The sequence below is a fragment of the Pseudomonas sp. DTU12.1 genome (assembly GCF_009873475.1).
GTDB lineage: Bacteria > Pseudomonadota > Gammaproteobacteria > Pseudomonadales > Pseudomonadaceae > Aquipseudomonas > Aquipseudomonas proteolytica.
The window spans coordinates 3587059-3644207 of sequence record NZ_CP045254.1; the positions used below are offsets into that span (position 1 = coordinate 3587059).

The window sequence follows — 57149 nt, forward strand, 5'->3', positions numbered from 1 at the left end:
ACAGTAAGTTCGGGGGGGCGGCAAGTTTCTTGTGGCTAGGGGGCTCGTCCCCCGCTGGGTTGCGCAGCAGCCCCAGAACCTGCCACCTCGGGTGTCTGGTGGAGCATGGTGAGGGGGTTGGGGTGGCTTTGCCACCCAGCGCGGGGCAAGCCCGCTCGCCACATACAGCCCGCTCGCCACATAATGCCAGTGGTACATAGTAGGTTCCAGGGTGCTGCAAGTTCCCTGTGGCCAGGGGGTGTTTTTTGAAAGAAGAGCGTTGTGCCCCTCAGCGAAAATCCCGGCTACGCACGCTGATCCCCGCCAACAGTGGCGTCAGGTCGCTCAAGCGGCCAGCGATCAAATGGCGGACTTCGCCCACCGCTTCCCAGCGACCATCCACCTTGAGCAGCCGTGAGTTCACCAGCACCTGGCGCTGACGCTCGGCCAGGTCGCGCCAGACCACCACGTTGATGTTGCCAAACTCGTCTTCCAGGGTCACGAAGGTCACGCCGCTGGCAGTGCCCGGGCGCTGGCGCCCAGTGACCAGGCCGGCAACGCTGACATTGCGCCCATGCTCCACCGCCTGCAGTTCCTGTGAACTGCGGCAGCGCCGCGCGTGCAATTGATCACGCAACAGCGCCAAGGGATGGGGCCCCAGGGTGGTGCCCACGCTGGCATAGTCGGCGTACAGGTCTTCGCCGACACTGGGTGCCGGCAGTTGCACCGCCTCTTCCTGCGGGCTCGATGCCCCGGCAAATAATCCCAGTTGCTTCTCCACCCCGGCCACGTCCCAGCGCGCTTGATGCCGGTGCCCGGTCAACTGACGCAAGGCCCCGGCATCCGCCAGCAGTTCCTGGGCCCGGCTGTCCAGTCGGGCGCGCTCGCCCAGGTCGGCGATATCGCGAAACCCTGCGCCCTGACGGGCTTTTTCGATACGCCGGCCCTCGTCTTCGCGAAAGCCGCTGATCATGCGCAAGCCCATGCGAATCGCCGGTTGCTGGCCGTCGATGGGTTCCAGGCTGCAATCCCAGTCACTGGCGGTCACGTCCACCGGGCGAATCTGCAGGTGATGGCGGCGCGCATCCTGCAGGATCTGGTCCGGGCTGTAGAACCCCATGGGCCAGCTGTTGATCAGGGCGCAAGCGAACGCCGCCGGCTCATGGCATTTGAGCCAGCAACTGGCGTAGGTCAGCAAGGCGAAACTGGCCGCGTGGGATTCGGGAAAACCATAGCTGCCAAAGCCCTTGATCTGCTCGAACACCTGGGCGGCAAAGGCCTCGCTGTAGCCGTTGTTGAGCATGCCGGCGCGCAGCCGCTGGCGATGGGGCTCCAACCCGCCATGGCGCTTCCAGGCCGCCATCGAGCGGCGCAACTGGTCAGCTTCGCCGGGGGTGTAGTCCGCCGCGACAATGGCGATCTGCATCACTTGCTCCTGGAACAGCGGGATACCCAACGTGCGCTTGAGTACCGCCTCCAGCTTGGGCGACGGATAGGTCTCGGGTTCTTCCTTGTTCCGTCGGCGCAGATACGGATGCACCATGCCGCCCTGGATCGGCCCGGGGCGCACGATGGCCACCTCGATCACCAGGTCATAGAACGTCTTGGGCTTGAGCCGGGGCAGCATGGACATCTGCGCCCGTGACTCGATCTGGAATACGCCGATGGTGTCGGCGCGGCTGATCATCGCGTAGGTTGCCGGATCTTCCGAGGGCACCGTCGCCAGTGTCAGGTCGCGGTGACGATGGCGGCGCAGCAGGTCGAAGCAGCGGCGGATCGCGCTGAGCATGCCGAGGGCCAGGATATCGACCTTGAGCAGGCCCACGGCGTCCAGGTCATCCTTGTCCCATTGGATGATGGTGCGTTCGGCCATGGCGGCGTTTTCCACCGGCACCAACGTGTCCAGCGGTTGCTCGCAAATCACGAAGCCACCGGGGTGCTGGGACAGGTGGCGCGGGAAGCCGATCAGTTGCTGGGTCAAGCCCAGGACCCGTCGCAAAACCGGGCTGTCCGGGTCAAAACCACCCTCGCGCAAGCGCTCCAGGGGCGGCGCTTCATCGCTCCAGCGCCCGCAGCAATCGGCCAGGGCATTGACCTGATCCGGTGGCAGGCCCAGGGCCTTGGCCACATCACGCACCGCCCCGGCCCCGTGGTAGCTGCTGACCACTGCGGTCAAGGCCGCGCGGCGCCGGCCATAGCGCTGGAACACGTATTGCAGCACCTCTTCGCGGCGTTCGTGCTCGAAGTCCACATCGATATCCGGCGGCTCGTTGCGTTCCCGGGACAGGAAGCGCTCGAACAACATGTTCATCCGGCTGGGATCGATTTCGGTGATGCCCAGGGCAAAGCACACTGCCGAGTTGGCCGCCGAGCCACGGCCCTGGCAGAGGATCGAACGGCTGCGGGCGTAGCGCACGATGTCGTGCACGGTAAGGAAATAGCTTTCGTAGCCCAGGTCGCTGATCAACTCCAGTTCATTATCGATCTGCTCCAGGGTCTTGGCTGACGCCCCCTCGGGCCAGCGCTGGCTGATGCCCTCTTCGGTCAAGGCGCGCAGCCAGGACTTGGCGCTCTGCCCTTGCGGCACCAACTCCCTGGGGTATTGATAGCGCAACTGGCCCAGGTCGAAGGTGCAACGGCGGGCGATCTGCAGTGACGCCTCGAGCAAGCACGCCGGATACAGCGCACCGATCGCCTCCAGGCTGCGCAAGTGCCGCTCGCCATTGGGGTGCAGGCGCTCGCCGGCTTGCGCCACCGGCAGATGGTGCCGGATGGCGGTCATGGTGTCCTGCAAGGCGCGCCGGCTCCGCACATGCATATGCACATCGCCACAGGCCACGGTTGGCAGGCCCAGGCTGGCAGCCAGTTGCAGACGCTGTGCCAGGCGGCGGGCATCGTCCTGGGCGCAATGCAGTTCTATCGCCAGCCATAGCTGTTGATTGAAGGTGTCGCACAACCACTGGCCATCGGCAGGTGTATCACCCTCCTCGGCCAGCCACAGCACCAGCAACCCCGGTACCGGGTCGGCGAAGTCTTCGCGCAACAGGCGGTACTGGCCTTTTTCGGCACGGCGCCGGGCCTGGGTGATCAGCCGACACAGGTGCTGGTAGCCCTGTAGGTTCTCCACCAGCAACACCAGTTTCGGGCCGTTCTCCAGGCGCACCTCACTGCCGACGATCAACTCCAGCCCGACCTCCTTGGCCGCCTGCCAGGCCCGCACGATACCGGCCAGGGTGCATTCGTCGGTGATTGCCAGGGCGTGATAACCCTGCTGCTTGGCGCGCTCGAACAACTCGCGGGCACTGGACGCACCGCGCTGGAAGCTGAAGTTGGACAGGCAATGCAGCTCGGCGTAGCCCTGCATCATGCAAACCAACCCTGCAGCCACAACCCGGCGCTGTCACCCACGGTGCGATAAGCCCAGCCTTGCTGCCCGGCGCGGGTACGCACCAGGTAGTAGTCGCGGCGGATATCCGCGCCATCCCACCAACCGGACTCGATGCGCTCCGGGCCCAGCAGGATCTGGACACCCTGCTCGGCCAGCAAGGTCGGCTCATTGAGCAACCAGCCAGGGCGTTGCACAGGGCTCAAGGGTGGGCAGACGCGGCTGTCGCTGCCCGCTAGCCAGGCACAGTCGGGGCGATGGTCAGCATGAAAGCGCAAGCCCTGCACCGCCTCATCCCCCAGGCGCGCCCGCAGACGCTCGCGCAATTGTGCCCAGGGCAGGGTTTGCTGCGGGCGCTCGTCGAACAGGTCCTGGCGCTGGGGCACAAACACCGGCAGGTCCTCGGCCAGCAGGCGCAGGGCATGTACGGGCGCGGCCACTAGCACCTGCTCCAGGCGGCCACGGGCCAGTTCAAACAGCATCGAAGGTTCGCGCTCGGCACTCAGCAGGCCCACCGTGATCACGCTGTCCGGCGCCTCGGCATGCTCCAGGTGCAGGGCAAAACGCTGCACGCCACTGTCGCGGCCACAGAGGAACGCCGCCAGGTCGCCGGTCAGGCGCCGCAAGGGAAACAGCAGGGCCTGGTGGGACTGCACATCGAAATTCAATTCGATGCGCAGGTCAAAACGATCCGGCGGCTGATAAAAATCCAGGGCCAGCGGCCGTTGCCCGGTCAAGGCATCCAGGTGCTTGAGCAACCCTGCGTCAAACCGCCGGGCCAAGGTATGCCGGGGCAACGCCTGCACTTGGGCCAGGGTCCGCAGGCCCATGCGCGACAAGGCCGTGGCGGCTTGCGGGTCGATGCCGACGCGATCGATGGGCATCGGCCCAAGGGCTTGCTGGAGGCCCTCGGCATCGGCCACGGCCAGGCTGTCGTAGGCATTGGCCAATACGCGCGCGGCGGCCGGGTTGGGGGCGGCAACGATACGGTGGCGAAAGCCCAGGTCGGTCAGTTCCTCGCGCAAGCGTGCTTCCAGCAGCGGCCACGGCCCGAACAGGCCAAGGCTCGACTCGATTTCAAACAGCAAGGCCCGCGGATAGAACACGCTGACCTGGGAGCTGAAACCATAGGCCCAGGCCGCGAGCAGTTGCTGGCAGCGGTCGATCTCCACCGGGTCGTATTCGACGCAGGCAAAGGCCTTGGTCAGGGCATGGGCCGCCGTCAGGGATTGGCCGGGGCGCAGGCCCAAGGCACGCGCGGCGGCATTGACGGTTTGCAGCACCCGCCGTTGTGGCGGGCCGGCCAACAACGCCAAGGGTTGCTCGGGCTCGGGGCGCTGACGCAAGACCCCGTCCAACGCCAATTGCGGGAAGACAATACACACCCAGCGCATATCAACCTCAGTGCCCGCTGGCCAGGGCAATGGGCGCGGGATGGGCCAGGCCACCCCGGCACTTGAGTACCCGCACTTGGTGCGGCTCGACGGCCAGGCGCAGGGCCGCCGGTGACGGGTTGATCGCCTCGCCCATGGCCCGCCAGGCAAACGCCAGGGTCTGGCCGGTCTCGGCAGCCACCTGCAAGCGGCGCAAGGCCCGGTCATCGGCCTTGCGCGGCCAGCACAGCACCGCGCCGCAACTGCCAGAACGCAGGCATTGCTCGGCCGCCCACAAGGCATCGCGCTCATCGGCCTGGATCACCGAGAGCTGGCGCAGGTCCACCCCGGCGTTCTGCCAGGCGTGGGGGTATGGGGTATACGGTGGTGCCACAAGCACAATGCGCTCGCCGGCCGCCGACAGCCGCGCCAGGGTCGGCCAGACCAGTTGCAACTCACCCACGCCCTGCTGGGCCACGAGGATTTCGCTCAAGGCCGCTTCTGGCCAGCCACCGCTGGGCAACACCGCATCCAGGGCCGCCAGCCCCGTGGGATGCACACTGGCCGGCGGCGCGGCCGGCCGCCCCTTCCAGACCCGCCCGCCATTGAACAGCGAGTCCAGTGCAACCACGGCGCCCATCAGCCTGGCCTCACCAGGCCACAGAACACACCCTCGATGGCCAGGTCCTGGTCGGGACGGACCACGATAGGTTGATAAGCAGGGTTGCGCGGCAACAGACGCACACTGTCGCCCGCCCGCTCGAAACGCTTGATGGTGACTTCGCCATCCAGGCGCGCCACCACTATCTGCCCGTTCAGCGCCTCGGCACTGCGCCGCACGCCCACCAGGTCGCCATCGAGAATGCCGTCTTCGATCATCGAGTCACCCCGGACCCGCAGCAAGTAATCCGGGACCCGGGCAAAGGTCGCAGGGTCGAGCATCAACCGTGCGTGCACTTCGGCGTCGGCGCCGATGGGCAGGCCAGCTGCAACGCGGCCCAGCACCGGGACATCCAGCCATTCGGGGCGGGCCGGTTGATTGAGCAGGCGAATACCCCGGGCCTGGTTCGGGTTGACCTCGATAAACCCGGCCTCGGTCAACGCCAGCACGTGTTTGCGCGCCACACTGCGCGAGGCAAAACCGAAGGCCTCGGCGATCTCGGCGAGGCTGGGGGGCTGACCTTGCTGCGCGATACGCTCGCGGATGAAGTTCAGGATGGCGCAACGGCGGGGAGTGAGAGTCGTCATGGAGTACATTTGTACTCCTGTGGGAATTTTCTGACAATAGCCACTAGTCAGAAGCCCACCCACCTATCGCTGGGCTGGAATCCGCAGTTCGCCAGTACGGCATTGCGTCTTGATGCTCTGCGGGCAACCGGTAAAGCGCAGCTCCTTGCTCAAGCAGACCCGCACCTCCGACAACACCTTGCCCTTGCAGATCACAGCCATGCCGTGGCGCCCCATGCTGGGGTTGCTCTCGCGAAACAAAGCTTCAATGTCCCTGGCTGCAAGGGGGCCCGGCACATTGAAAGGCTCGAACGCCTGGGGAATCTGCACCACACCCAATGCCGTATCAGTCTTGTCCAGATACTCGGATGCATCTACGCCGCTGCATGTGCCGTGCTTGGCCCACTCATGCTTGAGCAGTTTCTCGGTGACAAACAATGACATGCCCTTGGCCACGTCCTCGGCCGACAACCGCGACTGCGGCAGGCAAGATGCCGGCCAACCGCCTCGCGCATATTGTGGCCACAGGCCATGCAACACAAAGCCGTAGCCCTTGCCCGTGCATTGCTGGTCCTGCGGGTGGGTGAGGCAAAAAGTCGGCGACCAGGACAGTGACAACACATAAAAATCAAAGTCCCCGGCTTGCCCCTGATGACGGGGGGCGGCATCAGCCAGGGCGGTCAATACCAGGCACAGGGCGATCCAGGAGGTTCTCCATCTCATCAAGCAAATCCTTAATTAAACTAAGCGGCCATTGTTATGAACGACTACCCCGCAACGCCGTCAGGTAACGCGCCGCCCTACTGTCGAAAGCTCAACAACTGTGGGTCACGGCTTGCGCTGCAACACCCGATCCATGATGCGGTCGGTCTTCAAGGCCTCGATCGCCAGTGCCGGGTGCACACTCTCGCCGCGGATATGCGCGTTCATACCCAGCACGTGGTGCCACTGGATATGGGGGTGATGGGCAATATGCAGGGTCTCGCTGACCTCGGCTTCGAGCTGCAACGGCTGCTCGTCGAACACTGAAAAAGTGATACGCCCTGTGCTGCCGATCAACTCGACCCGGTCCTCGCGCCGGTCAGCCACAAAGTTCCAGCAACCCATGCCCAACGCACCCGAGCTGAAGCTCCAGCAGGCAGTGACGGCGTCTTCCGCCACATAGCGCCCGGCCTGGCGCGCGGTATAACCCGTGACCTCGACGATATCCCCCGCCAGGTACTGGAACAGATCGAAACCGTGGCTGGCCAGGTCGGCAAAATAACCACCGCCGGCAATCGCCGGATCCGTACGCCAGTTGCTGGCATGGGTATCTGTCGGCGCTGGCGGCTTGCACAAGGTCCAGCTCAGGTGCCGCAACTCGCCAATGCGCCCTTCCTGCAGCCAGGTACGTACCTGCTGGAAGCGCGGCAGGGAGCGCCGGTAATAGGAGACAAACAGATGCAGCCCGGCCCGCTCGAAAGTGCGCTGCATCAAGGCGCTCTGCTCGGCATTCAGCGACATCGGCTTCTCGACGCAGCAATGCTTGCCCGCCGCCGCCACCAGCAGGCTGTATTCCAAGTGGCTGGCCGGTGGCGTGGCGATGTACACCGCATCTACTTCAGGGTCATCGATCAGCGCCTGGGCATCGGTGTAAAACCGGGCAATCCCGTGGCGTGCCGCATAATCGCGCACCGCTTCCTCACGACGCCCCATCACGGCGACCAGGGCCGAACCTGGCGCTTTGTAGAAGGCGGGTCCACTCTTGACTTCAGTAACACTGCCACAACCGATCATGCCCCAGCGGATGGTGCTCATCTGACTTTCCTTCACCGGTATTTTTTCAGTTGGGCAGTATCAGCGTTTTCCTGCACGGTCTCCAGCCTCTCCCCATAAAGACCCAGCATGACAATTGCATTACACTTTTGTGACAATCATCCAGCTGCGGGGGCACAGACGATGAAAATACGCGCAACGGTGATTTGCGAACACGAGGGGCACATTCTGTTCGTGCGCAAGGCCAGGTCGAAATGGGCATTGCCCGGTGGCAAGGTCGAGCGCGATGAGCGTCCGGTCGGCGCGGCCGAGCGTGAGCTGCAAGAGGAAACCGGGCTGCACGTGGATGGTTTGTTGTATCTGCAGGAGTTGAAGGCCAGTGACACGCTGCATCACGTGTTTGAAGCCTCGGTGGTCAACATCGACCAGGCCCGGCCCTGCAATGAAATCATCGACTGCCAATGGCATGCCTACAGTGCGCTGGAGCAGTTGGATGCGACCGACGCCACCAAGCGCATTGTCCGCTCGTTTCTACGCAGGCTCTGACGCCTAGCCGAATGCCGCAAACCCACGGCGCCCGGCCTTGAGCTCGGTGCGCAGCTCGCCGATCAGGTTGGAGATGGCACGGATGCTATCCAGGCCCTGGGGCGAGACGCCGGTCAACAGCAGGTCGACGCGACCAGACTCGGGCTCGAATACGCGAATGGTCAAGAAACCCTCGGGGTTGACGCTACAGTCGCAGGACAGCGGGACGAAACCAGACGCCATGATGCGGCTCAACTCAACGATGGGAATCATCCTGGGCACCCTTGTTCGCACATGACGCGATGGACGTGATCCCTGCAGGTTAGATCAGGTTATGCAACCCGTGTGGCCAATCCTACGAAAGTGTTAGCTACCCCACATTTTTGCGCGAAAGCGCTGGTGCAATGGCGTCAGAAAAACCACGCCGCAACCTCTCATCCGAGGTTGCCAGCGGCGCTTGATTCTTGGCAAGGATCACCAGATGCTCATGGTTTTTGCCGATCTGGAGCACCTCCATGCGCCGCGACATCCCGAGCGAGCCCGACAGCGCCGTGTACAAAACCCTGCTGGAGTCGACCAAGGCCATTCCCTGGCGCATCGACTGGCAGACCATGACCTTCAGCTACATCGGCCCGCAGATCGAAACGCTGTTGGGCTGGACGCCCCAGAGCTGGGTCAGCGTCGACGACTGGGTCGAACGCATGCATCCGGATGACCGCGAATACGTGGTCAATTTCTGCGTGTCGCAATCACGGGCCGGCGTCGATCACGAGGCCGATTACCGTGCCTTGACCAGCACCGGCAACTACGTGTGGATTCGCGACGTGGTGCATGTGGTACGCAAGGAGGGCGAGGTGGAGGCGCTGGTGGGCTTCATGTTTGATATCAGCGAGCGCAAGCAGACCGAGGAGCACCTGATCCGTCTGCAAAAACAACTGGAAGAGTATTCGTTCCAGGATGGCCTGACCGGCATTGCCAACCGGCGCATGTTCGACACCGTACTGGAGCGAGAGTGGAGCAGCGCCCTGCGCAGCCAGTTGCCGTTGTCGCTGATCATCCTCGATATCGACTACTTCAAGCAGTACAACGACCACTACGGCCATATCAAGGGCGACGAATGCCTGCGCCAGGTCGCGCGCACCTTGTCAAAAGCCGCCAACCGGCCACGGGATTTCATTGCGCGTATCGGTGGTGAAGAGTTTGTGTGGTTACTGCCCGAGACCGATGCAGCGTCGGCCAGGCGCGTGGCCGAGCGCTGCCTGCACCTGATCCGCCAACAACAGATCGAGCATGCTCATTCCAGCGTGTCGCCACTGTTGAGCTTGAGCCTGGGCGTGGGCACCACCACGGTCAAGCCAGGCAGCGAGGCCTTGACCTTTGTCGAGGAGGTGGACAAACAGTTGTATCAGGCCAAGCGCAATGGCCGGATGCGTGCTGAGTTTTTCGAAGCCACGGTGTGAGGCCAAATCGCGGGCAAAAAAAATCCCAAGTAGCTGATGGAAACTTGGGATTTAAAAATGCATAAACCGTGGGAGGTGAACGCCCGGCCATAATAACCACAGAGACAACTTGTAACAAGTTGATTAATAGCCTTTCGTCGGATTGAAACAGCGCTAAGTCATTCAATAACCACACATTTTTTATGGAACACGGCACTTGTCGTGCCACTTTTTGGTGCAACTTCCAAACTTGCGAGAGTAAAACCTTAATAACTATCGGGTTAATAAACATCTATGCATACCGCTGATGTTTTTGTAGGCGCCGGCTTGCCGGCGAAGCACCTGAGAGCACCACGGGGGACCAGACACCCCGCGTTATCGTTGACGCTTTTCGCTGGCAAGCCAGCTCCTATGTAGGTCTTGCGCCCTTCTATTTGCGCGCCAACTTGTAGCGCACGCACTCTTCATAAAAGCTCGACCGGACTGCCGCCGGCTTGAGACGCGAGGGGCTGTCATAGGTCTGCTCGGTGATGCCCATGGCCATCATGCGCATCCAGGACTTGTCGAACTTGTACCGCTGGATCTTCTGCCGCGCTGCATACAATGAAACGCCAGCCAACTTCAGCTCCTGGGCCCTGGCTGCCGTGCCCGCGCCCCAACTGCACATGTAGCGATCCCCTTCACGCAGCGCCTTGCCCTGGGCCGCCGCCGCCGCCGCCCCGCTGGCCAGGGCCAAGGCTAGCAGCGTGATTTTTACATTGCGCATTGGCATCCTACCTAACCACCTGAAAATAAAAGTGATTTTGGCGAAACATGCGGTAGACGGGGGCCAGCAAAATGCCTTCTTGACGTAATCCCCTCCCCGCCATGGTTGCCGCCCTACCCGCGCCTGACCATAATCGCGCGCCCCTATCCCCCTCACGCAAGGAAATGCCGTGAAGAAATTTCTTATGTTGGCCCCATTGGTATTACTGCTGCTGCAAGGTTGCGGCGTGACCATGACGCAATACGAGCCCAATTTCGACAACGTCCAGCGCCTCAAGCAGACACCCGCGTTGCAACCCATCAGCCAGGCCAAGGTCACTGCCGCCTCGGGCCAGGGTTCGTTGATGGTCCGGGCCAATCCGATCAGCTCGCCTGCCGGCAGTATCCCCGCTCACGTGCAGGCGGCAATCACCCAGGAACTGTCCCTGGCCGGCCTGCTGAATCAAAGCGCGCACCGGCGCCTTGACGTGCTGCTGGTGAAGAACGAGCTGACAGCGGGCATGGGTTCCGGCCACGGCATACTGGCCGCACGCTTTACCGTGCTCAAGGACGACACGGTGGTGTACGACGCCACCAAGGAAGTGACTAGCGTGTGGTCCAGTTCATTCTTCGGTCCCATTGCGATTCCGAATGCGGCGAATGCCTACAACCCGCTGGTGCGTGACTTGCTCAAGGCCTTGTACAGCGACCCGCTGTTCATTCAGGCACTCAAGTAAAAACACCAGGTAAAAAAAGGGAGCCGGTTAACCGGCTAATGCCGATCAGTTAAGCCTTCTCGCTTGACCTTTGGCCGCAAGAAATCAAAATCCGATGCCTGTACTGGCATCGGATTTTTTTATGCGTCTCGCTCGGGCACTGGAACTGACCCACAACATCGCCTCTACCCCCAACGCCATCGAGGGATTGGGTGCTTTGCTCGATCCTTCTCTGGTCGAACAGGCGCTTGAACAAGCTGGTGTGGCGACGCTGCGCAAGCGTCGTTTGCCTCTGGAAATGATGCTCTGGTGCGTGATCTCCATGGCGTTCTTCCGGCGCATGTCGGCCTGGGATGTGGTCAGTCGCATGAATATCATGTTGCCGGGTCAGCGCCCGTTGGTAGCGGCCAGTGCCGTAGCCCAGGCCCGTCAGAGATTGGGCAGCGAAGCTGTACGACAAGTCTTCGATTTGACCCAGAAAAGTTGGCATGAGGCAGCCGGTCACCCGACTTGGGCCGGTCTGCGTTTGTTGGGTGTCGATGGCGTTGTCTGGCGCACGCCCGATACGCCGGAAAATCGGGCGCGCTATGACTCCGCCAGCAACCAGCATGGCGACACCGGTTTTCCTCAGGTGCGCATGGTCTGCCAAATGGAGTTGACCAGCCATTTGCTGATTGGCAGTGCGTTTGAGGGCTACCGCAGCAACGAAATGAAACTGGCCGAGCAACTGATCGAAACCACCCCCGATCACTCGCTGACGCTGTTTGATCGTGGTTTTTACTCGTTAGGTTTACTGCATCGGTGGCAGCAGGCAGGTGTCGAACGCCACTGGCTGATGCCGCTGAAAAAAGGCTCGCAGTACGAGGTGATCCAGCGTTTGGGGCGCCAGGATGCGATTGTTTTGCTGAGCACTTCGCCGCAGGCCCGCAAGCAATGGCCTGGGTTGCCGGAGCAGCTGACCGCGCGACTGCTGAGCAAAACCGCCAGGGCAAGGTGTGTCAGATTCTGACCTCAATGGCTGACCCACTGCGTTTTCCTTCCGACGAGATCGTTGATCTGTACAGCCAGCGCTGGGAAATCGAATTAGGCTTTCGGGAAATGAAGCAGACGCTGCTCAACAGCAACTATACGCTGCGCAGCAAGACACCCGAGATGATCGAGCAAGAGTTGTGGGGCGTGTTGTTGGGCTACAACTTGTTGCGCTATCAGATGGTGGAAATGAGTCGCCACTGTCCTGGCATTTACCCGTGCGAAATGAGCTTTACCGCGTGTACCTGGGCGATTCTTGGGTTTATCAACAGCGTCTCGGCCGACCGTTCCGGGAACATCCCCAAGTATTTGGCCGAGCTTCATGCTTCAGCGCCGCACTACGTTCTACCGCATCGACGTGAGGAGCGCGTTTATCCTCGGGCGATTCGGCTGAAATCACCGAAGTATCCGATCAAAAATAAAAATGCCAGTCAGCTTAAGTGACTGGCATTAGCCGGTTAACCGGCTCCCTTTTTTTACAGCCCGGATCAGGCCCGTGGCACACCGGCATCCAGTGCCGAGTACTTCAGGTTATTGCTCTCGACCATCTGCTTGAGCAACGCATTGACCTGGCGGGTGAAGGTATCGGTCACCGCTTCTTTTGGCGTGTAGGCCATCATCGGGATAAACCAGATACCCAACCAGGTGTTAATCGCATCATGGTTGCTGCCTTTGCTCAGCGCCTGGCCCTGTGGGTCCAGGGCTTCCAGGCTCATGGTGTACTGGTCGGTACCCAGCGCCGGGATGATGGTGAAGGTGAAGCCGCTGATAAAGGCCAGTACCATCTGACCGCCACCTGGCGGATGGTTGTAGACCTTCAGGCGCAGGCTGTAGTCGCCTGGCTGCTTCTGGAACTCATCGAGGGTCACACGGCCGAACAGGCCGGAGTCGGTGAGGATTTTTTGCAGTTGCGGGCGCAGCATATCCCGCGCCTGAGGTACTTCAGCAGCGGCAGCGTTGGTCGGTTCGCCTTGATAAAAATCAAAGTCGACATAAACGTTTGGCTTGTTGGCGAAGCTCGCCTTCGATGGCAGGGTGACTGGCGCGACTTCGTCCTTGGTGAAGCTGGCGCAGCCACTCACTGCCAACATCATCAGGGCCAACCCCAGCATTTTTCCAATGTGCATTACGACTTCCTTAGTTGATGGAGCGTCTCCATGGCCGGAGGTGCTGGGGGCGGATAATAGAGAGTCAACGGCCCTGGTAAAAGGCCGCTGTAGGAAAAAACCTCATCAACTACCCGCGCTTACCACTGATACGTCGCACTCGCCTGCACCGTACGCTGCGAGCCGTACCAGCACCACGAGTACGAATAGCAGGACGCAACGTACTCTTTATCCGCCAGGTTGGTGGCGTTCACCGCCAGGCGCAGGTTGTCGCCCGGGGTGTTGATGTGGGGGATGTCGTAGTGCACCGACGCATCGAACAAGGTGTAGCCGGGAACCTTCAAGGTATTGGCGGTATCGCCCCATGACGAGCCCACATAACGCGCACCCGCCCCTACGCCGAAGCCCTTGAGGTTGCCATCATGCAGGGTGTAGTCGGCCCACACCGAGGCCGTGTGCCGTGGCACCGCGTAGGTGGTGGTGCCCTGGGTCGGCACGGCCGGGCCTACGCCAATGTCGGTGATCGGCGCATAGCGCACGGTGCTGTTGGATTTGCTGATGCGGTTATCGAGGTAGGCATAGGCCGCCGTGATATCCAGGTTGTCGTTGAGGCTGGCCTTGCCTTCAAGTTCAAAGCCACGGGAGCGCACTTCGCCGTCCTGGACCTGGCAGCGACCATTGCCGCACAGGTGGGTAGGATCCGGGTCCATGGTGGGCACGTTGTTCTGGCGCAGGTCGAAGATGGCAGCCGTGATAAAGCTGTTGCTGCCCGGCGGTTGGTACTTGATGCCGATTTCGTACTGCTTGCCTTCAGTGGGCTTGAACACCGAGCCGCCGTAGCCGGTACCGGTTTGCGGTGAGAAGGATTCGGAGTAGCTGGCGTATGGCGCCAGGCCGTTATCGAAGAGATAGACCACGCCCAGGCGACCGGTGAAGGCTTTGCTGTCCAGGGAGGATTTGGTTTTCTTGCCGTCGGTCAAGCTCAACGAGCTGTTATCCGAACTGGCCCAGTCATAGCGACCGCCCAGCAACAGTACCCATTTGTCCCACTTCGCCTGCTCCTGCAGGTACACACCGGTCTGCTCGCTACGCTGGGTCGCGTCGCTGGAAAATGCCGGGGTGGTCACCGGTGCACCATACACCGGATCGAAGATGTCCAGGTCCGATCCCTTGCCGTAACCGGCCTTGGTATCGACGCTGGTGTTCTGGTAATCCAGCCCCATCAACAACGTGTGCTGCACCGGGCCGGTGTCGAACTTGCCCTGCAACTGGTTATCCAGGTTGTAGGCGTCCATGTCGACATCGGTGGCGATGGTCGAGCGGGTCAACGTGCGGTAATCGGCCTGCAGGTTGCTGCTGTAGATACTGCGATAGATCCCTTCGCTACGCATATAACGGGCGTTCTGGCGCACGGTCCAGACGTCATCGAGGTGATGCTCGAAGGCATAGCCGATGGAGTAATGTTCGCGATCACTCTTCTCGAAATTTTTCTCGCCGTCATAGAAGTCGACATCGATCTTGCGCCCCAGCGGACTATGCAACACCGAACCCCACGCCGGCATCGACCCGTAGGACGCGCCCTTGGGATCCTTCTGGAAATGACCCAGCAGGGTCAGCGACGTGGCCTCGTTCGGGCGCCAAGTGAAGGCCGACGACAGCGACTGACGGCGGGTCTCGGTATGCTCGACCTGCCCGTCTGCATCATCGAACAACCCGGCGACGCGGTAGGAATACACCCCCTGGTCGTCCAGCGGGCCACTGAGGTCGAAGGTGGTGCGTTTCTTGTTGAAGGTGCCGTACTCCACGCCCACTTCATGGAACGGCGTATCCAGCGGGCGCTTGGTGACCAGGTTGATCACACCGCTGGGGCTGCCCTGGCCGTACAACACCGAGGCCGGGCCACGCAGGACCTCCACGCGTTCCAGGTCGAAGGCATCTTTTTGCGGCGAGGCATCGCGGCTCGATGCCACGCGCAGGCCGTCCAGGTAAGTCACTGGCGAGAAGCCACGGATGGTCAACTGGTCCAGGCGCGAGGCAGTGGCGCCACGGGTTTCCGGGACGACCGCAGCGCTGTAACGCAGGATCTGGTTGAGGCTTTCGGCATTCTGCGCACGCATCTGGTCCTTGGTGACCACCGAGATCGACTGTGGCGTCTCGATCAGCGCGGTGTCGGTCTTAGTGCCGGACAGGCTGCGCGTGGCGACATAGCCAGACACCGGGCCGATGGGGCTTTCACTTTGAGCAGCAGCGCTGATGGTGGTGGCCTGCAACTCCATCGAGCCCTCCGCCTGGGGGATCGGCTCGATGCGGTAGCGCTTGGCAGACAACGCCTGGGCACGCAAACCGCTGCCCGCCAGCAACTGGGCCAGTGCCGCGTCGCTGCTCAACTGCCCGCTCAAACCACTGCTGCGCTTGCCGCGGGTCAAGGCCGGATCAAAGGCCAGGACCAGCCCGGCCTGTTCGGCAAAGCCGTTGAGGGCCTGGCTCAGTTCACCGGCAGGGATCGAAAAATGGCTGCTTTCATCAGCCCATGCCGTGGGTATGGCAAGGGGTAAAGCGGCAAAAGCCATCGCCACCGACAGCGCCAGTGGGTGCAACGGACGAGCAAAGCGTGACATGAGAGGTCCTGGAAAATGGAGTTCTATATTCCATGACGGCCATGTCGGGAAATCGGGTATGAATGAGAGGGATTTTTATTTGAAGGGGCGTTTTCAGCCCGTTCAGAGGGGTTTGACCACCACCATCAGGTCGGTGAAATATTCCACCTTGATCGGCAGATTATCCGCCAGGGTCGCCAGCGCCGCGTCGCTGTCATCGAGCTTGAATACCCCCGACACGCGCATGCCTTGCAACGCTTGGGCGTCAAAACGCACCATCCCATGGCGATAGCTGGCCAGGGTCTGCAGCACTTCGCTCAACGGCCGGTCATCTACCGTGAGCAAGCCACGGGTCCAGGCAGCCGGGTCGCCACTGCCGACCGGTTGTGCCGGCTGCGCGCGGCCCTGCTTGAGGATCGCACGCTGGCCTGCGGTCACTTTCACCGCCGCGCTGTCGTTGCCTTTGGCGGCTACCGTTGACTCGATCACCGTGACCACGGTGGAGCCGTCCACTGCACGCTGGACCAGAAAGCGCGTACCCAGTGCCGTCGCCGTGCCCTGGTCGGTGCGCACCACGAATGGCCGTTGCGCATCCTTGGCCACCTCCACCCACATCTCGCCCTTGAGCAATTCGATCACGCGTTGCCGGCCGTCGAACTTCACGTCCAGCGCCGAGTTGCTGTTGAGTTGCACCTGGCTGCCGTCGGCCAGGGCGAGCTGACGCCGCTCACCGACACTGGTGCGTTGGTCGGCCATCCACAGGGGCAGTTGCTCGACGCCCGCCCAGCCGACCACCAGTACACCCAACAACCCCAGGACCTGCCCGCCGCGCACGGCATACCCAGGTTTGCGTGGGATAAAGGCCTGATTCAGCGCCAGGCGTGCCGGTTCGGCAGGCAGTTCATCGAGGCTGCCCCACAAAGCCCCCATGCGTTCGAAAGCCACCCGGTGACGTGGGTCGGCTGCGCACCAAGCCTTGAATGCCTCGCGATCGGCCGTGCTGACGTCCTCGTCGTTGAGTAACGCCAGCCACTGCGCCGCTTCGCTGACAATCTGTTCAGAGGACATCAAAGCGGGTCCGCGCCATGCAGCGTCTGGTAGCAATGCACCAGCGCGCTGGAGATATAGTTTTTCACCGTGCTGGGCGAGACCTGAAGCTGGGCGGCAATTTCACTGTAGGTCAGCCCGTCCAGGCGACTGAGCAGGAACGCCTCGCGGGCCTTGTCCGGCAGGCCGGCGAGCATCAGCGCTATGCGCTCCAGGGCCTGCAGCGCCACATGAATGGTCGCCGGGTCTGGCATGCCGGCGTCTTCGTACTGGATGGCCAGGGCTTGCATATAGGCTTTCTCGATCTTGCGCCGCCGCGCGCCGTCAATCAGCAAGCGCCCGGCTGTGGTCGCGAGAAATGCCCGGGGCTCCTGGATGTTGTGCGGTTCGGCCAGCAGCAATACCCGCACAAATGCATCCTGGGCAAGGTCCGCCGCATGCTGCGAGCAGCCGAGTTTCTTGCGCAGCCACCCCTGTAACCAGGAGTGATGGTCACTGTAGAGCGCGGTGAGTGTCTGCTGGCGGCGGGCCATATCACAGTCGGCCACAGGAAAGTCATGCATGCGCAAAAATTTCTCAAACAAGAAAGATTACCAATCGCGCAAACGATGACAGTAAAACGATGGCAGGGCAAGGGGGCCTTTGTGGCTTGGGGGCTTGTCCCGATGGGCTGCGCAGCGGCCCCAAACCTGCCTCATCGGTGTGTCAGGAAAATGGGATGTGCCTTATTGGGGCTGCTACGCAGCCCATCGGGACAAAGCCCCCTCGCCACGACAAGCTCTCTGGCATGACAGCCCCCCTTCATGGGGAGGCAGGTTAACGCAAGCTCCAGGAAACCCCGGCATATACGCCCATGCCGTCGCCCGGCGTCGAGCGCGCCATGTCGTTGCCGTGGTCGTCGTACCCCGGGGTCACGGTATTGGCGTAGCGCTGGTTGGTCAGGTTGCGCAGGTCGATCCAGGCTTGCCAGTCCTGTTTGGGCGCGTCATAGCCGATGGTGGCGCCCAATAAACCATAGGCTTTCGCGTAGTAGGAGTTGGCGTAGTCCACCGCCACCCGCGAGGAGTACTCGCCATTGAGGCTGCTGAAAAAGCCGCTGGGATGGCTGTAGCGCAACTGCGTCTGGTAGTAGTGCTTGGGGATGCCGGGCAGCGTGTTGTCGCCAAACCGTAGGTCGTCACGGTAGTGGAAGTTGCTATAGGTGTAGGCCTGGCGCAGGGCCAGGCGGCCAGCATTGCCACCGTCCCACAGCGGGCTGGTGAGGCTCAGTTCCACGCCTTGGTGGATGGTCGGGCTGGCGTTGGATTCGGCGACCACCTGCGACATGTCAGGCGTAGCCGCCTGGGTCTCGACACTGAGCAGTTCATGGCGCACCAGCGAGTGGTACAACGCCAGGTCCCATTGGCCAAACCAGGTTTCGCCGCGCCCGCCCACTTCCAGGGTGGTGGCGGTCTGGTTTTGCAGCTCCACGCCTTCGCGGGTCAAACCTGATGCCGGATTATTAGTCTCTTTAGGGAAGAACTTATTGGCCCCCCAGATCATCGACCAGGCATGTGGCGGCTCCACCGACCGGCTCAGGTTGCCATACACCTGCAACTGTGGATTGAAGTCATAGCGCAGGCCCACGCGCGGCGCATAGTCCCAGTCGTGGGTGCTCAAGGGGGCATGGGTCTCGGGATAAGTGACTTCGGTTTCACGACGGGTGTAGATCGCCGCCAGCCCGGTGGTCAGCCACAGGTCGGGCAGCAGTTCCAGGTCGTTGCTCACGTGCAACACCGTGTCCGACCCCAGGTAGCTGTAGTCACGGGTCTTGGTACCCGGAGCGAATGTGGCCGTGGTGCCGGTGGGCACGCGCACGTATTCCGACACGCCGTTATTGGGCATCCCCTGGGTAGTGCGCAGGCCGACCGTGGTCTTGCTGTCACGCCCCAGCAAAGTGTCCTGGCGGATGTAGTTCAAGGTACCGCTGATGTCGGTGTACGCCACCTTCAACCGGTTGGTGCCCTCGCGCAGGTCCATCGGGTAATCGTGGTACACCAGGCCCGCCTCGATACGCGCGTTATCGTCCAGTTGCAGGGTGGTCTTGTTGGCGATCCACGTAGAGCCCGGTTGCAAGCGCTTGGAGTCGCGCGCCAGGTTGACCGCGTTGGCCGCGCGCGGGCTGTGTTCGATCTGCTGGCGCGTGAGTTTGCCGGGGCTGTCGTTGGCGGTTTCGCGGTAGCGCAAGTAGAAGCGCGTTTCCAGGTCCGGGTTGAACCGGTAGCCGAAGTTGGCCGCCACACCCTTGCCACTGCCGGCGCTCTGTTGCTGGAAGCCGTCGTACTCGGCATCGGTCAGGCTGATGTAATAGTCGGCATCGCCCAGCACTTGCCCGGAGCTGATTTCCCGCTGGGCATAACCATGGCTGCCGGCCTCATAGCGCACGCGCAACTTGGGGGCATCGTAGCCTGTGCGGGTCACATAGTTGACCGCCCCGCCCAGGGCCAATGCGCCCCGGTCAAACCCGTTGGCGCCACGCAGCACTTCGACGCGGCTTAGCCATAACGGATCCTTGAGTTCGTAAGGCGTGCCGCCGGGGCCGGTGAGTGGCAGGCCGTCGATGGTTTCATACAGGCCGGACGCATGACTGCCAGGACCACGGTTGATGCCCGACCCGCGAATGGAGATTTTCGTCCCTTCGTTGTTCGCAGCCTTGGCGTAGATGCCGGCCTGGTACTTGAGCACATCTTCGTTGCTGCTGACTCGGCCCTGCTCGACGCTGGCCATGTCAACGTAGTTGGTCCCGCCGGGCACCTGCTTGAGTTGCGCCTGGGCCGCCTCGCCTTCGCTCAGCTCAGTGCTGGTGACTTGCAGCGGCGCCAGTTGCAGCGCCTCCTGGGCTTGGGCCAGGTGACTGATTGTCAGGGCGACGCCGAAACCGAGCCAACGAGGGGGGAGAAACAGCAAAGGTTGAGGCAGGCGCATGGGGCCGAATCCTGGAAAAGTTCAAGCGTTGGAAGAACATGGGATACGGCAGGTCACGTCTGTTTTTAAGTCCAAAATAGAATTAATAAATGCAAACTCAGTATTTAAGGAAATAAGCCGCACGCAGTAATGTGGAGCAACCGAGTCACCACCGTCAGCCGAGACTGCCCATGTCGATATCCGCCAACGTCATTGATTTCACCCTCCACCGCAAGCGCCGCCAGGCACGTGCAGCGGCCGAGCTGATGTGGGCAATGTACGCGGCGCGTGCCGGGCTGTCGGGGTTCACCTTGCAGACCAGCAACACATCCACCGATACACGCCGGGCGTAAGGCCGATGAGTTTTCTCCAGGCCATTCCCGAACGGCTGCCTCCCACCGTTGAACCCAAGGATTGCGCCACCCGCGACGACGATGCCATCGGCCAGTGCGTCGCGCATAACCTGCAGCGTCTGCGCAGCAAACGCTACTTATCCCTGGATGCGCTGGCCCGCGCCTGTGGAGTAAGCCGGGCGATGCTCGCGCAAATCGAGTCCGGGCGCAGTGTGCCGTCGATCAAGGTGCTGTGCAAAATCGCCAAGGGCCTGAAAGTGTCGGTGGCGGCGTTCCTGGAAAACCGCTCGTTCGAAGGGGTTGAACTACTGCCCGCCCACCAGAGCAAGCGCCTGGTGAGTGCCGATGGTACGTTCGTCAGCCGTGCATTGTTTCCCGACGACATGTCACGCCAGTCGGAATTCTATGAGATACGCCTGAGCGCGCGCGGTGAAGAGGTGTGCGAAGGCCGCAGGCCAGGAATCCAGGCAAACCTGGTGGTCGCTCAGGGCGTGCTGGAAGTCAGCGTCAACGAGGAGCGATACTTGCTGTCCACCGGCGACTCGATTCTGTTCTATGCCGACCAGCCCCACCGCTACCGCAACCCGGCAGACAGCGATGCGCTGGCGTTCCTGGTCATCATCCACCCCGAACGCCTGGACTGAACGCAAAAAGCCCCGCCTGAGCAATCAGGCGGGGCGTTTTCATGCCCGCGAACAGCCTGTCAGCAGGTGCAGCACATCATCGGCATGCCGTTGCAGCTCATCATCATCGGCATAGCGCAGTCATTCATCATTTTCTTCATCAGCATGCAGCAGTTGTCCATCATCGCCATGCTCATGCCGGGCATCGGCATCATCTTGCAGGTCATGCCATCGGCTTGCAGGGTGCATTCCATGACGCACTTCATCATCGGCATCGACATACCCATGGGCATGTTCATCGCCGGCATGTTGTTCATCATGGCCATGGTGTCTTGCGACATGCACATCATCGACAGATTGGCACACTGCATCATCATCGGCATGCCGCAGTTCATCATCATCGCCATCATTTCGGCGTTGTTCTTGAACATCGCCATGTCCATGCCGGCTGCCGGTTTCATCGTGCACATCATGGCATCACCGGTCATTTCGCACTGCATGGTGGCCATCATCATCGGCATGCCCATCATCGGCATCATCGGCATCGCGTTGTTCATTGGCATCTGCATGGCGTTCATCATGTTCGAAACTCCGTAATCGACAGGAAAGGACTAAATTCTGGGGCCGATTCTAGAGATGACGCATCACGCTGCAAGACGTCAGCCGAGCAGCGTAAATGGCTGCCAGACCGTCTACTCGTCACTTGCGGCAGACTTCATAGACGCGGCAGCAGACAGATACTTGTTATTGCATCCGCAGCCTACGCAGCAGCCTGGAAATGGACGCAATGGATATTCACTAAACAGCTATGTACCTTCGATAAGGAAATAAACGATCTAACCCTTGTGAAAATAGATGCCCGATGCAGGCTGGCGCGCAATATTGCGGTACTGTGCGGGGCCCGATCGTCGCTCCCCTATCGCCATTTTTCGAGGCCGACTATTTTTATGCGTCTGATGAATGTTGCCGGCGTATGCCTGCTTTCTTCGGTACTGATGGGCTGCCAACAGCGCCCACCCGCCAACGACCAACTGGATGCAGTGCTGTGGACCCAGACGTCCATCGAGCATGAGCTGATCTATCGCCAGGTGTTCGCCGACGCCACCCGCCAGCTCGACGTGGCCCTGGCCACCAAGGACTGGGACGCCCTGCCCTTTGCCCCGCGCAACCTGGCCGGGCTGCCGCCGGCGGTGATCGTCGATATCGATGAAACCCTCCTGGACAACGTGCCACTCAATGCCCGGGACATCGTCAACAACCAGGTCTACTCCTATGACCGCTGGAACACCTGGGTCGACCAGGCCAAGGCCCAGGCCCTGCCCGGCGCCGTGGCGTTTTTGCAGGCGGCCAAGCAACGCGGGATCAAGGTGTATTACCTGACCAACCGTGAGCACAGCCAGGTTCAGGCCACCGTCGACAACCTGCGTTTGCGCGGTTTCCCGGTAGAAAGCAATGAGCAGGTGCTGGCAGCCGCTACCCCGACCGGCCACTGTGAACAGGCGGGCTACGGCAAGAACTGCCGACGCCAATGGGTCGCCAGCCAGGCGCGAGTGCTGTTGATGGCTGGTGATTCCCTGGGGGATTTCGTCCAGGCCGAACACAACACCCTTGCCGCCCAACGCCGGGCGGTCGAACCCTACGCGGATTGGTTCGGCCAGCGCTGGTTCCTGCTACCGAATCCGACCTATGGCAGCTGGTACAGCGCCCCCTATGGCGACCGCGAAGATATTCCATTTGAGCAAAAGCGATTCTTCAAGCGTGAGGCCCTTCAATTACAGCAATAACCTGCTGTATGTAGGAGCCTGATTTGCCTGCGATGGCGTTGGATCAGCCACCAAAAATTGTGACTGAACCACCGCTTTCGCGGGCAAGCCCGCACACAGGGGGTTGCTGATAGGTCCGGGATTTTGGTCGCGACATGGACCTCATGTGGGAGCTGGCTTGCCTGCGATGGCGGTGCACCTGCCACCAAAAATTGTGACTGAACCACCGCTTTCGCGGGCAAGTCGAATCGTCGCACCGCCGCTCCCACAGGGGGTTGGTGGCAGGTCCGGGATTTTGGTCGCGACATGGATCACATGTGGGAGCTGGCTTGCCTGCGATGGCGGTGTACCTGCCACCAAAAATTGCGACTGAACCACCGCGTTCGCGAGCAAGCCCGCTCCCACAGGGGGTTGGTGGCAGGTCCGGGATTTTGGTCGCGACAGGGATCTCATGTGGGAGCTGGCTTGCCTGCGATGGCGGTGTGTACCTGCCACCAAAAATTGCGACTGAAACACCGCTTTCGCGAGCAAGCCCGCTCCCACAGGGGGGTTGGTGGCAGGTCCGGGATTTTGGTCGCGACAGGGATCTCATGTGGGAGCTGGCTTGCCGGCTACTACAGGAGTCAGCCGCGCCCTCTGATCCGTGTTTCAATGCGGCATTTCGCCAGCCCCTTTAAGGACTACGGATGTCTCTGATCTCGCAACGTGTAGCACTGGCGCGCAGCGGCGCCAATGACAAGGTGATTTGCAAAATGGCCTCCGGTTGGGCCGTGATGGGCGATGTGCAGTTTCTGCCGGGTTACTGCCTGCTGCTGCCCGATCCCGTGGTGTCGAGCCTCAACGATCTGGACACCCAGGCCAGGACCACCTACCTGCTGGACATGGCCCGCCTTGGCGATGCCGTGCTACAGGCAACCGATGCGCTGCGCATGAACTACGAAATCCTCGGCAACTCCGAGCCGGAGCTGCACTGCCACATCTTCCCCCGCTACGCCTCGGAAGCGGAGCACTACCGCAAGATGCCGGTCTGGTTCTATGACTGGAAAACCGCCACGCCGTACGCCGAAGACGTCCACGGCGCATTGCGACTGGAGATTGCGCGGTTGCTGGCCCTCACTGATAAATAATCGTGAACGTCGCCGAGGCATTGGCCGGCCCCGGCGTGACCGTGTTGGCCGTTTGCAGGTAACGCGCACGCAGGGGGATCGAATAGCTGCCCTCGGTGGTGCGCAAGGTAAGGCCACTGGCACGGTTGGTTGCCAACGGCACAGGCGTGCCGTTGCTGGTCGCCACCTGCACACCGACACCGGTTGCGGCAGGTGCCGTGCCCGTCCCGCTAGGGTCAAGGGCAAGCACGCCGTTGGTTGCGTTGATCGCCACACGGGCCGGGTCGATGCGGTACTGCAAGGAGTTGTTGACCCGGGTGCCGCTACTGGTACTGGTGCCAGACGGTGAGTTGCCACTTTGCGAAACCCAGTTCGGCCCACTAGTCGTATAGATCCCGCTGAACGCCGGGCAGTTGTTCAGGGCAATGGCAAAGTCTGTCCAACCCGTAGTGCTGTTGATCCCGGTGAATTTGGCAGTCAGGTGCGAGCCCATGGGCACCGACACATCCGGCGTACTGCAAGTGCGCGAGACAATCTGGATGCTGCCGGAGATGCCCATCCTGAAACCCTGCATCCTGGCGTCGCCGAAGTTACCGAATAGGCTAACGATCGGTAACGTACTGCCCATCAGTACACCCGGCGTCACATCGCCCAGCTTGATCAGGATCAGCTCAAAGTTCGACGGCCCGTCAAATGGGACCAGGCACCTCCAGCCACTCGTACAGGTGGTCCAGGCTTTACCAGATTGCCTTGGCAACGGGCCACCCAAGCTATTGAAGGCGACCCCCAGCCCCGGAATGCTGGTTCTGTAGACTTTGTTGGCATACGTCCCGCTGGACACACTGGCCAGGGCATAGCTGGATTCGACAGTCAGCTCGGTCCACTGCTGATACGGGGCGTAGAGGCACTCAAGCTTGGGCGCCTGGCCTGCCGCCATACTGAATTTCTGGCGATACACTTCAGTACCCACTGGCACATCGCGCCCGACAGTGATCGCCGAAACCTGCAATGGCATGGAGCCCACGGCCGGGCGAATACCGTCCATGTAGGTGCACGTGACCGCCATGGCCGTCCCGGCCACCGCCCACAATGCGCCGACGGCCAGGCCCGCCTTGATCAAAGCGCCGATGTTCATAACTGTACCTTTTGAAGAGTGTTGGGCTGTACGCTGCCAGCCACCTGTTTACCGGCCGCACATACGGCGTCCAACTGCTGCAACTGCTGCCCCTGGCCGGGGCCGGCCGGGATCACCAGCGCGCACTGCTGATGGGTCTTGCTGCCCCAGTTGATCAGCAACTGGCGGGTTTCAGGCTTGATCCGGGCGTACAACTGACCGCCCTGCCCGACCATGCCCACCGACGTGCCTTCGGCATCGGTCACGCCCGCACCAAAGGGCAGGCTGCTGCCATCGTCGAGGCGCACGTTGAGCAACACCGCGCGGCCCTGGTTGGTGGTGTATTTGAGGTGCACCACGGCGCCAGCACGCGGAGCCACTTGCTGGCTGGTTTCGTTGAGTTCGACATCCAGCGAACTGCCAATCGGGTCGATCGCCACTTCATTCAATTCATAAGGACGCAGGTACGGCACCACGGCGTTACCGCGGCTGTCGAGCTTGAGCCCTGGATACCCCGAGACCTTGGCGCCTTCGGCACCCGGCGCACTGACTACCGCCATGGTTTCACCACGATACGGCGTCATGGTTACGCCGGCGGCATGGGCCACCACCGTGCCGCTGGCGCCCACCGAGGCGCTGGTATAGCCATCGCCGCGGCCCAGGGCAGCACTGAGCATGGCCCTTGCGCCGGTGTACTGGCCATTGAGGGCTGCGCTCTTGCTGTTGCTGGCGCCATCATGGCCGAAGGTTGCGCCGTAGCCATACTGGCGGTCATCGCCAGCGGTGCCGCTGATGCCGGCCTGTTCGCTGTAGTTGCCTTCGCTATCACGCCCCACCTGCGCGGTGATTTGCGGGCTGTGGCCAGACGCACCAAATTCCAGCGGCATACTCATGGTCAACAAGAAGCTGTTTTGCATATCGCCCAGGCCCATGCGGCTGCGGTTGGCGTTCACGCTGAAGCTGATGCGATTGAACTGCTTGCTGTAGCTGAACTGGTACTGCAAGTCACTGCCCGGCAGGTTCCAATAGTTCTGCGCAAAACCACTGATTGCCACTTGCCCCCATTCTCCGAGACTCTGGTCAGCGGTCACCGAAAAACGGCTACGTGGGCGCCCGAACATGCTGGTGTCCCAGCCACTTTTCTCGGCATCAAGCAGCTGTATGGCGTTGCTGAAATCCAGGTATTCGCTGGTGGAAAACCGATAGGCCGCAACGGAGAAGTTACTACCGGTACTCAGCACGTTCTTGCTGTAGGACACGCGCATGCTCTGCCCTTTGGCGGCACCGGTGGCCAGGTCAGTCTGGGCGTGGGTCAAGTCGACGGCCATGGCCCCGATGGGCGTACCAAATGCCAGGCCGGTAAGCACCGCGGTGTAGTCATCACTTGACTGCATGCCGGCAAAGCCTGTGAAGGTATTGTTCAGGCCATACTGCACAGTACCTTGCAACAGACGCGACTGCTGGTCGACGTAGTTGTTGCGGGTTTCACCTGCAGTCAGGCTGAAACGCGAGGTGCCAGGGCGCAATAATTGGCTGACCGAGGCATACGGCACGATGAAGTTCTGTTCGGTGCCGTCGGCCTCGGCCACGCTCACGTTGAGGTCGCCGCCGTAGCCGGTGGAGTACAGGTCATCGATCACGAATGCGCCGGGGGCCACGGTGGTTTCCAGCAGGATGTTGCCGGCCTGGCGAATGGTCACCCGCGCGTTGGTGCGGGCAATGCCACGGATCACCGGGGCATAGCCGCGCATGGATTCGGGCAACATGCGGTCGTCACTGGCCAGTTGCACGCCACGGTACGACAAGGTGTCGAAGATCTCCCCGGTGGTGTTGGACTCGCCCACCGTCAACTGGCTTTTCAGCGCAGTGATATCGCGTTGGACGTAAGTGTCCAGGGCCTGGTAATTGGTACCCAGGCGCGACTGCCAATTCATCGAGGCATTGTGGCGCAAGCGCCAGTCGCCCAGGTTGAGACCGGCCTGCAGCCCCAGGAACGCCGAGTCGGAATTGCCGCTGCGGGTGTGGTTACGGTTGCCGCTGAAGTTGTAGCTGAGCATACCGGCGGTGACGCCACGGTCCCACAACTCGGGGCTGACATAACCGCGCGCATTTCGCTTGAGCACCATTTGCGGGATGCTCAGGTCGAGGGCCTGGTTGTCTGGCGAGAAGGTCGCGGTGGCGCTCGGGATCAGCGTACCCAGCGCTGCACAGCCCTGGCTGTCCAGGGCCAGGCTGGCCTCGGGTGACAGGCTGGACATCTCCACGCCCTGGCGCTCAAGCAAGCCACGGGTCATGCACACCACTGGCTTACTGCCGTCGGCCTGGGCCTCGATACGGATATCCTGGCGGCTGTTCAACTGCCCGTTAAGAATCACGTCTGCGCGGTATTGCCCCGGCATCACCGGGTTGCCAGCCTGATAGGCATCAAGGTCGAGATTGCGCGAGTCCTCAGGCAGGAACGCGTCATTGAATTGCACCTCTTGCGCCAGTGCGTCCTGCACGGCCATTACGCCTGGAGCAACGGCCAGCACCTTGAGGATCAAGGCCGTGAGCGGATTCAAGGCGAAGCGAGGCCGCGCCCGCAGAAAAAACCTGCAGCTGAAAGAGGTCGACATAAGTGACTCGCGAGTAAAAACGTCAGGGATTGATCAGCGCTGGAGTGGTTTCCGAGTCGGGACCAGTGCGCCGTAATCATTGATGGCGTTGAACTCCACCTGGGCATCGCCGGCTGGTCGTGCCTTGAGCGCGGGCAGTACGAACTGCCGGGTTTCACCCGGAGCGATCATGCCGTCTTCACTGCGCTCACGCTGGGCGCCAGCCACCAGTTCCAGTTCAACCAGCGAGACATAGAACGCCGTCGGGTTGAACGCCTGCAAAGCCAGGCCTTGCCCGTCACGCGCCGGCACCAGTTGCCACTGCACCTGCTCAATCGCCTCACTGGCAGTGCCCGGCAAATCGCTCGGGCGGTAGAACAATTTGATCCGTGAGCGAAACGCCATTTGCAGGGTATTGAGGTCCGTGCCGGCCTCAGGCTTGGGCGGAATTTCCAGCACGTTAAGCCAGAACACCGACTCTTTGTCCTGGGCCAAGGGAGCCCCTGTGAACATCAGCCGCAGGCTTTGGCCCTTGGTCGGATCAATGCGCGCCACCGGTGGCGAAAGCAGGAACGGCGCCTGGGAGCTGGTCGGGGTCGATTTGACGTCGCCGGTGTCGATCCACGATTGGGTCAACGCCGGCTGCGTGCCGTTGTTATTGAGTTTTACGGTGATTTCTTTCTGGTCCGCCGGGTAGATCAGACGGGTTCCGGTAATCACTACCCCAGCCAAGGCCTGGGAACACATCAGTGTCGCCATCCCTGCCAGGAGCAGTTGCTTGAATGCAAGTGAGCAAGACATAAAGCAATCCCGTTGCCGCATGGAAGCACGCCCCTTGAAACATCAACAGGGCGTGTGTCCATGGCCTGCGACTTACTGATAGTTGATGGAGTAAGTCACGGAGCTGACAACGGTGCCCGGAGTAGTAGCCGCCTGGGCGAAGTACTGGACAGCGTACGGCAGGGTGGCAGAGGTGGTGGTAGCGTCGACATCGATACGGCTGGTGGACGTGACCTGCGCGGTGTTGCCGGCCTGGATTTTTGCGCCATTGGTGGCGTCAACCAGTTGCAGTTGAACCTTGGTGGCAGAACCGCTCACGTTCTTCAGGTTGCCGCTGACCGGATCAACACTGCCGCCCGCTTCAAAGAATGCAGCAGCAGTCTTGATCGCGGCCGAGCACTTGCTCAACTCGATGTTGAAACCTGTCTGGCCGGCCACTTGACCTGCGGCAGCCAGGGAAGCAGTGGAGATGGTTGGCAGCGTGACGGTCGTGCCGCTCGCACCGCTGGCACCGTTCACTGCTACCTGACAGGTTTCGGCTTTGAGTTCGCCGTTGAAATCGATTTTTCCGTCCGAAGCTAGAGCAGCGCAAGAGACTGTGGCAGCGACCAGTACAGCGAGGGCGCGGGCTTTGTAATTCATGAGTAACTCCGAGAGAGCGATGTTCTACAGTAAGTTGTAAAGCTTCCGTTTATCGGAGAGCTTCTGTGTTGTTGCAGGATTAAGTTTAGGGACGGCGAATCAAACTCCATATAGGAGTGCTCTGAAAAACCCTTGAACGCCTCACCTTTCTTACACTTTCAACGCCACTGAAACTTACTGTTGCGCGCTAGTCTTTATTGAAATAACAGCCACACTCCGTCAATAGGAGCACTCCTAAAAAGCAGCCCTGCCAATACTTATCAATGGTTAAACACACGAAATAAAAAGCAGCCGCTATGTAGCGCTGAAGCCCGCATCCAGCCTAGGCCCCGCCAATAAGCCCACCCCTGTGCTCAAGCAGGCTGCGGGCATGGCCCGCGATAGCCTCTGCAGGCCAGCTCAGTTCATCTTGCAACAGCACTTCGATACGCTGCGCCATCGCGGCAAAGTCTGCCCAACCCACTTCCAGCGCGGCAGAGTGCAGTCTCTGCGCTGCGTCCAACGCCAAGCTGCGATCGCGCAAGGCGAGCCGCTCTATCAGGCTGTTGAGTTCCTTGCGCAGCGCCTCCGGTGTCGCCGCCGGCTCCAGACTCCTTTCAACTGGCGGGGCCTGGGGGAGTTCGCACCAGAGCTCAATCATCTGCTGCAACTTGGCCAGTTGGATGGGTTTAGTCATTACGCCATCTAAACCGGCATCAAAACAACGCTGAAGGTATTCATTCCCGGCAACTGTCGAGACGGCGATGATCGGGCAGTATGAGCGTTCGTGTTCGCGTTCCAGCTGACGAAACGCACCAGCCATACGCTCATCACTCTCTGGCGAGTCACACGCTATCAACACCATATCGACCCGATGGGCGCTGAACAACGCCAGCCCCTGGGCTGCATCCGCCGCCAGCAGCGCGCCGCAGCCAAGGCTTGCGAGCTGTGCCTGCAACATTTGCCGACTGGGCAACGAGTCATCCACCACCAGCACCTGCAAACCGTTACCGGCCTCAGGTATGGCAGGCGCGTTCGCCGGCAAGTGGTGAGATGCAGCCAGTTCAACGGGCACTCTCACTTCGACCTGGGTCCCGACGCCCAGCAGGCTGCTGAGCACCAACTCGCCGCGCATCAGCCTCACCAGGCGCCGGCAGATCACCAGGCCCAGGCCGGTACCGCCAGTACGCCGATAGGATTGTTTGGCCCGGGCGTAAGGCCGGAACAGCGAGGATTGCGCCTGTTCGGACAAGCCTATGCCCGTGTCGATGACTCGAATTACCAGGTGCCGCACCTCCACCGCAGGCGCCGTCAAAAGTTGCAACTGCACCTCTACCCGGCCGATCTCGGTGAACTTGACGGCGTTACCGATCAGGTTGCGCAGCACCTGCGCCAGGCGCAGCTCGTCCAGCAACAGCGGATCACCGGGACGCTCGCCGGTGACGAGCAGCTCGAGGCCCTTTTCCTGCGCTTGGGCTCGATGCTCGCCCACTATCCGCAAGACCAGCGCCCAGAGGTCCACCGGTTCAAGATTGAGGGCCAGTTGCCCGGCTTCCATCTTGGAGATGTCCAACACATCATCCACCAACCGCAGCAAGGTATTGGCGCCGCTATTGGCCAACGCGGTGAAGTGTCGTTGCCGCTCGTCGAGTGGGGTGTGCTCAAGCAGTTCGACGGCAGCCAGCACGGCGTTCATCGGCGAACGCACCTCATGGCTGATGACTGCCAGAAACATCGCCTTCTCCCGCTCGCTGTTCATGGCCTGGCGACGCTGCAGACGACTTTGCAAGACCAATGCAAGCAGCACTATCACCACCACCAGTAACAGCCACAATTCGCCCTGGTAATGCTCGGCAATAGCCTTGACCGTGGGTATGTCCAGGTCCATCTCCACAAACCAGGCATCATAGATCGCCTTGCGCTCATCGCCGCTGATGGACGCCAGCGCCTTGTCCAGGATGGACAGCAGAAGCACATCGCTGTCCCGTATCGCCATGCTCACACCGGTATGCAGCATTGGAAGCACACCTGAAATTTGCAGCACTCCATGATATTGGCGAGACAGGTAGGGAATCAGCAGCCATTCCGAAGCAATCGCCGCATCCGTGCGACCATCCTTGACCATCGCCATCATGTCCACCGCATTCAGCGCAGAGACAACGGTTATCCCCGGGGCCTTATGCCTCAAGAACGCGACATAGTCCTCCTCACGGCCCAGCATCACCACCCGCTTGCCGGCGAGTAGCTCCAGGTCGGCAAAAGGTTGGTCGCCAAACCGACTGACGATAATCGTCGAACTGGTGTTGTAGGGCGTGGTGTACAGCATCCCGAGATCCTTTGCCGGGTCATCGTCGCGGCGCCGGGTGGGCAATATATCGACTTCGCCGCTGATCAACATGTCTTTGCGGGCGCTGCGCGTAGTGGTGGTGACAGGTTCGAAATGCAAGCCCGTGCGCGCTGCAATCACCCTCAGGTATTTGGCTGACAAGCCTCTGAGCTGGCCGTTGCTGATGTATTCAAAAGGCAGCAAGTTATCGAATACGCCAACACGCAGCACCGGGTGGGCGGCAATCCAATCACGCTCCTGCTGGGTCAACTCCATCGGCGTCGGGCTGGCGTGTGACGCCCCACTCAGGTTGCACAACAGGATTGCCAGCAACAGCAGGCGTTGCAGGAAGGCGCTCATCGCTGCGTCACTCGTGCGGGCCGATTGGGCGGCAGCACGTCGAGGGTCGCATTCCCGCCCAAGGCCTGCCAATGCTCAACCAACGCCCGCAGGGCCTGGGCATAGGCCGGGTTATCCCAGCCCTGCGGCCCACGCAACAGGCGCTCCAGATGCTCGGCACTCTGCCCCAGGGCCAACCACTCCATGATCAATGCGGCCCCGTGCAGACGATGGGCAACGTGGACCGCACTGGGCCGGTCACATAGCGCGATGGCCTTGATCAGGCTGCCGATGTCACTGGCCATTTCCCGATTGATCGCCGCCTGATCCAGCTGTGGGGCCATCAGGCTCGCACGGGGTGCCGCCAGCTTGACGTCGCACCAACGCTCAATCACCTCGCGCAGTTGCCCCAGGCGTATCGGCTTGCTCAAGGCTGCGTCCATACCCGCCTCCAAGCAGCGTTTCAGGTGCGGTTCACCGGTCAAGGCAGAAATAGCGATGATCGGGCAGCGTGGACGCCCCAAATCGCGCTCGAACTCACGCAGTTCGCGCACCAGGCTGTAACCGTCCTGGTCCGGCAGGTCGCAGTCCATCAGGATCAATTGGTAAGCTCGCTCCCCAAACAAGCTGCGGGCCTGGGCGGCATCGGCGGCGATCACGGCCGCGCAGCCAAAGCCACCGATCTGCGCCCGCAGCACTTCCTGGTTGGCCAGGGTGTCTTCCACTACCAGGATCTGCAGGCCGCCCGTCACGGCCTGAGGCGCGGACGGCTGAATCTGCGGCTGTTCAGTAATCTGCGGTGCAACCGTCACCGGCACGCAGAGGATGATGGTGGTACCAACCCCCGGTTCACTGTTGAGCGTCAACGAACCCTGCATCAAGTTGGCCAACTGCTGGCAGATCACCAGGCCCAGCCCGGTACCACCGGAGCGCTTGTAAGAGTGAGTGGCCTGGGCATACGGCCGGAACAACGATGCCTGCACCGCGTCGCTCATACCGATCCCGGTATCGCGCACCTTGACTTGTAATTGCTGGCCGTCGGCCTGCGAGCCCACCAGGCACAGCTTGATATCGACTCCACCGGCATCGGTGAACTTGATGGCATTGGATAGCAAGTTATGAAAGATCTGCGTCAGGCGGGAGCTGTCGAGTAACAGCAAGGGCAGCGTAGTGTGGATGCTCACGTTCAGGCTCAGGTGCTTTTCCCGGGCGCGCAGGCGGTGCAAGCCAACTACGCCTTGCACCAGCGCGGTCACATCGGTCGGTTCAATGCTCAGGCGCAACGCCCGCGCACCCGAGCCTGGGGTGTCCAGCACGGTATCCAGCAACCGCACCAATGCGTTGGCGCCGCCATTGGCAAGGTGCACAAAGTGGCGCTGCTGCTCATTGAGCCGGGTGTGCCCCAATAATTCCATGGCCGCCAGCACGGCATTCATAGGCGAACGTATTTCATGGCCCATGACGGCCAGGAACATGGTTTTTTCCTGCTCGTTGCGTACGGCCTGACGCCGCCGGCGATGGCCGCGATAGACCAGCACACACAAACTGGCGAGCACCAGCGCGCCCATGACCAGGACATGCAAGAAGTGCTTGTACAGGGTAAGCAAGGTTGGGACATTCAGGTCGAGGTCGTGATACCAGTGGCTATAGATCACTCGGCGTTGCTCGGCGGTGATTGACCCCAGGACTTTGTCGAGGATCGAGATCAGCATGGCCTGGTCCGAGCGAACCGCCATGCTGACATCCAGCGCCTGGCTGCCGACCACGCCTGAAACTTCGAGGATGCCCTGGAACTGTCGGTACAGATAGGGCATCAGGAAGGTTTCCGAGGCGATGGCCGCGTCGGCACTGCCGTCCTCGACACGGGTCAGCATTTCCAGGGCCGATCGGCTTTTGATCAGCGTGACCTTGGCCCCTGTTTCACTGACTATCTCATCGTAATGATCCACGTCGGGGACCATCACGGTTTTGCCTTGCAGTTGGTCGATGTCAAAGATATCGAGGCCGTCGACACGGGTCACGATGATCGGCGAAGTGGTGTGGTAGGTCAGCGCGGTAAGGCCCTTGGTCGCCCGCTCAGACCTGAAGCGCAGGTAAGAGGACAACAGATCGACCTGGCCATCGAGGAGCATCTGCTCGCGTATCTGCGTGGTCTTTCCTGGCACGTAGGTGAATTCAAGGCCCGTGGCAGCGGTCACAAATTGCAGGTACTGCGCCGAACGCCCTTGCAGTCGCCCGTCACTCAGGTACTCGAATGGAATCAGCCCCTCCGCCACCCCCACCCGTAGCACCGGGTGTTGTTGAATCCACTGCTGCTCCTGTTCACTCAGTTGAACCCCATCCGCGCCGAGAGCAGGCGCTCCTCCTATCAACCACAACAGCACACTCCCCCATAACCACTGCCTCATGGCGAACCAATGATCTTGTTGAGCTTGAACAGTTCGTTGTTCGAAGTGACTCCCAGCTTGCGAAACGCCGAGGTTTTCTGGGTGCTGATGGTCTTGATGCTGCGGTTGAATTTCTCGGCGATTTCGGTAATGGTCATGCCCGCCAGGTAACACCGAATCACCTCCTGCTCGCGACTGGTCAACTCCGCCAGGATCAGCGCGTCCGGCACCTCGCCAGGGCCCTTGCGGGTATCGCTGGTGACGGTTTCGGCAAGGCGATAGGTCATGTCGGGACTCAGGTACACCGCCCCCGCCGCGACTTTACGGATGGCCTTGACCAACTGGCCCATGTCTTCGCCCTTGCCGACAAACCCGCGCGCCCCGACACGCATGGCCAAGCCCACGGTCGCCGGGTCATGGTGGGTGGACAATACAAGGATGTGGCTATCGGGAAACTTGACCCGCAAGGCGCGGATCAATGACACGCCGTCCAACTCTTCAGGACTCAGGGAAAAGTCCAGTAGCAGCAAGTCTGCAGGCGCCGTGGCGAGGCCGGCGATCAGGTCCCGGCTGCGCTCATAAATGCCCACTACTTCAAAGTTCGCCTCGGCCGCCAGGGTATTGGCCAGACCATGTCGAACAACCGCGTGATCATCCAACAAAGCAATACGTATAGGTTTCATCGTGATCGAGCCCACTCAGCCCAGCGCACACCGCGCTGCCGAAAAACAGGGGTAACCCACCGCTACAACGTCTGGCACGCTCGTAAGTATATGCAACAACCAGCAAATCACACGGCGCGTGGGTGGCGGGTTCAGACGCCTTCAATGAGGTGCTTGATCTTGAATAACTCGTTGTTGGATATCACGCCCAACTTGCGAAAAGCCGAGGCCTTTTGGGAACTGATGGTCTTGATGCTGCGATTGAATTTCTCAGCAATCTCGGTGATGGTCATGCCGGTCAGATAACAGCGGATCACTTCCTGCTCGCGAGCGGACAGGCTGACAAAGCGCAGGGCATCCTCACGGTTGCGGACTTCACCGTCATAGTTGACCGCAGTGGCCTCGGCAACCCGGTAGGCCATGTCCGGGCTCAGGTAGACCACGCCCGATGCCACCAGCCGGACGGCATCGATCAACTGGCCCATGTCTTCACTCTTGCCGAGAAATCCCCGAGCACCTACGCGCAAGGCCAGGATCACGGTGGCGGCATCATGGTGGGTGGAAAATACCAGGATGCGGCATTGTGGAAACTTCACCCGCAACGCTCGAATCAGTAAAACACCGTCCAACTCGCTGGGCCCCAGGACATAGTCCAGCAACAGCACCTGCGCCGGAGCCTTGGCCAGCCCTGCCAACAGTTCACGCGTGCGGGCGTAGACACCGACCACTTCAAAATCAGGTTCCTGCACTAAACGATTGACCAGGCCATGTCGCACGATTGCATGATCATCCAGCAAAGCAATTTGTAAGCGTTTCATAGATCACAGGACACTCTATATAACGAGCAAAAAGATGAAAAACAACTCCGCCTCATCATTGGTAAGTTGCCGTCATTGCAGACGGGCTTACAACGTCAATTCCATCCGTGCAACTGAGCAAGCGCACATTAAAAAGCAGCAGGCGAACTTTTGATCACGCAATACACTACGCACTGGCAAATTTGAAGTTGCCAGGCGAACAGTCGTTTTTTTGAAATCAATGACCTTCAACAATAATTATTGAATAGTCAGATTGATTAACTCCAGCGGCAGATAATTTAAAAAATTCGACGAGGGGGAATTTAAGTCACCGATGAAAAAATGGAAATAAGAGTACTCCTAAAAACTACATCAACAGGGCAGACAGGCAAACACAAGTCTATTTATTGATGTTTATTGCGCTGAATCAGGAAGCTCAAAAAAGCCTCGACTTCCATCGGTCGCGCCAGCGCATAACCCTGCCCGACGCGGCAGCCCAAGCGGTGCAACAAAGGGATTGTGGACTCATCCTCGATGCCCTCGGCCACCAGATTCAGATTCAGCAGGCCGGCCCAACTGACGATGCCTGCAATCACCTTGCGTGATGAGGAGTGCTGCTCTACTGCACGCACGAACGAGCCGTCGATTTTCATCTCATCGAACGACAGGTTCGCCAACAGATTCAGGGTGGCCGCGCCCGTACCGAAATCATCCAGGGACACCTGGAAACCCTTGGCGCGGATCGCCGTCAGCGAGGCTGAAAGATGCAATTCATCCGGCTCGGGTACGTCCTCGGTAAGCTCGATTTTCAGCAAGCGGTTCGGCAACTCGGCCTGCTGCATCCGCGTGGCGAGACGGTCGGCAAAGTGCGGGGTGCAAATGGTTTTGGCCGAGGCGTTCACGGCAATGGGGATCAGGATGTTTTCACGCTTGAGCGCCAGCATCGCCCTGATGCTCCACATCTCCACCAGGCTGAACAGCAGCAGGTCCAGGCCCAGGCGGTTGACCAACGGCATCAACACCGACGGCGGGATTTCTCCAAAGCGCGGGTGCTTCCAGCGCACCAGTGCCTCGGCCCCCACTACACGCCGGCTCAACAGTTCGAATTGTGGCTGGAACACAAAGCGCAACCCCTCCCCCGTGGTCAGCGCATTGATCACTTCATCCTCGGCCAAGGCGTCGAATGTGGTCATGTGCAACTGCGGGTCCGGTTTCGCGCGGGTCAGCACCACGGCTCGCAGGGCATCACCCAGTTCCAGGGTTGCGCCTTCACGCAGGATCTCCACCAGAATCCCTGCGGCCCGGGCCAATCGTGCATGAGACTCCAGCGCACTGATGGCGACCCCGCCCATGTGCTTGATCCAGCGCTGCTGGGTGTCGGCATGCGGGGACACCACGCCGTCCTCTTCTGCAGCGCGCACCTGGGCATTCAAGGTGGTTTCACCGGTCCAGAAGATGCTCGGCAACTGCGCCACGGTGCCGGCTTCGTGCAGGCCCTTGAGCAGGCTTGGTAGCATCAGCCCATCATCACACCCCGGACGAATTTCGCAGACGATAACGTCCACCGGCTGTTCAACCAGCCAGGTCTGCACGTCGCTCAACGATTGAGCATTGGTCAGCGCGGTCACGCCCATACTGCTCAACGCGCCGGCTAGCCGATTGGCACAGGTGGCGTCGGTTGCCAACGTGATAACGCGCAGGGCGTTGAACTCGTTGGGTACGGCGGCATTTACGATCATGACAAGAATTTCCCGATACTTTTCCAGGAAAAAAGCTTATCAGTGCCAAAAAAGAAGCAAATAGGATTGGGACTAAAAGCGCCCTTGCCTGCGGGGTGTGCAAGCCACAATGGCGCGCGGATTGCCTGGGATCAGGTCAGTTGTCTCGCGTTATCGTCGAGGAGCATCGCCAGCAAGCCGGCGCCTACAGGAAAAAAAACATAAAGCGGTGAATTATTTCGTGTCCTCATGTATCTGACCGAATAGACCATGCCATTAAAACAATGGCATCGACACCGTTCAGTGACAGAGTGACCTGTATGAAATCACGCAAGAAAAGCGTCAGCCCAATCGGGTTGAACGACATCACCATCGTTGACGACGCCAAGATGCGCAAGGCGATTACCGCCGCCGCACTGGGCAATGCCATGGAGTGGTTTGACTTCGGGGTGTATGGCTTCGTGGCCTATGTGCTGGGCAAAGTGTTCTTCCCCGGCGCCGACCCTGGCGTGCAGATGATCGCGGCGCTGGCGACCTTTTCCGTGCCCTTCCTGATCCGCCCTCTGGGTGGCCTGTTCTTCGGTGCGCTGGGGGATAAGTACGGACGGCAGAAAGTCCTCGCGGCCACCATCGTGATCATGTCCATCAGCACCTTTGCCATCGGCCTGATTCCATCCTATGCCTCGATTGGCATCTGGGCCCCGATCCTGTTGCTGTTGGCCAAGATGGCCCAGGGGTTTTCGGTGGGCGGTGAATACACCGGGGCTTCGATCTTCGTCGCCGAATATGCCCCCGACCGCAAGCGCGGCTTCCTCGGCAGTTGGCTGGACTTCGGCTCCATCGCCGGCTTCGTGCTCGGTGCGGGCGTGGTGGTGGTGATCTCCAGCGTGCTGGGCGAAGAGCAATTCCAGGAATGGGGCTGGCGCCTGCCGTTCTTCCTCGCCCTGCCCCTGGGCATGATCGGCCTGTACCTGCGCCACGCCCTGGAAGAAACCCCGGCCTTCCAACAGCATGTTGAAAAACTCGAGCAAGGCGACCGCGAAGGCCTGGCCCGCGGCCCGCGTGTGTCGTTCAAGGAAGTCGCCACCAAGCATTGGCGTAGCCTGCTGACCTGCGTCGGCGTGGTGGCCGTGACCAACGTCACCTACTACATGCTGCTCACCTACATGCCCAGCTACCTGACGCACAACCTGCACTACAGCGAAAACCATGGCGTGCTGATCATCATCGCGATCATGGTCGGCATGCTGTTCGTGCAACCCTTGATCGGCTTTATCAGCGACAAAGTCGGGCGCCGGCCTTTTATCATCGCCGGCAGCATCGGCCTGCTGGCTCTGGCGATTCCGGCGTTTATGCTGATCAACAGCGGCAAGCTCGGGCTGATTTTCGCCGGGTTGCTGATGCTGGCGGTGGTGCTGAACTTCTTTATCGGCGTGATGGCATCTACCCTGCCGGCGATGTTTCCCACCCACATCCGCTACAGCGCCTTGGCCAGTGCGTTCAACATCTCGGTGCTGATCGCCGGCCTGACCCCAACCGCTGTGGCCTGGTTGGTGGAGAGCACCAACGACCTGTACATGCCTGCCTACTACCTGATGGTCATTGCCGTGGTGGGCCTGGTCACTGGGCTGACCATGAAGGAAACCGCCAACAAACCCCTGCGCGGCGCGGCCCCGGCGGCATCGGATATCGAAGAGGCACGGGAACTGCTGCAGGAGCATCACGACAATATCGAGCAGAAGATCGAAGACCTGGACGAGCAGATCGCCGAGCTGGAAGCCAAGCGCGAGAACCTGGCGCAACAGCATCCGCGGATCGACTGATCCGCTGCCACAAGGGAGCTCGATCAGGCAGCGCGCTTGGCTGGGCGGCAAAAAAATCTAGGGGCGGCTTGCCGGCGATGGCCATAGGCATCTACACAACTTTCAGAAACTGACGATCTTCCCTGTGGCGAGCGGGCTTGTCGGAACGCCGCATCGCCCGCGCTGGGCTGCGAAGCAGCCCCAAAATCAGCCGCTACAGTGTATCTAATACACCGCATTCGGCTTACTAGGGCTGCTTCGCAGCCCAGCGCGGGCGATGCGGCGTTCCGACAAGCCCGCTCGCCACAACAGACCTATCTGCCTGGGTTTATGCGATGCAGCAAAGTTGTGTAGATACCTATGCGGCGATGGCGGTGGGTCAGTCACTTTGTCGGCGACCGGTCCTGCGCGATCGCTTCAAGCCAGCTCCTACAGGGGGGGGGGATGGCGACAGCTTACTGATCACCGCAGTGCCGCCGCCGCCAGTTGCGCCACGCCGAGGGTGATTCCCGGTTCATCCCCCTCTTCTAGCATCCACGCTGATGACAACCCTGCCCAGGCAAGCACCCATTGCAGGAGCCTGCGCCGCTCGATACCCGAAACACTGGCGACGACTTCGATCCGCCGCGCAAAGCACTCCGGGGCCAGGGCGCGTTCATCGGGGTTGCAGAACAGGTTCGCATAATCAAAGCCCCGTTCGCCGTAGAGGCCCTTGGGATCAATGGCCAGCCAGCCGGACGCGGCAAAATCCAGCACGTTGCCATGGTGAATATCGCCATGCAGCACCGTGACATCCCGGGGGGCTGCCAGGAGTTCACGTGCAGTGCTTGCACAATGCTCAAGAATGCCGCCGTGCAGGGCCGCCCCTTGCCATAGCGCTTCGAACCACTGCTCCAGGGCAACCAATGCGGGAGTCGGCTTGGCCCGTGGTGCATGCAGGCGCGCGGCTACGCCACACAGGATGCGAGTGGCCTCCTCATCCCGGCCGTCATTGACCATCTGGGTAAGCGAGGCCGAGCCCAAAGCGCGCGCCATGAGCAAGGCCTCGCCGTCATGGGCCAGCACGGGGGCTGCACCTTCGCCGTCCCACCAGGCCATCAGCAAACTGCCAGCCTGCTCCTCGGCCACTTGGGAGATTTTGAGCATGGCAGGCATGCCGCGCTGGCGAACGGGCAGTAGATTGCCGTTGCGCGAGACGAATGCATCGCCGTCGACGACCAGGTCCCATCGCTTCAGGTAGAGATCAAACATACGCATCACGGTTCAGACCGGAACCTCACAAAACCCATGGCAAACAGCCAACCGCTGAGCATTGAGAGATAGAGCGAGGTATACGCAGCAAAGGTGTAGTCCAAGACGAAGTTGAGCGCGGTGAGGGCAATGGCAGCGCACAGGAACTGCGTGCGGGAAAACCGACTCAGAAAGCGTTCAATGGCGAGATTCAAGGTTCGCAGGTGCTTCATGAATTTACCCATCCGCACCGGCCACTATCCCGGCACATCCCAGCACCCGAATACCTCTGCTCGACGATTTCAGTTCCATTGCCGCAAGGCTCCCTTTCAAGAATCCGCGGAGTTTATCTCAGCCCTGGGCAAACAAGATTTTTTCTCGCCAGAGAATGCCGCACAGAGCTGATGAGAATTCACCGCAGAGATGACATAGTCGCGCTGACGACCAATGGAGTTGGCTCCAATGAAGCACTACGTTCTCTATATCCTCCTCGCGCTGCTTGCCGGATGCAGCACCGGGCCGTATCTGCACCCGCAATCGACAGTGGGCACAAATGCTCTGCTCGAACGCACCTGCCCCGGCCCGAAAGCCGCGATGAGCTTTGCCCCACGCTCGGCAGAGCTCGATTGGGTTCACGTATTGGTCTATGTAGCACCGCCAGGAACATCCAGCTGGCCAGACAAGCTGCGCTCAACCGATACCGAACTACGTCTGTTTGGTCGGCTTTACACCCCCCCGCGCCTGCGCAACCTGAACACCCCGGATGAACGCCGGGCGGCCTATCAACAGACCGACCCGCCACTGTGGGTCAGCGCCGCCTCACCCCTAGTCACCGTAACGCTGGCGACGGGTGAAACCTATCAAGTCAGTATCGAGCAATTGAAAACCGGTTTTGACCCCAAGGAGCAATCGAACAGCAGCCGCAAGGGTACGGCCCTGGGCAAGGGTGATATGGATGACTTCACCCTCACCTTCCCGGCTATATTCGTGAACGGCGAAAAAGTGCCGATGGCGCCGATTCATTTCAAAAAGCGTGAAGAACGCTATGCTCCGGTCTTCAATTGTTGAGTCAGAAACCTGCATCACCCAAGGAGCGGCAATGATCTTCGACTGGCACTCGGGGCCCATCACCCGCGACACCCCACTGGACCCGCACTACAGGAATACGCAGAAGGTCCGCCGGTTCCTGATCGGCGAGTGTGGGGAGTCGTTCAAGTTCGATCGGGCGTTCATGGCCTGGATCAAGAGTGGCGCGCCCTTGACCATGGGGGACGTGGCGGATCATTGGAATCGGAAGTCGTCATCCCGGCCTTAGGCGCATCGATGGGGAGGGAATCGGAGCAGTAACCTTGCGGGGTTTGAAGAAGCGTATGGCAGCTCGAGGCTGCGATAGCCCAGGCACTGCCAGCGCTAGGCCAGGGTATTCCACACCTGCACCAGCCCCACCAGGTGCACCAGCCCATACACCACGCAAATCCCCGAACTGATCATAATAAAGCGCGTACTACGGCCTGTGCCGGCCAACACGAATGGGCCCAACATCCCACGCAACAGGTAGACCAGAGTGATTACGCACAACGCAGGGCGCAGCAGGGGCAAGGGATCGATCACACCGGCGCCGGACAGCGCGTAGGCCGACCACGCGGCGAGCACCAGGGCAATCCCCGCCGTCACCACGGCCGGGAAGCGGCGACCGGCCTTGGCCGCACGTACAAAACGCTCGCCCGCACCAAACAGGTGATACCAGGACGGCCCTTTGATGATGACCCCGATATGCATCAGCGCCACCAGCAGGTTAAGCCCGGCAGCGACAAGCAGTGCCGTGTTGTATGCGTTTCCCATTCCATCACTCCCTGATGCCGATTAGCCACATTGCGCGCAAAGGTATCACGCCCCCTCTCGCACTGGCGATCAGCACAATGCAAGCGGCCCCGAAGCCGCAATACTATCGACTGCCGCGAGACTGGACCGACCGGCGGCTACCCTTTGCGCCAGATGATGCCGCACTATATCGGGCATGCCTCTACGCCCGACTCTCCCCGCCCCACCCTTCGAGTACCCTGCCCACCTTCGCGCCCAGGCCGAGGCGGCACCGCGCGCACCTGGCGTGTATTTCTTCTACGCGCAAGGCGAGTCGATGCCGTTGTACATTGGTAAAAGTGTCGATCTTCGCAGCCGCCTGCTGGCGCACCTGCGCAACCCAGAAGAAGCGCGCATGTTGCGCCAGGCACAGCGGATCGAGTACCAGCAGACCGCAGGGGAAATCGGTGCATTGTTGCTGGAGTCGCGCCTGATCAAAGAGATGCAGCCCTTGAAGAACAAACGCCTGCGCCGGCAACGGCGCCTGTGCTCGCTGCGCATGCACAACGGCAAACTCGAGATCATCGACACCACCGCGCTAGCCGAGGGGCCACAGTTGTATGGGCTGTTTCGCAGCCGACGCATGGCAATCGAAGCGTTGATGCTGCTCGCCGACGAGCACCGTCTCTGCCATGGCCTGCTGGGCATAGAACCACCCAGCGCAAAGGGCTGTTTCCGCGCGCAGATCCGTAAATGCGCAGGAGCATGCCGGGGCGATGAAACCCATGCAGCCCACACCGAGCGTTTGCTACAGGCGTTGGCGCACTGGGCCGTCCATCGCTGGCCGTACCCCGCCGCCATTGCGCTGCATGAACGCCATGGCCAGATAGAGCAATACCACGTCGTGGACAACTGGCGGTACATCGGGACTTATGCCTCGGAGGCCGAAGCCCGGTTGGCGCCGGCCCTGCCACCGCAGTCGTTCGATGCTGACAGCTACAAGATTCTTGTACGGCCCGTGCTATTCGAGAGCGCCCGTGTGGTGCTGCTTTCATAGGTGGCGCCTGGCAGAACCCGCACGCCAGGAACCTTTTTCACAATCTGGAATCAGTGCTGCATGTTTTCATACCCATGACTCAGCGAATTCCCGATGATTTTAAGAAGATCCCTGCTCTGTATCGCGTTGCTGGCCATCGGCTTTCTTGCCGGATACGCCGCAAAACCCAATGATGTGCTTCAAGTGACCGCTGGCCAACTCATAGAATGTGGCCAGGTGACCATTCCGACCTTGGGCATGTAAACCCAGCAACAAGCGCCAGCCCTTACTGCGGTTTGACTTCAGGCACCCATAAGGTGCATGCGGTGGCCGCCTGGGCGATTAGCCAATCATGACGTCCGCACTAGCCCGCCTTCAAGCTGCGATGCGTAGTCAACACGCCTTTGTCATCAAACAAGAAAATCATCTGGTTCCCCCCATTGTCCTGGCAAATAACGCCTTCAGTGCCTGCGTCGACGATCCCTTGGCAAGCCATGTTCCAGACATAAGGGCGGATTTGGCATTTCAGTGTCTTACCGTCTTCTATCACCAGATGATTAGTGGCCGAAATGCTTTCTGGCGCGGGTTTGGGGCAAGCGCCATCTCCCCAATTGACACCCTGATGATTGGGTTGCGAAACACAACCAGCCAGCAAGAGCATGGGCAGCAGGCATCGGTAATTCATGAGCACTCTCCTTAGTTGCAATAGGGTTGAGCGCAACCCTAACTTCGGCTTCGCTGGGGAACGGGGATTTAATTAATTTCCGGACCAATAAACTTTTAGAGAAGGCACTAAAAAGAAGCCTCTTTCACCACAAAAATAAAGCCCAAAAGTTAACATTGATTCGTTCGCGGGAGAACTAGCACAGATGGGCTAGTGGCTCATTGCCTTTTATAAAAGCCCTGATTATTTTTTCGGGATGCCGCGCGCCTATTGTCCAGTTGGTACCCTCCCGACTCAATGTTCTGCCTACCCAGTAGCCACCTGACTTTAACTGCGCGTAAGCACTCATCCTTCACCCGCCCCACCAGCAACACAAGGACGTAAACACAGTGAACAGGGAGCTCATCCTGATGCGCCATGGCCAGCTGAACCTGACCATGAGCGGCAAGGTTTCTTTAGTCGACATGCAATTGCCCGGTCATGGCTGGCCGAACACAAACTGCCCAACAGCCCACGGGTCAGCAGACTCATCCCCTGGCCGCACTCTGCCAGTCGCTGCCATTTCCAGTCATAGGCCGATCAAGCTGGCAGCCCAAGAAAAGATTGTTAATGCGAAGCGCTATCATTAAAGTACGGAGCTTTCCTCTGCGTGATCTCTGCCAATGTCGAGCATGACCACCGAAGAGCTTGAGGTGGCGTTTCGGGCCCATGCCACCGAGTTGCGTTCGTTTCTTCATCGTCAGTTGCGCAATCCTGAGACTGCTGCCGATCTGACTCAGGAAACCTACCTGCGCCTGCTCCGTCAGCCACCCCGTAAACCGGTGCTCAACCTACGCGGCTTTATCTTTAAAATTGCCCGTAACTTGGCGATTGATCATGCACGCAGCAGGCAAACACGGGAGCGCCTCGACGAAGGCACCGCCTACCTTTACGAGGTAACGGGCGAAAGCCCGGCTCTGTTCGATGTCGTGGTAGCGCAACAGGAACTCGCCGCAATGGCCGCCGCTTTGCACCGCTTACCTATCCAGTGCCAGGAGATATTTACCCTGTGCCGGCTGCGCAACCTTCCCCATAAGGAAGTAGCCTCTCAACTGCAGGTATCTGTAAGTACGGTGGAAAAACAATTAGCTATTACTCTCGACTTTCTCAGCCAATGCCTGCAACGATAGCCGGTATGCATGATCAATCCGACACCCCCCAATCCATTAGCGAAGTCCAGCGCACTGCCCACGCGTGGGTGATTCGCCTTACCTCGGGCTCGGTGCAGCCCTCTGATGTGGCCGCGGCGCGGGCATGGTGCGAACAGGCACCGGAGCATCAGCAGGCGTTTGTCGAGGCGCGTCGGCTGTGGAGTTTAAGCGCACATCTGGCCGAGCCTCGTGCCGCAGCACGGCCGTCGTCGCGACGCGTGTGGGCAATGGGTATCGCAGCATCGTTGGTACTCGGGCTCGGCGTGGCATGGGCGCAATACATGGCGTTGGACGCAGACTATTACACCGGCACCGCTGAGCGTCGCCAGGTCACGCTTGCTGATGGTTCTCACATCACCTTGAATGCCAACAGCGCCGTTGATGTGAATTTCACTGACGATGGGCGCCGCATTACCCTGCGCAAGGGCGAGGCCGTGTTCGATGTAAAGCCGGACCCACAACGGCCCTTCAGTGTGCAGGCAGGGGCCCTGAGCGCTACGGCCCTGGGCACGATCTACGCAGTGCGCCGTGATGGAGAGCACGTGGATGTCACGGTGCGCCGCGGGCGTGTGGCTGTCACCAATGCGCCTGACAAGGTGACGCTCAGCGCTGGCGAAACCGTGGGTGGGCGTGCCGATGGCCTGGGCGCCAAGCAGAGTGTGGTCGTCGACACGATACTGGCGTGGGAGCAGGGTCGCCTGGTCTTCGAAATGACGCCGCTTGCGCAGGTGCTTGAGCAGGTCGAACGCTATCGTCCGGGGATCATCCTGATACGGGACACGAGCCTGGGCACACTCAAAGTCAGCGGCACCTTTCAACTCGACGACCTGGACGACGGCCTGGCGACGCTGGAGAAAGTCTTTCCCCTCAAGATCGAGCGCTACACCGACTATCTGCTGGTGATCTCCTCCAAGACTTGACTATTTTTACGGGTGTTGGCGTGTCACCCGTCTCCCCTCCCTAGAACGATAATGTTTCGTATTAGGGAGAGCACTGATGCAGCATCCGTTACCTGAAGGTTTGCCAATAAAATCTTTGTCCGCAGCCCCGCTTACACTGTTGTGCGTGCTGATATCCGGCCTGGCGTTTGCTGATCCCCACTCATTCAATATCGCACCGCAACCCTTGGCGAGCGCGCTGAACCGCTTGGCTGCCCAAAGCGGTTTACAGGTGATAGTGGATGGCACGTTGGTAGCCGGCAAAAACAGCCTAGGGGTGGTGGGCCCCAAAGAGCCAGAGGCGGCACTGGCTGAAGTATTGAAAGGCAGCGGCTTGACCTGGCGCGCGACCGGCGCGAACAGCGTGATGTTGGAGAAGGCTCCCGAATCAAGCAGCACCCTGCAATTGGGGGAAACGGCAATCGTCGGCCAGGAGATGGGCGAAACGACCGAGAACACCGGTTCCTACACCACCGGCGCCATGCAGACCGCCACCAAGCTGCCCTTGACCTTGCGTGAAACGCCACAGTCGGTCAGCGTGGTCACGCGCAAACGCATGGACGACAAGGCCATGACCACCATCAGTGATGTGGCCCAAAGCGCGCCGGGGATTTTCCTCAATAACTCCGGCGGCGTGGCGCGCCCCACCTTCAGCGCGCGCGGGTTTGACGTCGACACCGTCATGTACGACGGTTTTCCCACCAGCTTCCTCACCTACCTGCCCAGCAGCGAAGCCAACCTGGCCATGTATGACCGGGTGGAAATCGTTCGCGGCGCCACCGGCCTGGCCCAAGGCGCCGGCAGCCCTGCGGCCGCCATCAACCTGGTGCGTAAACGCCCGACACATAAGTTCCAGGCGGTGCTCACCGGCAGCGCTGGCAGTTGGGACGATTACAGCAGCACCCTGGACATTGGCGGCCCACTCAATGAAAGCGGCACTTTGCGCGCCCGTACCGTGCTCTCGCGGCAAGACTCGAAAAGCTTCCGCGAGTCGGTGGAAAGTGACGCGGACCTGTACTACGGCGTGGTAGACGCCGACCTGACTGATACCACCACTTTGACACTGGGCGCCTATCGGCAGAAGGACTACACCAACTACGTCTGGGGCGGGTTGCCCATGGCCCGTGGCGGTGGCCATCTAGGGCTACCCCGGGACACGTTCCTGGGACACGACTATGAATACATGAACAACCGCACCACCGGTTATTTCGCGACCCTGGAGCACGGTTTCGCCAACGACTGGAAGCTGCGCATGGCAGCCATGCAGTCGACGACCGACAATGACGTACTGGCCTCTTCCATATGGGGATACAACCGCCACTATCTATGGACGCAAGCCATGGAGCAGAAGGAAAGAGGTTATGACCTGGCCCTCAGCGGCCCCTTCCAGTTGCTGGGTCAAGAACATGACTTCAGCATGGGCCTCAGCAAGCGCCAGCTGGATTATCGTACCGGTAATATTTGGGAAAGGTTCATCGACAGCAACGTCGATCTGTTCGCGTGGGACCCACGTGGTCATACCAAGCCCAATATCGTCAAAGGCGCCGACGGCCGCCTCGAGACGACGACTCAGGACAGTCTCTATGCCAGCACCCGCCTGCGCTTGACCGAACCTCTGTCGCTGATTCTCGGCGGTCGTCTGGACTGGTACGAATTCGAAAGCAGGGCCACCCCCGCAAGCAGCTACAAGGTCACGCGCAATTTGACCCGCTATGCCGGCCTGGTCTATGACCTGGACGCCAATCACTCGGTCTACGTCAGCTACACCGATATCTTCAAGCCACAGACCGAAAAAGGCCTCGGTGGGCAAGTGATCGAGCCTATCTTGGGCGAGAACTACGAAGTGGGTATCAAGGGCGAATACTTCGATGGCGCACTGAACGCCAGCCTCGCTGTTTTCCAGATTGATCAGAAGAATCGCGCCCAGGAATTGCCTGACGTCAAAGGCTGCGGTCCAGCCGCCAACAGTTCGTGCCACGAGGCTTCCGGCCTGGTGCGCAGCCGAGGTGTTGACCTGGAAATTCAGGGCGCCCTGACCGAAAACTGGCAACTGGCCGCTGGGTACACCTACACCCAGACGAAATACGTCAACGACGCCAATGCAACCCTGGAAGGCCAGGACTTCAACCGCCGACTGCCGCGTCAGCTATTCAAGCTCTCCACGATCTACAGCCTACCCGGCGACCTGCAACGCTGGCGCATTGGCGGTGATGTTTACCAGCAGAGCCAGATCCGCACCGCGGGAGGCAGCGGTAGCAGTGCATGGCAAAATCGACAGGGCTCGTACACCGTGGCCGGCCTGGTGGCAGGCTACAAGGCCAGCGAGCAACTGGATTTGCAGTTCAACGTAAACAACCTGTTCGACCGTACTTATTACGTCAGCATCGCCAACGGGGGCTATGAACCGTACGACGTCTACGGCGACCCACGCAATTTCAAACTGACGGCCCGCTACAGCTTCTAAGACGCGGCTGGACTCTCATGTCCAAGGACGGACGTGGCGAGATGCTAGGACGATTGCGCTACGGGGTAAACGCCGCCATAGCCGCACACGGGACCGCAATCTTACTCATTGCCACGCCCATGTGATTGATGACCGGCGCGTAGCGCTGGCGTTCCACAGAAGACTGGCGGTTCAGGGACGCTAATAACCCCATCGAGATTTTTCAGCTGTTACGCAATGCTCCTCTTTTTTTGTGGTCTCTACCCTGACTCCGCAACAGGACAGGCCCCATGTCGATACGCACTGCACTCTGCCTGCTGGCTCTGCCGTTGTTCGCAGGCTGCCAGTATTTGCCACACACCGATTACTTCACGGCACCTGAAAACGAGCCGAACCCCGCCTGGATCCGCATCGTCAACTTCACTCAGCATGCCGATCTGTACCAATACGAAAACGGCATACGCTCGGGCGGCGTCATTCGCAGTGGGCCGCTTCCGTTCATCCATACGCAAGATGAGGGTATGCCGAAAGCAGGGCAAAACCTCACGTCGGACTATTACGAAACGCGGATCCGACCAGGCATCGAAACGCATGTGGGTATGTTCTGGGAAGGGGGACGCACGCAATCCTGCTCTGTCACGACGAAGTTCACGCCCCAAGCTGGACACTTTTACCAGTTCAGGCTGACATCAGGTTCAGCAGGCACCTGCACGCTGTATCCGTCTCTGATCGAGCGCGACAAAAACGGAGATGGGTGGCATCTCACACCAAACTCGCAGGTGTCGTACAAAGGCGAAGGGCCGACGGCCAAAACCCATTACAACAATGGCCGCTTCGAGGATCCCGATTATCATCCACCGGCGGATCTCTACCCTGGCATAGATGTTTTATAAAGCGGGTCACGGGGACAAACTCATGGCTGCCAACACAACTACAAGGAGTCGTTCATTGGGTGTCAGAAAGTACTGGCCAGCGCTCGCCGAACGAGCCTCAGAGGATCTGTTCGCATGGTCGGCTTTTGTCGCGCAAACAGAATTCCTGTGGCAGGACACTGCTTTGGTCCAGGACGCCGTCGCTTGGCAACGCCTCTGGTTCGAACTGGAGATAATCAACGGGCTTGCGTTGGCGCAATGGGAAGATCAGGGCAGGCCTGATGACTGGTCCTGCTGCTGGAACAAAGACTATCGCCAAGAAGCGGCCGCCCTGGCGTCTGAACTGGTAGCAATGCTTCGCGATGCAGATTCATCTGCCTCCTGAATACACGAGCGTCGGCCACGGTGCCCGGCAGACACGCGCTCCCTGCGCTTCTTGCCGTGATTGTAAAGCTGGGGGCAATTCAGCCCTACCCAATCAGTTATTCACCGTGGCGTACCATGAGTTGGCGGCATGAGCTGCTTGCCATCCCTAAAAACACGATCCTTACCGTTGCGCTTGGCCTCATACATATTACAGTCGGCAGACTTAAGTACTGCAGACATGTCGGACGTCGCCGAGAATCGCGCGATACCGGCACTGCAGGTGTAGTGATGGGGTGGCGAGACGCTGTGCCGGATCGCGTCCAAAAGCCGCAACGCGTATTCATTGGCGACCGAATCATCGTCACCCAACAGTAAAACCCCGAACTCCTCCCCACCAATCCTTCCAACAGTGTGACTGCCAGGCGTGGACTGCAAGCACGCGGCCATTGCGCATAAAATCTTGTCGCCCACATCGTGACCATACTGATCATTTTTAATTTTAAAACTGTCGATATCCAACATTATAAAATAGCCATCGCCCCCACCTGCCATCACTTGCTGGAAACTCTCCATAAATGCTCGCCGGTTGAGTATAGAGGTAAGAAAATCGGTCTCCGCCAGGGTTCTGAACTCACTCTCGATCAATAACACTGAGCGCATATTTTTCAAATATGTAAAGCTCAGGGTAAAGCCAATTGACATGGACGATACGCAAAACAGCACCAGGTATACTTCCAAGCCCCTATACATGCCCACGTCAAGGTTTGACCACATCAAAATCCACACCAGCGCACTGGAGAGCAGATAGTCTTGAACCGTGATAAATAAAATGGCGCTACTCACCACAATTATAACGGCCAGAGGCAGGGCGAATACACGCAGCTCTGCACCGGAATCAATCACACAAGAAAAACCAAATGCCAATACAACGATGTATACGCCACCCAAAAACCGCCATACCAGGAAGTTACCAGTCGCACGATGAAAGTGACAAACTAAGAGCAGGCACATGGTAATTGAAAAATTCAGCCAATTGATACTCGGCACTGGATCCACCAACAAAACACCCAGCCAGGCCACCACCCCAACCAACTCAACTTTTGTTACCGCGGGTGATAACAATGTCCGCATTCGCGGCCTAATCTTGAAAGTCGCTGGCATCTCTAATTCCCTTTCCATAACGACTCAGATTATTCGACGTCTTCGCCCTGCCCCCTTTCAATCATTTCGATAAAAAAATTTGCCGACAGCCGTGCCATCTGCCGCCACTCCGTGTCGCTAACAAGGCCGCTGCGCAACAATTCGTCTGCCGCGTCCAACAGACCGAAATAGTAAGTTTCCAAATCCATTTCTGGCTCATATCGAACAATCAGGGCTTCCCAATCTTGCATAGCTGAACTTTTCATAGGCTCGTCCCACGCGGCTCGCACATTCTTTTCGACATATACACAAGGTCGACCACCGCACGTTATTAGCATTTTTGGAAAGATAGTTTATTCAAGCTGCAATTTCAGAATAGGTAGTTTTTCTACGCGCGAGCAACGTGCACAAAAAAGGTCCAAGGATTACTTCCACTGCCTTGTAATGACATGCTAACGATGCTCATCAATCCAGGTCGCTGGTGACCCGCCCAATTGCTTCCACGACTTGCTTGGCACCCAACTGAATATCTGCCATCGCCCTGCCTGCCTGCTCAGCCAGCTCCAGCAACCTATCGGCCTGGTCTCGGCTGCACTGCACCTGAACAGTGGCTTGACGGGCCAACTCACCGTTCTGTCGCACTACGCTGGCAATCTCCTGTGTCGCCGTGCTGGTGCGCCCAGCGAGTTTGCGCACCTCATCCGCAACTACCGCGAAACCACGGCCGTGCATTCCCGCGCGCGCAGCTTCGATGGCAGCGTTAAGCGCCAAGAGATTTGTTTGCGTGGCAATGGCGCCGATAGTGTCAACAATAGATCCGATCAACAGCGACTGTGACTCAAGGGCACTCATGCTTGCGGTCACTGAAGCCATTTGTTGCGCGATGGTTTGCATGGATATTACCGAGTCGCCTACCAGGCCCATGCCCCGGTCCGCCTTGACATCGGTATCGAGCGAAACCTCGTAAGCCATGTGTGCTGCCTGTTTGACTCTATCGGCTCTCTCAACCTGCTTTGTCACCACACTGGCGAACTTGGCGACCTTGTACACTTGCCCGCAAGCATCCTTGATCGGGTTATAGGTTGCTTCTAGCCACACGACCCGGCCGTGTTTATCCAGGCGGCGAAAGCGCCCCGCAATGAACGCACCTTTATTCAACGACTTCCAGAAATCAGCGTAAGCCGCAGAAGCAACATCCTCGTCCAGGCAGAATAGGCGATGATGCCTGCCTTCTATCTCTGCAAGGCTGTAGCCCATTGCGTCGATAAAGGGCTTATTGGCATGTAGGACTTCACCAGCGAGGCTGAACTGCACAATCGCGGTTGACCGGTTCAAGGCGCTGAACATTTCCACGCCTTCCTGCTCGTCCCGCGCCAACGGCGGAGCGATACAGCCGTAGCCTTGAAATGTGCGTTCAGACAAAGAGAGCCAACACATGCCAAGCGTGACAATTTGGCCATTTGCAGTGGTGTAGCGCTGCAATTCACTGGCCCGCAGATTCGGCGCAAACGCGCTGCGCGGCTCAGCCAGTATGTTGCTAATCTCCGAGCCGGATAGCTCATCTAACGAATAGCCAAGCACATCGGCGAATCGCTGGTTGGCCGAGATGATTCGGCCCGCCCGATCAACACGCAGTGAAATAAAAACCGATTCAAGGTTGGCGAATACGCCAAGTAATGTACCGAGCTCGCCCTTGCAGTCGAGCAGAGCATTTTTAATGCGACGGTTAAACACACTGACCTCCGATGCTAACGAGTACTACAATAAAGGACAATGTCTGTATATTATGCCGCCCAACAACACGGCCTTTCAAAAGCATTCACGCTACAAACCAAGCAACGACTTGGCCCGGGGATACTTATCATTAAACTCGCTATCCCCCATTCCTAATTTCAAGCTAATTCGCGCCACTGAAAAATTTATGGCCATGGTGCGCCTCACCAAATCCAGAAAAGCCGGAAGTAGTTCCACCGTATTCTTGTGGCATTTGAAATATCCGTGTAGCTCACCTTCTCGAACCATGCGTATGATATGAGTCTTCGACACACCCAAGCGCGAAGAAAGCTCAATATACGTCGACACCTTATAACCGGCCTGAATTGAATCCTTACGCAAGCTGTCTACATACAAGGCAAGCATCGGCAGATGCCCACCATCTCTGTTCATAATCCATTTTGCTTCAGGCAATAACTTGTCAAGCATCACATCAGCTTCCAACAACTTTGCGAAGCCATGAAAAAACACACGCAGCATGTCTTCCGACTCCCATACATCTTTCAGGCAAGCGTCGTATGGAACTATCAACTGCGACGGCAGCAGATAAGACTTAATCATCCTGGTGGTTTCACACAGCGCCGCGCCCGTGGGTTTGAAAACACGCTGCCTACTGTCTTCGTCATGCATCCGGACTTGCATATAACCGGCAATAAAGAAAAACGAAAAGTAAGAGTCCAAGCTATTGCGCGATAAATAACCACGCTCTTGGCAGAACGCTTTAACCTTGGACAGGGGCACCAAATGATCTTTGTAATTAAAGCTCAACAAAGAAAGCGCCACCATAAACCTGTCATATTTGAGCAGATTTTTGTAAAACAGCGGTTTTTGTCGATAGTTCTCCATCACCAAATCGAAATGTAGAAGGATCGCGTCATCCATGTCGCATCGGGTCATCGCGGAACTGGTCTCTATCAGATACTCAAGCAGATCAGTTTTATTCATCGACGCTCAATAGACCTCACAAGACAACATCAAATAGCCACTACCCGCATCATGCCCAGTATATGCGTATTCAACCATCTGAAAATTTCACCCCAAAAATGTTCTATCGCTTCCCCTTCGTATTAAACCTCGCATCGCTTTTGTGAAGCATTCGACCGAATGCGGACGGTCTGCTTTGGGCTATCAACGACACAACCGTGTTTGCCCCGCGCCCACTGCCAACATCGTCGGCGGTGGGTCGATTTTTTAGCTTGCTGAAACGTTTCATCACGTTTATAAAAATGGCACAACTCCAAGAAAGGCTGCAGCCATGACCCCGCTTAAACTCTTTGTTGCCCTCAGTGCACTGTCCGCTGCCTCCCACGCCATGGCCTGGGATTACGTTCTGCTCGACACCGACAAAGCCGCCCAGAACTGGCAGATCACCAGCCAGCAACTCGGAATAAAAACCGACAAACCCTTCAGCGTTACCCTACGCACCTTGCACGGCGGACGGCAGGAAGGTGTCAGCATCGTCGACATCGATAACGGCACGATGAAACTCTCGGTAGTGCCGACTCGCGGAATGAACGTCTTGCAGGCCTCGGTCGGCAATGTGCGCATGGGCTGGGATTCTCCGGTCAAGGAAGTGATCAATCCGTCCTTCATCGAACTCAATGGCCGCGGTGGCCTGGGCTGGCTGGAAGGTTTCAATGAACTGGTCACCCGCTGCGGCTACGAATGGGTCGGCCACCCCGGCGTCGACAACGGCGAACTGCTGACCCTGCACGGTCGGGCCGCCAACACTCCTGCGAACAAAGTCACCCTGCATATCGATGAAAAACCACCGTATGCCATCACCCTGCGCGGCGAACTGAAAGAGCAGGCATTCAAGAAGGTCGACTTCTCGGTCGCGACCGAACTGGTCACCGAACCCGGCAGCGTCGTGTTCGCCCTCAACGACACCCTGACCAACAATGGCGACTATCCGAAGGAGTACCAGGCGCTGTATCACAGCAACTTCAGTACCCCGTTCCTGGAGCAAGGCGCTCGTTTCGCCGCGCCGGTGAAACAGGTGTCGCCGTTCAACGACAAGGCCAAGGGCGACCTGCCCGACTGGCAAACCTACCGCGCGCCGACCAAGGACTACGACGAAACGGTTTACAACGTGGTGCCGTATGCCGATGCCAAGGGCGATACGTTGACCGTGTTGCATAACAAGGCCGGCAGCCTGGGCGTTTCGGTCGGCTTCAATACCCAGACACTGCCCGTGTTTTCCCTATGGAAAAACACCGATACCCAAGGCCAGGGCTATGTCACGGGGCTGGAGCCGGGGACCAGTTTTTCCTACAACCGCCGTTATCAGCGGCCACTGAACCTGGTGCCGACAATTGGGCCCAAGGAACACAAGCAGTTCCGCATCAGCTACAGCTTGTTGACGGATAAGGCGGCGGTGGATAAGGCCTTGAAGCAGGTGAGCGAGATTCAGGATGGGCGGGAGACTGAGGTGCGGCAGACGCCGTTGGTTGATCTGACCAAGGGGTGAGCATTGTCGGCCGACTGCTAGCCCTCGCGAAGGGCTGGCGTCGACCCACCGCAGACCTAGGCGGTTTCTGAAGCCATCCAGGTCAAAAAATCATGGAGCTGAGTCGTAAACTCTTTTGGTTTGGCGTATGGATTGCTTGCTTGGGACAAGAAAAAAGAGATCTGCGTTCTCATGTACGGGTAGTGCTCAACAAATAGCTCGACATGCTCCTCCAGTGTTTGCGGCCACATCAGGTCCTGTGCAGAACGAAGTACTTGAGTGGAACTAGCGATGGAAAGTCATACAACATACACTCAGCAATTGGGCGACAGAACCGTCGCCTAATAAATATTCAGGAGCAGTTATGAAACTTTTCGCGGCATTCACAATTTTGTTATTTGCATTAGTCGGATGCGCTACAACTGGGAGCCAATCGCCACAGCAAGCCGCGCAATCTGCGGCAATTTTATTTGAGCAACAAAAATTCAATCTAGTTTGGGTTCCCGCAGCGAATAACGGCATTTCCGGAGCTATGGCATCCGCGCTTATCGGAAGTGCAGGTTTAGAATCTCCAATTGTTTCAGGCATCCACCAAATAATTGCCCCTGCAAGCAAAGCTGATGTGCGTGTCGCCATCTCAGGAACCGATAGTTCTTTTGCAGCCAACTCAGCTATTGCAGCTTTAAGTAACACATCAAGCATGCTTCCTAAGTTGCAACTTGCATTTATCGGCTCGACATCAGATGCCGCGGGAGTTCGCTCGGCAGTTGAAGCTAAAGGCGGTAAATTCTTACACGCCACACCAAATGGCTCCTAACTAGCGGTTTCTGCCTGTCATGATAGACGTCTGTCGGCCAAAAGCGGACTCTTGAGGTCTATCGCTTTCTACCCGTAGTAACCGGTCAGCCCGGTAGAGACGGAGAAAAAAGGCGACTGATTTATTCTTGAAACCTATGCGAAAACGTCTGCTCAGGCCTGACTGATATCCAGCAATCGAGGCATGGCAATCGCCAGGTAATCCTGCGTATCGAGTACCATCGACGCATCCAGCCGCCCCGCGTTGAAGGCTATTTCAGCGTAGCCTGTGGTCAAGGCCGGATCGACGATCAATTGAATCCGCTCATCGAAAACAAAAGGAGGGATGGCGCCGATCCGGCACCCGGTCAGTTCCATGGCGGTTTCGGCCTTTACCAGCTCGGCTTTTTTCCCGCCCAGGGCCGCTCCGACTTTCTTCATGTCCAGCTTCTGGTCGCCCGGCAGTATCACCAGTGCATAGGGGCCGGCCTGGCCCTTGAGGGAGCAAAGCATGGCCTTCGCGCCTTGGCCGGGCTCGGTGCCACGGATTTCGGCGACGCGCGCCGACTGCCCCTCGGCATCGTGCATCAGCACCCGGTAGGAGGCTGAGCGGGCATCAAGTAGTGCCACAAGGCGATCGAACATGGGATGCATGTAGTTTTCCTCTGGTTTACAGGAGCAGGTCGTAGGACAGTTTGCTGATCAGAATCACCAGTAACACCAGGAATAGAGCCCGGACAAAGGGCACCCCTTTATGAACCGCCAACCAGGTGCCAGTGAGCGCGCCCAGGATGTTGAATACCGCCATGGGGATTGCGATCAGGTAGAGCACGTTACCCGTCGGTATGAAGAACATCAGTGCCGCTACGTTGGTCGCGATGTTCACGAGCTTGGCCGATGCCGAGGCATGAAGAAAGTCGAAGGCGAAGAAGCGGATAAACAGGAAGATCAGGAAGCTGCCAGTGCCGGGACCGAACAGACCATCGTAGAAACCGATGGCACCGCCAATGACGATCGCCAGCAGTTTTTCCTTGGTACCGATGCGCATGGGTTTGTGCAGGGCGCCGAAATCCTTTTTCCAGAAGGTGTAGATCGCCATCAGTACAATCAACACCAGCACCGCCGGCCGGATCATCGACTGGGGTACGAACGACACCGTGGCGGCTCCGAAGAAGGCCATGACAAAGGCCGCGCAGGCGGCCGGGATCACAAGCCCCCAGTCGATCACCACCTTGCGTACGAAGGACCGGGCCGCGAATGCGGTGCCGCAGGCGGCCGCGACCTTGTTGGTACCCAGCAGCGCCGCCGGTTGAGCGGTGGGCAGCACGTTGAATAGCGCGGGAATCTGGATCAGTCCGCCGCCGCCCACCGCCGCATCGATCAGGCCGGCGGCGAAGGCGAACACGCAAAGGATGACAATATCGACCATGAAATCAGGCTCTGACTATGTAGGGTTGATGAGGGTCCAGCGGCACCACGCGTGCCGGATCATTGACCCCGAAGACACGCAACATCCAGCGATCACGGCCATCGTAGCGGGGTGTAAAACCATCCCGGGCATGCAGGGTTTGCTGGTTCTTGAAGATCAGCATGTCCCCTGGTT

General features: G+C 59.5%; 53 protein-coding genes and 3 pseudogenes (1 of these 56 running past the window's edge). 21 read left to right on the forward strand and 35 right to left on the reverse strand.

What is annotated here, in order from left to right:
* Positions 1 to 268 precede the first annotated feature (268 nt).
* From GDV60_RS15475 to GDV60_RS15500, 6 genes are all read right to left on the reverse strand, one after another.
* Positions 269 to 3367 carry an error-prone DNA polymerase gene (locus GDV60_RS15475; protein ID WP_218585570.1) on the reverse strand — a complete coding sequence of 1033 codons (3099 nt, stop codon included), beginning with the start codon at positions 3365 to 3367 and terminating at the stop codon, positions 269 to 271.
* The gene (locus GDV60_RS15480) at positions 3343 to 4758 is read right to left on the reverse strand and encodes a DNA polymerase Y family protein (protein ID WP_159908019.1); all 1416 of its coding nucleotides are present in this window, start codon (positions 4756 to 4758) and stop codon (positions 3343 to 3345) included. Before GDV60_RS15480 ends, GDV60_RS15475 begins: the two co-directional genes overlap by 25 nt.
* 7 nt (positions 4759 to 4765) lie before the next feature.
* Complete coding sequence (gene imuA, locus GDV60_RS15485) at positions 4766 to 5377, reverse strand: translesion DNA synthesis-associated protein ImuA (RefSeq protein WP_092239267.1); 612 nt, start codon at positions 5375 to 5377, stop codon at positions 4766 to 4768.
* A complete protein-coding gene (gene lexA / locus GDV60_RS15490; protein WP_159908021.1) occupies positions 5377 to 5994 on the reverse strand; it encodes a transcriptional repressor LexA in 618 nt (205 codons plus the stop codon). Before lexA ends, imuA begins: the two co-directional genes overlap by 1 nt.
* Before the next feature lie 54 nt (positions 5995 to 6048).
* Positions 6049 to 6687: a ribonuclease T2 gene (locus GDV60_RS15495; RefSeq protein ID WP_159908023.1), complete on the reverse strand. Its 639-nt coding sequence runs from the start codon at positions 6685 to 6687 to the stop codon at positions 6049 to 6051.
* Between the two features lie 105 nt (positions 6688 to 6792).
* A complete protein-coding gene (locus tag GDV60_RS15500; RefSeq protein ID WP_029293679.1) occupies positions 6793 to 7761 on the reverse strand; it encodes a Gfo/Idh/MocA family protein in 969 nt (322 codons plus the stop codon).
* Positions 7762 to 7902: 141 nt separating this feature from the next.
* Between GDV60_RS15500 and GDV60_RS15505 the strand changes: the two genes are divergently transcribed.
* Positions 7903 to 8265: an NUDIX hydrolase gene (locus GDV60_RS15505; RefSeq protein ID WP_029293678.1), complete on the forward strand. Its 363-nt coding sequence runs from the start codon at positions 7903 to 7905 to the stop codon at positions 8263 to 8265.
* Positions 8266 to 8268: 3 nt separating this feature from the next.
* On the opposite strand, the gene GDV60_RS15510 is transcribed toward GDV60_RS15505, so the two are convergent.
* Together GDV60_RS15510 and GDV60_RS15515 are read right to left on the reverse strand one after the other, a co-directional pair.
* Positions 8269 to 8517, reverse strand: a complete 249-nt coding sequence (locus tag GDV60_RS15510) for a DUF1652 domain-containing protein (protein ID WP_029293677.1) — start codon at positions 8515 to 8517, stop codon at positions 8269 to 8271.
* A 97-nt stretch (positions 8518 to 8614) separates the two neighbouring features.
* Positions 8615 to 8761: a hypothetical protein gene (locus tag GDV60_RS15515; RefSeq protein ID WP_159908025.1), complete on the reverse strand. Its 147-nt coding sequence runs from the start codon at positions 8759 to 8761 to the stop codon at positions 8615 to 8617.
* Between GDV60_RS15515 and GDV60_RS15520 the strand changes: the two genes are divergently transcribed.
* Complete coding sequence (locus tag GDV60_RS15520) at positions 8760 to 9704, forward strand: sensor domain-containing diguanylate cyclase (protein ID WP_159908027.1); 945 nt, start codon at positions 8760 to 8762, stop codon at positions 9702 to 9704. The genes GDV60_RS15515 and GDV60_RS15520 overlap by 2 nt on opposite strands.
* A gap of 409 nt (positions 9705 to 10113) precedes the next feature.
* Here GDV60_RS15520 and GDV60_RS15525 read toward each other — a convergent pair whose 3' ends face one another.
* A complete protein-coding gene (locus GDV60_RS15525) occupies positions 10114 to 10449 on the reverse strand; it encodes a hypothetical protein (RefSeq protein WP_104910362.1) in 336 nt (111 codons plus the stop codon).
* A gap of 169 nt (positions 10450 to 10618) precedes the next feature.
* On the opposite strand from GDV60_RS15525, the gene GDV60_RS15530 reads away from it, so the two are divergent.
* Complete coding sequence (locus GDV60_RS15530; protein ID WP_029293674.1) at positions 10619 to 11164, forward strand: hypothetical protein; 546 nt, start codon at positions 10619 to 10621, stop codon at positions 11162 to 11164.
* A gap of 121 nt (positions 11165 to 11285) precedes the next feature.
* Positions 11286 to 12616 (forward strand): annotated as a pseudogene (locus GDV60_RS15535) (IS4 family transposase).
* Positions 12617 to 12660: 44 nt separating this feature from the next.
* On the opposite strand, the gene GDV60_RS15540 reads toward GDV60_RS15535, so the two are convergent.
* From GDV60_RS15540 to GDV60_RS15560, 5 genes are all read right to left on the reverse strand, one after another.
* Entirely contained in the window at positions 12661 to 13299 is a 639-nt protein-coding gene (locus tag GDV60_RS15540; RefSeq protein ID WP_029293673.1) for a hypothetical protein, read from the reverse strand.
* Between the two features lie 119 nt (positions 13300 to 13418).
* The gene (locus GDV60_RS15545; protein WP_159908029.1) at positions 13419 to 15896 is read right to left on the reverse strand and encodes a TonB-dependent siderophore receptor; all 2478 of its coding nucleotides are present in this window, start codon (positions 15894 to 15896) and stop codon (positions 13419 to 13421) included.
* 102 nt (positions 15897 to 15998) lie between these two features.
* Complete coding sequence (locus GDV60_RS15550) at positions 15999 to 16943, reverse strand: FecR family protein (protein WP_029293671.1); 945 nt, start codon at positions 16941 to 16943, stop codon at positions 15999 to 16001.
* Complete coding sequence (locus tag GDV60_RS15555) at positions 16943 to 17485, reverse strand: sigma-70 family RNA polymerase sigma factor (RefSeq protein ID WP_104910364.1); 543 nt, start codon at positions 17483 to 17485, stop codon at positions 16943 to 16945. The genes GDV60_RS15550 and GDV60_RS15555 overlap by 1 nt, the downstream gene beginning before the upstream one ends.
* A gap of 253 nt (positions 17486 to 17738) precedes the next feature.
* Positions 17739 to 19886 (reverse strand): TonB-dependent receptor domain-containing protein, encoded by a 2148-nt coding sequence (locus tag GDV60_RS15560; protein ID WP_159908031.1) that lies wholly within the window; start codon positions 19884 to 19886, stop codon positions 17739 to 17741.
* Positions 19887 to 20056: 170 nt separating this feature from the next.
* Here GDV60_RS15560 and GDV60_RS26580 point away from each other — a divergent pair, with 170 nt between their 5' ends.
* The 5 genes from GDV60_RS26580 to GDV60_RS15580 all read left to right on the forward strand — a co-directional run bounded on the left by GDV60_RS26580 (position 20057) and on the right by GDV60_RS15580 (position 23731).
* Complete coding sequence (locus GDV60_RS26580) at positions 20057 to 20218, forward strand: hypothetical protein (protein ID WP_166647865.1); 162 nt, start codon at positions 20057 to 20059, stop codon at positions 20216 to 20218.
* 5 nt (positions 20219 to 20223) lie between these two features.
* Positions 20224 to 20862 (forward strand): helix-turn-helix domain-containing protein, encoded by a 639-nt coding sequence (locus tag GDV60_RS15565; RefSeq protein ID WP_159908033.1) that lies wholly within the window; start codon positions 20224 to 20226, stop codon positions 20860 to 20862.
* Positions 20863 to 20928: 66 nt separating this feature from the next.
* Complete coding sequence (locus tag GDV60_RS27005) at positions 20929 to 21438, forward strand: hypothetical protein (RefSeq protein ID WP_029293667.1); 510 nt, start codon at positions 20929 to 20931, stop codon at positions 21436 to 21438.
* A gap of 350 nt (positions 21439 to 21788) precedes the next feature.
* A complete protein-coding gene (locus GDV60_RS15575; protein WP_159908035.1) occupies positions 21789 to 22625 on the forward strand; it encodes a 5'-nucleotidase, lipoprotein e(P4) family in 837 nt (278 codons plus the stop codon).
* A gap of 665 nt (positions 22626 to 23290) precedes the next feature.
* Positions 23291 to 23731 carry an HIT family protein gene (locus GDV60_RS15580; protein ID WP_104910366.1) on the forward strand — a complete coding sequence of 147 codons (441 nt, stop codon included), beginning with the start codon at positions 23291 to 23293 and terminating at the stop codon, positions 23729 to 23731.
* Here GDV60_RS15580 and GDV60_RS15585 read toward each other — a convergent pair.
* The 9 genes from GDV60_RS15585 to GDV60_RS15625 all read right to left on the reverse strand — a co-directional run bounded on the left by GDV60_RS15585 (position 23718) and on the right by GDV60_RS15625 (position 37069).
* Positions 23718 to 24845, reverse strand: a complete 1128-nt coding sequence (locus GDV60_RS15585) for a fimbrial protein (RefSeq protein WP_159908037.1) — start codon at positions 24843 to 24845, stop codon at positions 23718 to 23720. The genes GDV60_RS15580 and GDV60_RS15585 overlap by 14 nt on opposite strands.
* Positions 24842 to 27439, reverse strand: a complete 2598-nt coding sequence (locus tag GDV60_RS15590) for a fimbria/pilus outer membrane usher protein (protein ID WP_133714800.1) — start codon at positions 27437 to 27439, stop codon at positions 24842 to 24844. The genes GDV60_RS15585 and GDV60_RS15590 overlap by 4 nt, the downstream gene beginning before the upstream one ends.
* Positions 27440 to 27472: 33 nt before the next feature.
* On the reverse strand, positions 27473 to 28219 hold the full coding sequence (locus GDV60_RS15595) for a molecular chaperone (protein ID WP_029293662.1): 747 nt from the start codon (positions 28217 to 28219) through the stop codon (positions 27473 to 27475).
* 72 nt (positions 28220 to 28291) lie between these two features.
* Positions 28292 to 28840, reverse strand: a complete 549-nt coding sequence (locus tag GDV60_RS15600; RefSeq protein WP_029293661.1) for a fimbrial protein — start codon at positions 28838 to 28840, stop codon at positions 28292 to 28294.
* Between the two features lie 322 nt (positions 28841 to 29162).
* Positions 29163 to 31505 carry an ATP-binding protein gene (locus GDV60_RS15605; protein WP_159908039.1) on the reverse strand — a complete coding sequence of 781 codons (2343 nt, stop codon included), beginning with the start codon at positions 31503 to 31505 and terminating at the stop codon, positions 29163 to 29165.
* Positions 31502 to 33868, reverse strand: a complete 2367-nt coding sequence (locus GDV60_RS15610; protein ID WP_243733221.1) for an ATP-binding protein — start codon at positions 33866 to 33868, stop codon at positions 31502 to 31504. Before GDV60_RS15610 ends, GDV60_RS15605 begins: the two co-directional genes overlap by 4 nt.
* Positions 33869 to 33888: 20 nt before the next feature.
* Positions 33889 to 34554 carry a response regulator transcription factor gene (locus GDV60_RS15615; RefSeq protein WP_029293655.1) on the reverse strand — a complete coding sequence of 222 codons (666 nt, stop codon included), beginning with the start codon at positions 34552 to 34554 and terminating at the stop codon, positions 33889 to 33891.
* A 131-nt stretch (positions 34555 to 34685) separates the two neighbouring features.
* Complete coding sequence (locus tag GDV60_RS15620; RefSeq protein ID WP_029293653.1) at positions 34686 to 35351, reverse strand: response regulator transcription factor; 666 nt, start codon at positions 35349 to 35351, stop codon at positions 34686 to 34688.
* Between the two features lie 383 nt (positions 35352 to 35734).
* Positions 35735 to 37069, reverse strand: coding sequence for an EAL domain-containing protein (locus GDV60_RS15625; RefSeq protein WP_159908041.1), 1335 nt, complete (start codon positions 37067 to 37069; stop codon positions 35735 to 35737).
* Positions 37070 to 37368: 299 nt separating this feature from the next.
* On the opposite strand from GDV60_RS15625, the gene proP reads away from it, so the two are divergent.
* Positions 37369 to 38871 (forward strand): glycine betaine/L-proline transporter ProP, encoded by a 1503-nt coding sequence (gene proP, locus GDV60_RS15630; protein WP_029293649.1) that lies wholly within the window; start codon positions 37369 to 37371, stop codon positions 38869 to 38871.
* Positions 38872 to 39312: 441 nt separating this feature from the next.
* Here proP and GDV60_RS15635 read toward each other — a convergent pair whose 3' ends face one another.
* Both GDV60_RS15635 and GDV60_RS15640 read right to left on the reverse strand, forming a co-directional pair.
* The gene (locus tag GDV60_RS15635; RefSeq protein WP_133714804.1) at positions 39313 to 40101 is read right to left on the reverse strand and encodes an aminoglycoside phosphotransferase family protein; all 789 of its coding nucleotides are present in this window, start codon (positions 40099 to 40101) and stop codon (positions 39313 to 39315) included.
* Between the two features lie 5 nt (positions 40102 to 40106).
* A complete protein-coding gene (locus GDV60_RS15640) occupies positions 40107 to 40313 on the reverse strand; it encodes a hypothetical protein (RefSeq protein ID WP_133714805.1) in 207 nt (68 codons plus the stop codon).
* On the opposite strand from GDV60_RS15640, the gene GDV60_RS26620 reads away from it, so the two are divergent.
* Genes GDV60_RS26620 through GDV60_RS15650 form a run of 3 tightly spaced genes read left to right on the forward strand, consistent with a single transcriptional unit; the run spans position 40312 to position 41395 of the window.
* Complete coding sequence (locus GDV60_RS26620) at positions 40312 to 40485, forward strand: hypothetical protein (protein WP_218585571.1); 174 nt, start codon at positions 40312 to 40314, stop codon at positions 40483 to 40485. The two genes, GDV60_RS15640 and GDV60_RS26620, sit on opposite strands and share 2 nt — an antisense overlap.
* A 57-nt stretch (positions 40486 to 40542) precedes the next feature.
* On the forward strand, positions 40543 to 41148 hold the full coding sequence (locus GDV60_RS15645) for a hypothetical protein (protein ID WP_133714806.1): 606 nt from the start codon (positions 40543 to 40545) through the stop codon (positions 41146 to 41148).
* Between the two features lie 31 nt (positions 41149 to 41179).
* A complete protein-coding gene (locus tag GDV60_RS15650; protein WP_159909249.1) occupies positions 41180 to 41395 on the forward strand; it encodes a DUF6434 domain-containing protein in 216 nt (71 codons plus the stop codon).
* 95 nt (positions 41396 to 41490) lie between these two features.
* On the opposite strand, the gene GDV60_RS15655 is transcribed toward GDV60_RS15650, so the two are convergent.
* The gene (locus GDV60_RS15655; RefSeq protein ID WP_133714807.1) at positions 41491 to 41922 is read right to left on the reverse strand and encodes a hypothetical protein; all 432 of its coding nucleotides are present in this window, start codon (positions 41920 to 41922) and stop codon (positions 41491 to 41493) included.
* Positions 41923 to 42097: 175 nt separating this feature from the next.
* On the opposite strand from GDV60_RS15655, the gene GDV60_RS15660 reads away from it, so the two are divergent.
* Complete coding sequence (locus GDV60_RS15660; RefSeq protein WP_133714808.1) at positions 42098 to 42937, forward strand: endonuclease; 840 nt, start codon at positions 42098 to 42100, stop codon at positions 42935 to 42937.
* A gap of 343 nt (positions 42938 to 43280) precedes the next feature.
* Here GDV60_RS15660 and GDV60_RS15665 read toward each other — a convergent pair whose 3' ends face one another.
* Complete coding sequence (locus tag GDV60_RS15665) at positions 43281 to 43601, reverse strand: hypothetical protein (protein WP_092239241.1); 321 nt, start codon at positions 43599 to 43601, stop codon at positions 43281 to 43283.
* A gap of 650 nt (positions 43602 to 44251) precedes the next feature.
* On the opposite strand from GDV60_RS15665, the gene GDV60_RS15670 reads away from it, so the two are divergent.
* From GDV60_RS15670 to GDV60_RS15690, 5 genes are all read left to right on the forward strand, one after another.
* Positions 44252 to 44749, forward strand: coding sequence for an RNA polymerase sigma factor (locus GDV60_RS15670; RefSeq protein ID WP_224791095.1), 498 nt, complete (start codon positions 44252 to 44254; stop codon positions 44747 to 44749).
* 5 nt (positions 44750 to 44754) lie between these two features.
* Positions 44755 to 45690 carry a FecR family protein gene (locus tag GDV60_RS15675; protein ID WP_159908043.1) on the forward strand — a complete coding sequence of 312 codons (936 nt, stop codon included), beginning with the start codon at positions 44755 to 44757 and terminating at the stop codon, positions 45688 to 45690.
* A gap of 268 nt (positions 45691 to 45958) precedes the next feature.
* Entirely contained in the window at positions 45959 to 48172 is a 2214-nt protein-coding gene (locus GDV60_RS15680) for a TonB-dependent siderophore receptor (RefSeq protein WP_256679307.1), read from the forward strand.
* Between the two features lie 269 nt (positions 48173 to 48441).
* The gene (locus GDV60_RS15685) at positions 48442 to 49044 is read left to right on the forward strand and encodes a hypothetical protein (protein WP_159908047.1); all 603 of its coding nucleotides are present in this window, start codon (positions 48442 to 48444) and stop codon (positions 49042 to 49044) included.
* A gap of 55 nt (positions 49045 to 49099) precedes the next feature.
* The gene (locus tag GDV60_RS15690) at positions 49100 to 49408 is read left to right on the forward strand and encodes a hypothetical protein (protein ID WP_029293623.1); all 309 of its coding nucleotides are present in this window, start codon (positions 49100 to 49102) and stop codon (positions 49406 to 49408) included.
* Positions 49409 to 49509: 101 nt separating this feature from the next.
* Here GDV60_RS15690 and GDV60_RS15695 read toward each other — a convergent pair whose 3' ends face one another.
* From GDV60_RS15695 to GDV60_RS15710, 5 genes and pseudogenes are all read right to left on the reverse strand, one after another.
* Positions 49510 to 50550, reverse strand: a complete 1041-nt coding sequence (locus GDV60_RS15695; protein ID WP_159908049.1) for a sensor domain-containing diguanylate cyclase — start codon at positions 50548 to 50550, stop codon at positions 49510 to 49512.
* A gap of 29 nt (positions 50551 to 50579) precedes the next feature.
* Positions 50580 to 50795, reverse strand: coding sequence for a hypothetical protein (locus GDV60_RS15700; RefSeq protein WP_133714811.1), 216 nt, complete (start codon positions 50793 to 50795; stop codon positions 50580 to 50582).
* Positions 50796 to 50994: 199 nt separating this feature from the next.
* Positions 50995 to 51360: pseudogene (locus GDV60_RS27100) on the reverse strand (methyl-accepting chemotaxis protein); the annotation flags it as partial.
* A 186-nt stretch (positions 51361 to 51546) separates the two neighbouring features.
* Positions 51547 to 52263, reverse strand: a pseudogene (locus tag GDV60_RS27105) (PAS domain-containing protein); the annotation flags it as partial.
* A gap of 90 nt (positions 52264 to 52353) precedes the next feature.
* Positions 52354 to 53247, reverse strand: a complete 894-nt coding sequence (locus GDV60_RS15710; RefSeq protein WP_159908051.1) for a hypothetical protein — start codon at positions 53245 to 53247, stop codon at positions 52354 to 52356.
* A gap of 310 nt (positions 53248 to 53557) precedes the next feature.
* On the opposite strand from GDV60_RS15710, the gene GDV60_RS15715 reads away from it, so the two are divergent.
* Both GDV60_RS15715 and GDV60_RS15720 read left to right on the forward strand, forming a co-directional pair.
* On the forward strand, positions 53558 to 54772 hold the full coding sequence (locus GDV60_RS15715; RefSeq protein WP_159908053.1) for an aldose 1-epimerase family protein: 1215 nt from the start codon (positions 53558 to 53560) through the stop codon (positions 54770 to 54772).
* Between the two features lie 343 nt (positions 54773 to 55115).
* On the forward strand, positions 55116 to 55568 hold the full coding sequence (locus tag GDV60_RS15720) for a hypothetical protein (protein WP_159908055.1): 453 nt from the start codon (positions 55116 to 55118) through the stop codon (positions 55566 to 55568).
* A gap of 152 nt (positions 55569 to 55720) precedes the next feature.
* Here GDV60_RS15720 and GDV60_RS15725 read toward each other — a convergent pair whose 3' ends face one another.
* The 3 genes in view from GDV60_RS15725 to GDV60_RS15735 are tightly spaced (at most 16 nt apart) and all read right to left on the reverse strand, a layout consistent with a single transcriptional unit that may run on beyond the window.
* Complete coding sequence (locus GDV60_RS15725) at positions 55721 to 56200, reverse strand: YbaK/prolyl-tRNA synthetase associated domain-containing protein (RefSeq protein ID WP_016964635.1); 480 nt, start codon at positions 56198 to 56200, stop codon at positions 55721 to 55723.
* 16 nt (positions 56201 to 56216) lie between these two features.
* Positions 56217 to 56975: a TSUP family transporter gene (locus GDV60_RS15730; protein WP_159908057.1), complete on the reverse strand. Its 759-nt coding sequence runs from the start codon at positions 56973 to 56975 to the stop codon at positions 56217 to 56219.
* Between the two features lie 4 nt (positions 56976 to 56979).
* Positions 56980 to 57149, reverse strand: the final stretch of a protein-coding gene (locus GDV60_RS15735) for a TauD/TfdA family dioxygenase (protein ID WP_256679308.1). The gene runs 1039 nt beyond the window's last position; only the last 170 of its 1209 coding nucleotides appear in the window; its start codon lies beyond the right edge, outside the window; its stop codon occupies positions 56980 to 56982.

Coding starts and splice junctions, on each gene's coding strand:
- GDV60_RS15660 (WP_133714808.1), top strand. CDS start 42,098: ATGCCTCTACGCCCGACTCTCCCCGCCCCACCCTTCGAGTACCCTGCC.
- GDV60_RS15525 (WP_104910362.1), bottom strand. CDS start 10,449: ATGCGCAATGTAAAAATCACGCTGCTAGCCTTGGCCCTGGCCAGCGGG.
- GDV60_RS15505 (WP_029293678.1), top strand. CDS start 7,903: ATGAAAATACGCGCAACGGTGATTTGCGAACACGAGGGGCACATTCTG.
- GDV60_RS15580 (WP_104910366.1), top strand. CDS start 23,291: ATGTCTCTGATCTCGCAACGTGTAGCACTGGCGCGCAGCGGCGCCAAT.
- GDV60_RS15600 (WP_029293661.1), bottom strand. CDS start 28,840: ATGAATTACAAAGCCCGCGCCCTCGCTGTACTGGTCGCTGCCACAGTC.
- GDV60_RS15510 (WP_029293677.1), bottom strand. CDS start 8,517: ATGATTCCCATCGTTGAGTTGAGCCGCATCATGGCGTCTGGTTTCGTC.
- GDV60_RS15595 (WP_029293662.1), bottom strand. CDS start 28,219: ATGTCTTGCTCACTTGCATTCAAGCAACTGCTCCTGGCAGGGATGGCG.
- GDV60_RS15515 (WP_159908025.1), bottom strand. CDS start 8,761: ATGGAGGTGCTCCAGATCGGCAAAAACCATGAGCATCTGGTGATCCTT.
- lexA (WP_159908021.1), bottom strand. CDS start 5,994: ATGTACTCCATGACGACTCTCACTCCCCGCCGTTGCGCCATCCTGAAC.
- GDV60_RS15550 (WP_029293671.1), bottom strand. CDS start 16,943: ATGTCCTCTGAACAGATTGTCAGCGAAGCGGCGCAGTGGCTGGCGTTA.
- GDV60_RS15565 (WP_159908033.1), top strand. CDS start 20,224: ATGAGTTTTCTCCAGGCCATTCCCGAACGGCTGCCTCCCACCGTTGAA.
- imuA (WP_092239267.1), bottom strand. CDS start 5,377: ATGGGCGCCGTGGTTGCACTGGACTCGCTGTTCAATGGCGGGCGGGTC.
- GDV60_RS15500 (WP_029293679.1), bottom strand. CDS start 7,761: ATGAGCACCATCCGCTGGGGCATGATCGGTTGTGGCAGTGTTACTGAA.
- GDV60_RS15695 (WP_159908049.1), bottom strand. CDS start 50,550: ATGCCAGCGACTTTCAAGATTAGGCCGCGAATGCGGACATTGTTATCA.
- GDV60_RS15730 (WP_159908057.1), bottom strand. CDS start 56,975: ATGGTCGATATTGTCATCCTTTGCGTGTTCGCCTTCGCCGCCGGCCTG.
- GDV60_RS15675 (WP_159908043.1), top strand. CDS start 44,755: ATGCATGATCAATCCGACACCCCCCAATCCATTAGCGAAGTCCAGCGC.
- GDV60_RS15555 (WP_104910364.1), bottom strand. CDS start 17,485: ATGCATGACTTTCCTGTGGCCGACTGTGATATGGCCCGCCGCCAGCAG.
- GDV60_RS15725 (WP_016964635.1), bottom strand. CDS start 56,200: ATGCATCCCATGTTCGATCGCCTTGTGGCACTACTTGATGCCCGCTCA.
- GDV60_RS15720 (WP_159908055.1), top strand. CDS start 55,116: ATGAAACTTTTCGCGGCATTCACAATTTTGTTATTTGCATTAGTCGGA.
- GDV60_RS15685 (WP_159908047.1), top strand. CDS start 48,442: ATGTCGATACGCACTGCACTCTGCCTGCTGGCTCTGCCGTTGTTCGCA.
- GDV60_RS15585 (WP_159908037.1), bottom strand. CDS start 24,845: ATGAACATCGGCGCTTTGATCAAGGCGGGCCTGGCCGTCGGCGCATTG.
- GDV60_RS26580 (WP_166647865.1), top strand. CDS start 20,057: ATGTCGATATCCGCCAACGTCATTGATTTCACCCTCCACCGCAAGCGC.
- GDV60_RS15615 (WP_029293655.1), bottom strand. CDS start 34,554: ATGAAACCTATACGTATTGCTTTGTTGGATGATCACGCGGTTGTTCGA.
- GDV60_RS15540 (WP_029293673.1), bottom strand. CDS start 13,299: ATGCACATTGGAAAAATGCTGGGGTTGGCCCTGATGATGTTGGCAGTG.
- GDV60_RS15495 (WP_159908023.1), bottom strand. CDS start 6,687: ATGAGATGGAGAACCTCCTGGATCGCCCTGTGCCTGGTATTGACCGCC.
- GDV60_RS15700 (WP_133714811.1), bottom strand. CDS start 50,795: ATGAAAAGTTCAGCTATGCAAGATTGGGAAGCCCTGATTGTTCGATAT.
- GDV60_RS15625 (WP_159908041.1), bottom strand. CDS start 37,069: ATGATCGTAAATGCCGCCGTACCCAACGAGTTCAACGCCCTGCGCGTT.
- GDV60_RS15645 (WP_133714806.1), top strand. CDS start 40,543: ATGAAGCACTACGTTCTCTATATCCTCCTCGCGCTGCTTGCCGGATGC.
- GDV60_RS15650 (WP_159909249.1), top strand. CDS start 41,180: ATGATCTTCGACTGGCACTCGGGGCCCATCACCCGCGACACCCCACTG.
- GDV60_RS15480 (WP_159908019.1), bottom strand. CDS start 4,758: ATGCGCTGGGTGTGTATTGTCTTCCCGCAATTGGCGTTGGACGGGGTC.
- proP (WP_029293649.1), top strand. CDS start 37,369: ATGAAATCACGCAAGAAAAGCGTCAGCCCAATCGGGTTGAACGACATC.
- GDV60_RS15710 (WP_159908051.1), bottom strand. CDS start 53,247: ATGAATAAAACTGATCTGCTTGAGTATCTGATAGAGACCAGTTCCGCG.
- GDV60_RS15560 (WP_159908031.1), bottom strand. CDS start 19,886: ATGCGCCTGCCTCAACCTTTGCTGTTTCTCCCCCCTCGTTGGCTCGGT.
- GDV60_RS15670 (WP_224791095.1), top strand. CDS start 44,252: ATGACCACCGAAGAGCTTGAGGTGGCGTTTCGGGCCCATGCCACCGAG.
- GDV60_RS15635 (WP_133714804.1), bottom strand. CDS start 40,101: ATGTTTGATCTCTACCTGAAGCGATGGGACCTGGTCGTCGACGGCGAT.
- GDV60_RS15545 (WP_159908029.1), bottom strand. CDS start 15,896: ATGTCACGCTTTGCTCGTCCGTTGCACCCACTGGCGCTGTCGGTGGCG.
- GDV60_RS26620 (WP_218585571.1), top strand. CDS start 40,312: ATGAATTTACCCATCCGCACCGGCCACTATCCCGGCACATCCCAGCAC.
- GDV60_RS15640 (WP_133714805.1), bottom strand. CDS start 40,313: ATGAAGCACCTGCGAACCTTGAATCTCGCCATTGAACGCTTTCTGAGT.
- GDV60_RS15655 (WP_133714807.1), bottom strand. CDS start 41,922: ATGGGAAACGCATACAACACGGCACTGCTTGTCGCTGCCGGGCTTAAC.
- GDV60_RS15620 (WP_029293653.1), bottom strand. CDS start 35,351: ATGAAACGCTTACAAATTGCTTTGCTGGATGATCATGCAATCGTGCGA.
- GDV60_RS15665 (WP_092239241.1), bottom strand. CDS start 43,601: ATGAATTACCGATGCCTGCTGCCCATGCTCTTGCTGGCTGGTTGTGTT.
- GDV60_RS15715 (WP_159908053.1), top strand. CDS start 53,558: ATGACCCCGCTTAAACTCTTTGTTGCCCTCAGTGCACTGTCCGCTGCC.
- GDV60_RS15605 (WP_159908039.1), bottom strand. CDS start 31,505: ATGAGCGCCTTCCTGCAACGCCTGCTGTTGCTGGCAATCCTGTTGTGC.
- GDV60_RS15520 (WP_159908027.1), top strand. CDS start 8,760: ATGCGCCGCGACATCCCGAGCGAGCCCGACAGCGCCGTGTACAAAACC.
- GDV60_RS15575 (WP_159908035.1), top strand. CDS start 21,789: ATGCGTCTGATGAATGTTGCCGGCGTATGCCTGCTTTCTTCGGTACTG.
- GDV60_RS15590 (WP_133714800.1), bottom strand. CDS start 27,439: ATGTCGACCTCTTTCAGCTGCAGGTTTTTTCTGCGGGCGCGGCCTCGC.